At 37.4% G+C, this 50,629-nt stretch carries 56 protein-coding genes and 1 tRNA gene (1 of these 57 cut by a window edge); 32 read left to right on the top strand and 25 right to left on the bottom strand.

Translation table 11 applies throughout. The features are described from left to right. A partial coding sequence (locus tag J2T59_RS01445; protein WP_259133295.1) for a tRNA sulfurtransferase occupies positions 1 to 790 on the top strand: 790 nt, incomplete at its 5' end. A 13-nt stretch (positions 791 to 803) separates the two neighbouring features. Here J2T59_RS01445 and J2T59_RS01440 read toward each other — a convergent pair. Continuing rightward, on the bottom strand, positions 804 to 2,147 hold the full coding sequence (locus J2T59_RS01440; RefSeq protein ID WP_259133293.1) for an MATE family efflux transporter: 1,344 nt from the start codon (positions 2,145 to 2,147) through the stop codon (positions 804 to 806). A gap of 123 nt (positions 2,148 to 2,270) precedes the next feature. Continuing rightward, positions 2,271 to 5,891 carry a hydantoinase B/oxoprolinase family protein gene (locus J2T59_RS01435; RefSeq protein ID WP_259133291.1) on the bottom strand — a complete coding sequence of 1,207 codons (3,621 nt, stop codon included), beginning with the start codon at positions 5,889 to 5,891 and terminating at the stop codon, positions 2,271 to 2,273. Between the two features lie 169 nt (positions 5,892 to 6,060). Between J2T59_RS01435 and J2T59_RS01430 the strand changes: the two genes are divergently transcribed. Next, positions 6,061 to 7,878: an ABC transporter ATP-binding protein gene (locus J2T59_RS01430; protein ID WP_259133290.1), complete on the top strand. Its 1,818-nt coding sequence runs from the start codon at positions 6,061 to 6,063 to the stop codon at positions 7,876 to 7,878. Positions 7,879 to 7,922: 44 nt separating this feature from the next. On the opposite strand, the gene J2T59_RS01425 is transcribed toward J2T59_RS01430, so the two are convergent. Together J2T59_RS01425 and J2T59_RS01420 are read right to left on the bottom strand one after the other, a co-directional pair. Then, on the bottom strand, positions 7,923 to 8,906 hold the full coding sequence (locus J2T59_RS01425; protein ID WP_259133289.1) for a YbgA family protein: 984 nt from the start codon (positions 8,904 to 8,906) through the stop codon (positions 7,923 to 7,925). Positions 8,907 to 8,983: 77 nt separating this feature from the next. Next, entirely contained in the window at positions 8,984 to 10,132 is a 1,149-nt protein-coding gene (locus tag J2T59_RS01420; RefSeq protein WP_259133288.1) for an RNA-guided endonuclease InsQ/TnpB family protein, read from the bottom strand. 53 nt (positions 10,133 to 10,185) lie between these two features. On the opposite strand from J2T59_RS01420, the gene tnpA reads away from it, so the two are divergent. The 4 genes from tnpA (at position 10,186) to J2T59_RS01400 (ending at position 12,532) form a co-directional block, all read left to right on the top strand. Then, positions 10,186 to 10,602, top strand: coding sequence for an IS200/IS605 family transposase (gene tnpA / locus J2T59_RS01415; protein ID WP_259133286.1), 417 nt, complete (start codon positions 10,186 to 10,188; stop codon positions 10,600 to 10,602). Between the two features lie 66 nt (positions 10,603 to 10,668). Continuing rightward, the gene (locus J2T59_RS01410) at positions 10,669 to 11,109 is read left to right on the top strand and encodes a pyridoxamine 5'-phosphate oxidase family protein (RefSeq protein ID WP_259133284.1); all 441 of its coding nucleotides are present in this window, start codon (positions 10,669 to 10,671) and stop codon (positions 11,107 to 11,109) included. A gap of 93 nt (positions 11,110 to 11,202) precedes the next feature. Next, a complete protein-coding gene (locus tag J2T59_RS01405) occupies positions 11,203 to 11,919 on the top strand; it encodes a hypothetical protein (RefSeq protein WP_259133282.1) in 717 nt (238 codons plus the stop codon). A 1-nt stretch (position 11,920) separates the two neighbouring features. Then, the gene (locus J2T59_RS01400) at positions 11,921 to 12,532 is read left to right on the top strand and encodes a hypothetical protein (RefSeq protein WP_259133280.1); all 612 of its coding nucleotides are present in this window, start codon (positions 11,921 to 11,923) and stop codon (positions 12,530 to 12,532) included. 193 nt (positions 12,533 to 12,725) lie between these two features. Here the strand turns inward: J2T59_RS01400 and J2T59_RS01395 are convergent, their stop codons facing one another. Further along, on the bottom strand, positions 12,726 to 12,872 hold the full coding sequence (locus J2T59_RS01395) for a hypothetical protein (RefSeq protein WP_259133279.1): 147 nt from the start codon (positions 12,870 to 12,872) through the stop codon (positions 12,726 to 12,728). Positions 12,873 to 13,195: 323 nt separating this feature from the next. On the opposite strand from J2T59_RS01395, the gene J2T59_RS01390 reads away from it, so the two are divergent. Next, positions 13,196 to 13,336: a hypothetical protein gene (locus J2T59_RS01390; RefSeq protein ID WP_259133277.1), complete on the top strand. Its 141-nt coding sequence runs from the start codon at positions 13,196 to 13,198 to the stop codon at positions 13,334 to 13,336. A 2-nt stretch (positions 13,337 to 13,338) separates the two neighbouring features. On the opposite strand, the gene J2T59_RS01385 is transcribed toward J2T59_RS01390, so the two are convergent. Beyond that, the gene (locus J2T59_RS01385; RefSeq protein ID WP_259133276.1) at positions 13,339 to 13,536 is read right to left on the bottom strand and encodes a hypothetical protein; all 198 of its coding nucleotides are present in this window, start codon (positions 13,534 to 13,536) and stop codon (positions 13,339 to 13,341) included. Further along, a complete protein-coding gene (locus J2T59_RS01380) occupies positions 13,530 to 13,856 on the bottom strand; it encodes a type II toxin-antitoxin system death-on-curing family toxin (protein ID WP_259133274.1) in 327 nt (108 codons plus the stop codon). Before J2T59_RS01380 ends, J2T59_RS01385 begins: the two co-directional genes overlap by 7 nt. Before the next feature lie 140 nt (positions 13,857 to 13,996). Here J2T59_RS01380 and J2T59_RS01375 point away from each other — a divergent pair, with 140 nt between their 5' ends. Continuing rightward, on the top strand, positions 13,997 to 14,134 hold the full coding sequence (locus tag J2T59_RS01375) for a hypothetical protein (RefSeq protein ID WP_259133273.1): 138 nt from the start codon (positions 13,997 to 13,999) through the stop codon (positions 14,132 to 14,134). Between the two features lie 375 nt (positions 14,135 to 14,509). Here J2T59_RS01375 and J2T59_RS01370 read toward each other — a convergent pair. The 3 genes from J2T59_RS01370 to J2T59_RS01360 all read right to left on the bottom strand — a co-directional run bounded on the left by J2T59_RS01370 (position 14,510) and on the right by J2T59_RS01360 (position 15,162). Continuing rightward, positions 14,510 to 14,581: transfer RNA gene (locus tag J2T59_RS01370), tRNA-Ala, on the bottom strand. 122 nt (positions 14,582 to 14,703) lie between these two features. Next, positions 14,704 to 14,973 carry an elongation factor 1-beta gene (locus J2T59_RS01365; RefSeq protein ID WP_259133272.1) on the bottom strand — a complete coding sequence of 90 codons (270 nt, stop codon included), beginning with the start codon at positions 14,971 to 14,973 and terminating at the stop codon, positions 14,704 to 14,706. An 18-nt stretch (positions 14,974 to 14,991) separates the two neighbouring features. Then, complete coding sequence (locus tag J2T59_RS01360; protein WP_259133271.1) at positions 14,992 to 15,162, bottom strand: HVO_2753 family zinc finger protein; 171 nt, start codon at positions 15,160 to 15,162, stop codon at positions 14,992 to 14,994. Positions 15,163 to 15,361: 199 nt separating this feature from the next. Here J2T59_RS01360 and J2T59_RS01355 point away from each other — a divergent pair, with 199 nt between their 5' ends. After that, positions 15,362 to 15,922, top strand: coding sequence for a GNAT family N-acetyltransferase (locus tag J2T59_RS01355; RefSeq protein WP_259133270.1), 561 nt, complete (start codon positions 15,362 to 15,364; stop codon positions 15,920 to 15,922). Between the two features lie 6 nt (positions 15,923 to 15,928). On the opposite strand, the gene J2T59_RS01350 is transcribed toward J2T59_RS01355, so the two are convergent. The 3 genes from J2T59_RS01350 to J2T59_RS01340 are packed head-to-tail and all read right to left on the bottom strand — an operon-like array spanning position 15,929 to position 18,487. Further along, on the bottom strand, positions 15,929 to 16,591 hold the full coding sequence (locus J2T59_RS01350) for an amino acid kinase family protein (RefSeq protein ID WP_259133269.1): 663 nt from the start codon (positions 16,589 to 16,591) through the stop codon (positions 15,929 to 15,931). Next, the gene (locus J2T59_RS01345) at positions 16,563 to 17,570 is read right to left on the bottom strand and encodes a hydantoinase/oxoprolinase family protein (protein ID WP_259133268.1); all 1,008 of its coding nucleotides are present in this window, start codon (positions 17,568 to 17,570) and stop codon (positions 16,563 to 16,565) included. The genes J2T59_RS01350 and J2T59_RS01345 overlap by 29 nt, the downstream gene beginning before the upstream one ends. Then, on the bottom strand, positions 17,570 to 18,487 hold the full coding sequence (locus tag J2T59_RS01340) for an ATP-grasp domain-containing protein (RefSeq protein ID WP_259133267.1): 918 nt from the start codon (positions 18,485 to 18,487) through the stop codon (positions 17,570 to 17,572). The genes J2T59_RS01345 and J2T59_RS01340 overlap by 1 nt, the downstream gene beginning before the upstream one ends. Positions 18,488 to 18,591: 104 nt before the next feature. Between J2T59_RS01340 and J2T59_RS01335 the strand changes: the two genes are divergently transcribed. The 6 genes from J2T59_RS01335 (at position 18,592) to J2T59_RS01310 (ending at position 25,993) form a co-directional block, all read left to right on the top strand. Continuing rightward, positions 18,592 to 19,002, top strand: a complete 411-nt coding sequence (locus J2T59_RS01335) for a heat-shock protein (RefSeq protein WP_259133266.1) — start codon at positions 18,592 to 18,594, stop codon at positions 19,000 to 19,002. Positions 19,003 to 19,177: 175 nt separating this feature from the next. Next, positions 19,178 to 19,768: a nucleotide exchange factor GrpE gene (gene grpE / locus J2T59_RS01330; protein ID WP_259133264.1), complete on the top strand. Its 591-nt coding sequence runs from the start codon at positions 19,178 to 19,180 to the stop codon at positions 19,766 to 19,768. A 115-nt stretch (positions 19,769 to 19,883) separates the two neighbouring features. Further along, entirely contained in the window at positions 19,884 to 21,752 is a 1,869-nt protein-coding gene (gene dnaK / locus J2T59_RS01325) for a molecular chaperone DnaK (protein WP_259133262.1), read from the top strand. A gap of 133 nt (positions 21,753 to 21,885) precedes the next feature. After that, positions 21,886 to 23,067: a molecular chaperone DnaJ gene (gene dnaJ, locus J2T59_RS01320; RefSeq protein WP_259133261.1), complete on the top strand. Its 1,182-nt coding sequence runs from the start codon at positions 21,886 to 21,888 to the stop codon at positions 23,065 to 23,067. A gap of 133 nt (positions 23,068 to 23,200) precedes the next feature. Then, on the top strand, positions 23,201 to 24,541 hold the full coding sequence (gene trkA / locus J2T59_RS01315; protein ID WP_259133260.1) for a Trk system potassium transporter TrkA: 1,341 nt from the start codon (positions 23,201 to 23,203) through the stop codon (positions 24,539 to 24,541). Between the two features lie 15 nt (positions 24,542 to 24,556). Next, a complete protein-coding gene (locus tag J2T59_RS01310) occupies positions 24,557 to 25,993 on the top strand; it encodes a TrkH family potassium uptake protein (protein WP_259133259.1) in 1,437 nt (478 codons plus the stop codon). A 69-nt stretch (positions 25,994 to 26,062) separates the two neighbouring features. Here J2T59_RS01310 and J2T59_RS01305 read toward each other — a convergent pair whose 3' ends face one another. The 7 genes from J2T59_RS01305 to J2T59_RS01275 form a co-directional block, all read right to left on the bottom strand. Beyond that, positions 26,063 to 27,304: an NAD(P)/FAD-dependent oxidoreductase gene (locus J2T59_RS01305; RefSeq protein WP_259133258.1), complete on the bottom strand. Its 1,242-nt coding sequence runs from the start codon at positions 27,302 to 27,304 to the stop codon at positions 26,063 to 26,065. Then, positions 27,305 to 27,481, bottom strand: coding sequence for a 4Fe-4S binding protein (locus J2T59_RS01300; protein WP_259133257.1), 177 nt, complete (start codon positions 27,479 to 27,481; stop codon positions 27,305 to 27,307). Positions 27,482 to 27,566: 85 nt separating this feature from the next. Beyond that, positions 27,567 to 28,214, bottom strand: coding sequence for a 2-phospho-L-lactate guanylyltransferase (cofC, locus tag J2T59_RS01295; RefSeq protein WP_259133256.1), 648 nt, complete (start codon positions 28,212 to 28,214; stop codon positions 27,567 to 27,569). A 1-nt stretch (position 28,215) separates the two neighbouring features. After that, positions 28,216 to 29,301 (bottom strand): 5-amino-6-(D-ribitylamino)uracil--L-tyrosine 4-hydroxyphenyl transferase CofH, encoded by a 1,086-nt coding sequence (cofH, locus tag J2T59_RS01290; protein ID WP_259133255.1) that lies wholly within the window; start codon positions 29,299 to 29,301, stop codon positions 28,216 to 28,218. Between the two features lie 16 nt (positions 29,302 to 29,317). Further along, positions 29,318 to 30,310: a 7,8-didemethyl-8-hydroxy-5-deazariboflavin synthase subunit CofG gene (cofG, locus tag J2T59_RS01285; RefSeq protein WP_259133254.1), complete on the bottom strand. Its 993-nt coding sequence runs from the start codon at positions 30,308 to 30,310 to the stop codon at positions 29,318 to 29,320. Positions 30,311 to 30,337: 27 nt separating this feature from the next. Further along, positions 30,338 to 31,609, bottom strand: a complete 1,272-nt coding sequence (locus tag J2T59_RS01280) for a phytoene desaturase family protein (RefSeq protein ID WP_259133253.1) — start codon at positions 31,607 to 31,609, stop codon at positions 30,338 to 30,340. Continuing rightward, positions 31,606 to 31,767: a 4Fe-4S binding protein gene (locus tag J2T59_RS01275; protein ID WP_259133252.1), complete on the bottom strand. Its 162-nt coding sequence runs from the start codon at positions 31,765 to 31,767 to the stop codon at positions 31,606 to 31,608. Before J2T59_RS01275 ends, J2T59_RS01280 begins: the two co-directional genes overlap by 4 nt. A 504-nt stretch (positions 31,768 to 32,271) precedes the next feature. Between J2T59_RS01275 and J2T59_RS01270 the strand changes: the two genes are divergently transcribed. Genes J2T59_RS01270 through fpoO form a run of 13 tightly spaced genes read left to right on the top strand, consistent with a single transcriptional unit; the run spans position 32,272 to position 42,557 of the window. After that, positions 32,272 to 32,646, top strand: coding sequence for an NADH-quinone oxidoreductase subunit A (locus J2T59_RS01270; RefSeq protein ID WP_259133250.1), 375 nt, complete (start codon positions 32,272 to 32,274; stop codon positions 32,644 to 32,646). Then, positions 32,634 to 33,194, top strand: coding sequence for a F(420)H(2) dehydrogenase subunit B (fpoB, locus tag J2T59_RS01265; protein WP_259133249.1), 561 nt, complete (start codon positions 32,634 to 32,636; stop codon positions 33,192 to 33,194). Before J2T59_RS01270 ends, fpoB begins: the two co-directional genes overlap by 13 nt. A 9-nt stretch (positions 33,195 to 33,203) precedes the next feature. Further along, positions 33,204 to 33,680, top strand: a complete 477-nt coding sequence (fpoC, locus tag J2T59_RS01260; RefSeq protein WP_259133246.1) for a F420H2 dehydrogenase subunit FpoC — start codon at positions 33,204 to 33,206, stop codon at positions 33,678 to 33,680. A 17-nt stretch (positions 33,681 to 33,697) separates the two neighbouring features. Then, positions 33,698 to 34,822, top strand: a complete 1,125-nt coding sequence (gene fpoD, locus J2T59_RS01255; RefSeq protein WP_259133244.1) for a F420H2 dehydrogenase subunit FpoD — start codon at positions 33,698 to 33,700, stop codon at positions 34,820 to 34,822. Between the two features lie 2 nt (positions 34,823 to 34,824). Further along, the gene (gene fpoH, locus J2T59_RS01250; protein WP_259133242.1) at positions 34,825 to 35,871 is read left to right on the top strand and encodes a F420H2 dehydrogenase subunit FpoH; all 1,047 of its coding nucleotides are present in this window, start codon (positions 34,825 to 34,827) and stop codon (positions 35,869 to 35,871) included. Between the two features lie 6 nt (positions 35,872 to 35,877). Continuing rightward, the gene (gene fpoI / locus J2T59_RS01245) at positions 35,878 to 36,294 is read left to right on the top strand and encodes a F420H2 dehydrogenase subunit FpoI (protein WP_259133240.1); all 417 of its coding nucleotides are present in this window, start codon (positions 35,878 to 35,880) and stop codon (positions 36,292 to 36,294) included. Position 36,295: 1 nt separating this feature from the next. Next, complete coding sequence (locus tag J2T59_RS01240) at positions 36,296 to 36,568, top strand: NADH-quinone oxidoreductase subunit J (protein ID WP_259133239.1); 273 nt, start codon at positions 36,296 to 36,298, stop codon at positions 36,566 to 36,568. Then, positions 36,558 to 36,851 carry an NADH-quinone oxidoreductase subunit J family protein gene (locus J2T59_RS01235; protein WP_259133238.1) on the top strand — a complete coding sequence of 98 codons (294 nt, stop codon included), beginning with the start codon at positions 36,558 to 36,560 and terminating at the stop codon, positions 36,849 to 36,851. The genes J2T59_RS01240 and J2T59_RS01235 overlap by 11 nt, the downstream gene beginning before the upstream one ends. After that, the gene (fpoK, locus tag J2T59_RS01230) at positions 36,848 to 37,150 is read left to right on the top strand and encodes a F420H2 dehydrogenase subunit FpoK (protein ID WP_310572645.1); all 303 of its coding nucleotides are present in this window, start codon (positions 36,848 to 36,850) and stop codon (positions 37,148 to 37,150) included. Before J2T59_RS01235 ends, fpoK begins: the two co-directional genes overlap by 4 nt. Positions 37,151 to 37,152: 2 nt before the next feature. Continuing rightward, positions 37,153 to 39,168, top strand: coding sequence for a F420H2 dehydrogenase subunit FpoL (fpoL, locus tag J2T59_RS01225; RefSeq protein WP_259133237.1), 2,016 nt, complete (start codon positions 37,153 to 37,155; stop codon positions 39,166 to 39,168). After that, positions 39,168 to 40,661, top strand: a complete 1,494-nt coding sequence (locus J2T59_RS01220) for a complex I subunit 4 family protein (RefSeq protein WP_259133236.1) — start codon at positions 39,168 to 39,170, stop codon at positions 40,659 to 40,661. Before fpoL ends, J2T59_RS01220 begins: the two co-directional genes overlap by 1 nt. Positions 40,662 to 40,665: 4 nt before the next feature. Beyond that, positions 40,666 to 42,117, top strand: a complete 1,452-nt coding sequence (locus J2T59_RS01215) for an NADH-quinone oxidoreductase subunit N (protein ID WP_259133235.1) — start codon at positions 40,666 to 40,668, stop codon at positions 42,115 to 42,117. A 14-nt stretch (positions 42,118 to 42,131) separates the two neighbouring features. After that, complete coding sequence (gene fpoO / locus J2T59_RS01210; protein WP_259133234.1) at positions 42,132 to 42,557, top strand: F420H2 dehydrogenase subunit FpoO; 426 nt, start codon at positions 42,132 to 42,134, stop codon at positions 42,555 to 42,557. A 71-nt stretch (positions 42,558 to 42,628) separates the two neighbouring features. Here fpoO and J2T59_RS01205 read toward each other — a convergent pair whose 3' ends face one another. Continuing rightward, the gene (locus tag J2T59_RS01205; protein WP_259133233.1) at positions 42,629 to 43,579 is read right to left on the bottom strand and encodes a nucleoside recognition protein; all 951 of its coding nucleotides are present in this window, start codon (positions 43,577 to 43,579) and stop codon (positions 42,629 to 42,631) included. Between the two features lie 349 nt (positions 43,580 to 43,928). On the opposite strand from J2T59_RS01205, the gene J2T59_RS01200 reads away from it, so the two are divergent. From J2T59_RS01200 to pyrG, 3 genes are read left to right on the top strand one after another with little or no spacing between them, the layout of a single operon-like run. Beyond that, positions 43,929 to 44,108 carry a methytransferase partner Trm112 gene (locus J2T59_RS01200; RefSeq protein ID WP_259133232.1) on the top strand — a complete coding sequence of 60 codons (180 nt, stop codon included), beginning with the start codon at positions 43,929 to 43,931 and terminating at the stop codon, positions 44,106 to 44,108. Between the two features lie 34 nt (positions 44,109 to 44,142). Further along, positions 44,143 to 44,805, top strand: coding sequence for a DUF7524 family protein (locus J2T59_RS01195; protein WP_259133231.1), 663 nt, complete (start codon positions 44,143 to 44,145; stop codon positions 44,803 to 44,805). A 33-nt stretch (positions 44,806 to 44,838) separates the two neighbouring features. After that, positions 44,839 to 46,437: a glutamine hydrolyzing CTP synthase gene (gene pyrG / locus J2T59_RS01190; protein ID WP_259133230.1), complete on the top strand. Its 1,599-nt coding sequence runs from the start codon at positions 44,839 to 44,841 to the stop codon at positions 46,435 to 46,437. An 85-nt stretch (positions 46,438 to 46,522) separates the two neighbouring features. Here pyrG and truD read toward each other — a convergent pair whose 3' ends face one another. The 4 genes from truD to J2T59_RS01170 form a co-directional block, all read right to left on the bottom strand. Continuing rightward, entirely contained in the window at positions 46,523 to 47,839 is a 1,317-nt protein-coding gene (gene truD / locus J2T59_RS01185; RefSeq protein WP_259133229.1) for a tRNA pseudouridine(13) synthase TruD, read from the bottom strand. A 28-nt stretch (positions 47,840 to 47,867) separates the two neighbouring features. Then, a complete protein-coding gene (gene pth2, locus J2T59_RS01180) occupies positions 47,868 to 48,215 on the bottom strand; it encodes a peptidyl-tRNA hydrolase Pth2 (protein WP_259133228.1) in 348 nt (115 codons plus the stop codon). 69 nt (positions 48,216 to 48,284) lie between these two features. Continuing rightward, on the bottom strand, positions 48,285 to 49,205 hold the full coding sequence (locus J2T59_RS01175) for an ATP-grasp domain-containing protein (protein ID WP_259133227.1): 921 nt from the start codon (positions 49,203 to 49,205) through the stop codon (positions 48,285 to 48,287). 23 nt (positions 49,206 to 49,228) lie between these two features. Beyond that, positions 49,229 to 49,900, bottom strand: a complete 672-nt coding sequence (locus J2T59_RS01170; protein WP_259133226.1) for a DUF434 domain-containing protein — start codon at positions 49,898 to 49,900, stop codon at positions 49,229 to 49,231. 76 nt (positions 49,901 to 49,976) lie between these two features. Here J2T59_RS01170 and ala point away from each other — a divergent pair, with 76 nt between their 5' ends. Next, positions 49,977 to 50,629 carry the 5' portion of an alanine dehydrogenase gene (gene ala / locus J2T59_RS01165; protein WP_259133224.1) on the top strand. The gene runs 331 nt beyond the window's last position, so 653 of the gene's 984 nt are visible here — the first part of the coding sequence; its start codon is at positions 49,977 to 49,979; the stop codon falls past the right edge of the window.

Here is a 50,629-nt window from a genome sequence, read left to right as displayed (position 1 = left end):
TGCTATATGGGAAAAACTTGAAAAGATGGGTAGAAAACCTGCAGTAGATCTTACAGACCCGGATAAAGAATTTTTTATTGAAGTGAGGGATAACAAGGCATATATTTTCACAGAAAAAATTAAAGGTGTTGCTGGGTTGCCATTAGGAACTCAGGGTAAGATGGTAGCTCTGGTATCAGGTGGTATTGATTCGCCAGTATCTGCATGGATGATGATGAGAAGGGGTGTTGAGATTATACCGGTGTATTTTGATAATGACCCGTATGCTGATAGCAGTACACTAAACCGTGCGATCGAATGCATCAATGTACTCCAGAGCTGGGCACCCAATTATCCTATGAAGACATATTCGGTACCACACGGTGAGAGTCTAGGTTCCTTCATTCAACATTGTGGGAAAAAGAATACTTGTGTACTTTGTAAAAGAACAATGTATCGTGTTTCTTACGAAATAATGAAAAAGGAAAATGCACAGGGTATAATCACGGGGTCATCATTAGGTCAGGTGGCATCCCAAACAGCTGCTAACATGCATGCTGAGATATACGGGTTAGGTATTCCATTATATCATCCACTGATAGGACTTGATAAGAACGATATTATTGACCTGGCACGAAATATCGGTACATATCGACCATCTACATCGAAGGCTACATGTTGTAGTGCAGTACCAGTACATCCTGAAGTAAATGCGAAATATGATTCTCTTGTATATGAGGAAGAGATGGCTGGGATTGAAGAACTTGTGGAAAAAGCGGTAAAAAATACAAAAATTATCAGCTTATCCTAAAAAGTATCCAGGTTCAAATTTCCATTAACCTTGTCTCTTTTCGCATCATATATAATGCTACTAGAAATCCTAGAAGGTCAGATAGTGGGAATGCGAGCCATATTCCGTTTAGACCTAGTTGGAGTGGGAGTATGATCACAAGTGGTGGTAAGAATATGAGTTGTCTTGAGAGTATCAGTACAAGTGATTCCAGGGATTTTCCTAACGATTGAAGTAATGCTGTAGTCACTATCTGAACACCAATGAAAGGCATCATCAGGTAACATATCATTAGTGCGGGTACACCCATTTCTATAAGTTCGGGATCGGTACTGAACAGTCCCATGATCTGGGTAGGTATTAAGAAAACTATTATCATGCTCAAGAAACAGAGGGCTGTGGACAGATACGTCGAGATCGATAATGTTTGACGTATACGGTGATAGTTCAAGGCACCGTAATTGTATCCGAATATTGGGAGTATTGCTTGTTTTAGACCTATTATTGGCATTAGGGTTAGAATGAAAACTTTTATCACAATACCAAATACGGCTATTGCAAGGTCACCGCCATAATATAACAAACTCTGGTTGAGAAGAAGGAACAGTAAACTTTCAACTATATTGAACATAGCTTCAGATGTCCCAATATAACTAGATTCTTTTATAATACCAAGATCTGGTGATAATGTGTTCAGTTCGAGTTCTACTGCTGCTTTACTCGTATAATAATAGTAGATTACTATCAGGCACCCAATAAGTTGTGAGATGACAGTAGCGATTGCAGCACCAGTTATCCCCATACCCAATCCGAAGATGAACAGGGGATTTAGTATAATGTTAGAAATACTTGATATTACTAGTATCATCATAGCAAAAATGATGTTACCTTCTGCACGTATTGCATTACTCATGGCAGCAGAGAATGTGAAAAAGATCGTGCCCAGAACAATATAATAGGTATAATCGATTGCAAAAGGCATTACAGTTTCAGATGCACCAAATAGTGAGAGTATGGGTTCAAGGTAATATATGGCCAAGATAGTGAATATTAGGCTTGTAATAACTGTCATAGTTACCATATTACCTAACGTTTTCCTAGCATGTTCCAGATGACCTGAGCCAAGTGAACGTGAGATGATAGATGCACCCCCGATCCCTATACCTAAAGCAATAGCCATCATTAGCATCTGGACAGGGAATGCAACTGAAATTCCTGCAATACCCAATACACTCTCTTCACCCAATCCACGCCCGATAAAGATCGTGTCAACTAGATTATAGATTGCCTGTACCATTAATCCAATGATTGCAGGAGTGGCTAATCTTAGAATAAGGCTCCTGACATTTTCTTGACCCAGATTCTCAGTACGTTCCATGCCATTAACCACATTCTACTCATTTTTTAATGATATCTAAGTACAATACCGTATCTATTAAATTGATATCAGAAAATACTATACTTAAAGTTCAATTAAATTAAAGTTAATTGAACAGATAACTTACTTTTTCCCAAATGCTCCGCCACCAGGTGTTTCAATGATGAACGTGTCGTTAGGGTACATAGTAATACTATCATTACCACAAAGTTGTATCAAAGTACCATTTTCTCGAAGAACAAGATTATTACCTTTCATACCACTGCAACCTCCATTCAGCCCGAATGGTGGATATGTTCTATGACTTGAGAGTATGGATGCGGACATTTTGTCAAGAAACCGTATTTTTCGGGTAACACCATTCCCCCCATTATATTTTCCAGGACCACCACTATTTTCTCTGATACTGAACTCTTCTAGTATTATAGGATACCTTAATTCAAGTATTTCGGGATCTGTAATCCTTGAATTGGTCATATGAGTATGAACTGCATCAGTGCCATGGAAATATTTACCTGCCCCAGCTCCACCGCACACAGTTTCGTAGTATTGGTATTGGTGATTACCGAAAGTGAAATTGTTCATTGTACCTTGGGATGCTGCAAGTATTCCCAATGCGCCAAACAGTGTATCCACGATATATTGGGACGTTTCAACATTTCCAGCTACTACAGCCGCAGGATATTCTGGATCTAACATGGACCCTTTAGGTACCCTTATATCAATTGGTCTTAAACAACCGTCATTTAGAGGTATGCTTGTTTGAACAAGTGTCCTGAACACGTAGAGCACTGCTGCTTTGCATACTGCAAGAGGTGCATTGAAATTAGTTGGAACTTGAGGTGTAGTATCGTTGAGGTCAATAATTGCTTTTCTACGAATCTTATCAATTATCAGTTTAATACATATAACACTATCATCATCTAACTTGTAAGAGAATGTCCCATCATTTAATGTATCAATGACCTTTTTCACTTCATTCTCAGCATTATCTTGTACGTGGTTCATGTAAGCTTGAACTACTTTGTTAGAATAGCTATCAACTAACTTCTTTAGTTCAATTATTCCTTTTTCATTAGCTGCAATTTGTGCCTGGATATCAGCTATGTTTTGGGTAGGGTTTCTTGCAGGATAGTTGGTTGAACTTAGTGTGTCCACCAAATCGTTTTTATGGAAATTTCCGTTTTCAACGATTCGCATACCCTTTATCAGAATCCCTTCTTCATGTATTGTAGTACTATCATGTGGCATTGAACCTGGTGACTTACCACCAATATCTGCATGATGTCCTCTTGATGCCACGTATGCGTATATTCGATCACTCTCATCGAATACTGGTGTAATTACTGTGATATCTGGTAAATGAGTTCCACCGTTGTATGGTGAGTTTTGGAGGTATATATCACCTTTCTTACCCTTAAATTCATCAGTGGAAATTAAGGCCTTTACACATTCGCTCATTGATCCTATATGGACAGGTATATGTGGCGCGTTTGCAACAAGATTTCCATTTTGATCGAATAGTGCACATGAGAAATCATGTCGTTCTTTTATATTGACTGAATGTGCTGTGTTCTGGAGTGTATATCCCATCTGTTCAGCAATTGACATGAAACGGTTATTGAATATTTCCAGCATAACTGGGTCGACTGTCGTATCAATATCATATTTTATTTGTTTAGAAGAAGTACGAGTAAGTGTTAGATGGTTGTATTGAGTTACTTCTCCTGTCCACCCAGGCTCTATTACCAATGTAGAATTATTTTCTATTATAATTGAGGGACCTTTTATTACAGTACCAGGCTCCAGGTCAGTACGAAGGAATACTGGAGTATCATGATATTTGTTATTAGAATACATTTCAGTTCGAGTTATTGGAATGGGCTTTGAATTCCTTTTTGCAGGATAGCTTTTTTCCTCAATATTCTCTGATCGACCAATGATCTCAACAGAAACGGTTTCAATTATTAGAGGAGTATCTTCTTGGATGAAACCGAACTGTTGTTTATGTTTAGAATTGAATTGGCTTATTATATGATCAATGTCAGCTTTTTTTGGAAGGTCTATTAAAAGAGCTGTATCAGAACCCTTGTATTTCAAATGTAGTTTAGTTATTGTATTGATACGATCTTCTGAAACACCGGTTTTGATGAGCTTATCTCTACCCTCGTTTTCCATTTCGGATACTATTTCTACTACTTCATTCAAAGAACTGGTCCTTAATATTTGTTCAATGGACCTTTTAAGTATCTCTCTTTGATCAGCAAGACCGATACCGTATGCTGAGAGGACACCTGCATAGGGATGAATGAATATCTGAGTTATACCTAGAGTATCCGCGACTTTACATGCATGTTGACCACCTGCACCACCAAAACAGCATAATGTGTATTCTTTGACGTCGTAACCTCTCTGTACAGAGATATTCTTTATTGCGTTAGCCATGTTCTCGACAGCCACATCAAGAAAACCTTCTGCAAGTGATTCAGGTGTGTATTGTTTTCCACTATCTCGATTTACAGTTTCTGTTATGGCACTGAATTTCTGAACAACTATCTCTGGATCTAATGGCATATCTGCACTTTGTCCGAAAACATGTGGGAAATGGTCAGGAATTATTTTGTTCAGCATGAGGTTACAGTCAGTTACAGTTAGAGGTCCACCTCTTCGATAACATGCGGGACCCGGATCAGATCCCGCGGAATCTGGACCTACTCTAAGTTTTTCACCATCAAAATGTAATATTGACCCGCCACCTGCTGCGATAGTATCTATTTTCATCATAGGTGATTGGAGATGTATTCCTGAGATGGTTGTCTGGAAACTGCATTCAAGTTCTCCTCTATAATGTGCAACGTCTGTAGAGGTACCACCCATATCAAAACTAATGATCTTATCAAACCCTGCAAGAGAAGATGTTCGTATTGCACCAACAATGCCCCCAGCAGGACCCGAGAGAATACAATCTTTACCCCTAAACTCATCGGCATTCACCAGCCCACCGTTAGATTGCATGAAAAGGAGGTCGGGTCCTGAACCATTATTCTGTTGAAGTGTGGATTTGATCTTATTAATATACTCTTTTAGTATTGGGGATAGATACGCGTCAACTACAGTAGTTTCAGCACGACTAACTAGTTTTATTAAGGGACTGATCTCATGTGATACTGATATTTGAGAATAACCAATATTTCTTGCAATTTCAGCTACTTTCAGTTCATGGTCTGGATACTTGTAACCATGAATGAAAGATATAGCAACTGACCTAATACCAAGATTGAATATTGTTTTGAGGTCATCGTGTACTTTACGCTCATCTATTCCAACAAGTTCAGTACCATTACTATCATACCTCTCATCAACTTCTATGACATCGTTATAGAGCTGCTCAGGTTTTTTTATATTGAGCGCGAAAATATCGGGTCTGTTCTGGTACCCTATCTCTAACAGATCTTTGAATCCTTTTGTAGTGACAAAGACAGTGGGTTCACCTTTGCGTTCTAATAATGCGTTAGTCCCAACAGTTGTCCCCATTTTAATTGTATTGATATGATTAGATGGTATACAATCATTCTCACCTATTCCTAATATATCTCTAACTCCCTGGATTGCAGCGTCTTGGTATTGTTCAGGATTGTTTGAGAGGAGTTTATGTGTAATGATTTGCTTTTTGGGGTCCATTGCAACAATGTCTGTGAAAGTGCCGCCCCTATCGATCCAGAACTGCCAATTATCAGAGGACATGGTTATTTTACAATGAGAATATTAAAAGTATATCAAATATTGCATATATTGATCTCAAAACTAACAAATACCTTTTTATGGGCTAATGTGAATAAGAACACAAGAAAACTGATACTAATTTAATCTGATTCCAAGAACTTTTGGCATATAAGATGAGGTAACCTGTAAGATGTTCAATTTTGTTAATAAACTGAAAGATATTTTCACACCAAAGGAACTTAGAGGCTTTGTTATCTTATTGTTCTTGACAATAGCTACAGGTATATCTCAGGCGGTAAGTGTTGTATCCATATTTCCTTTTATGGACGTTATAACCAACCCGAACATTATTGAGGAGAATTATTGGTTAAACTTAATATATACTGAACTCGGATTCACGTCGAGTTCGGACTTCATTATTTTTTTAGGATCTGCAACATTGACTCTATTAATTGTGAGTAATGCAATATCTGCCTTTACTATTTGGTACAAAGCAAAATTTGTGTGGGCTAATAATCATTCGATCTCGAAAAGATTATTGGACATATATCTTCGCCAGAACTATCCTTTTTTCTTAAGCAAGAACAGTGCTGATGTGAGTAAGAACATATTATCTGAGGTACAGTTACTAACAACAGGATACATGATACCGCTGCTCCACGCTATAAGTGGTGTTATCATCTCACTTACTATCATTGGTAGTATATTTATTGTGAGTCCATATGCTACACTGTTTGCTATACTGATCTTTGGTGGTATTTATGGATTGATATACACTTTTTTTAGAAATAAGCTCAGGAAAAGTGGGAAAAGTCGATTGAATGCTAATCAGGAAAGGTTTAGTGTAGTCAATGAAGCGTTTGGTGGTATCAAGGATATTAAACTGAAAGGAAATGAACTGTTTTATCTTAAAATGTTTTCCAAACCTTCAAAGGTTTATGCGGATACTATGGCGAAAAATAAAGTAATCGGAGAACTTCCTAAATTTTTATTAGAAACACTAGCTTTCGGTGGTATAATTGCATTTATACTTATACTCTACTTATTGTATGGAGATGTAGGTAATGTGATACCAATCGCGAGCCTTTTCGCATTTGCAGGTTATAGGTTACTCCCATCACTCCAAAAAGTGTACGATGGTGTAACTAAAGTCAGGTTCAATTATCATACAATTGATAATATCAGGAAAGAAATGGCGAATGCTGAAAACATATTTCAGTATCAGAACATTAACATCGAAGAGATACCTTCGGAGACCATTGAGCTGGAGAAAGAGATTAGACTTGAAGGTGTGAAGTACAGTTACCCTAACAGTACCCACAATTCCCTTGATGGTGTTGATATCTCTGTTAAAAAAGGTACTTCAGTAGCTGTTGTGGGTACCACCGGTGCAGGGAAGACAACCCTAGTTGATGTGATATTAGGTTTACTATTACCCCAGGAAGGTACTATCTATGTCGATGATACCAAGATAACCGAATCTAATCTGAGAGCATGGCAAAAGAACTTGGGGTATGTCCCGCAACATATCTATCTAGCCAATAGCTCAGTTAAGAATAATATTGCTTTTGGAATACCTGACGACCAGATTGACATGGAACAAGTTATACGTTCTGCAAAGATAGCTAATATCCATGATTTTGTAATGGAGGAAATGCAGGACGGATATGATACTATTGTTGGTGAAAGAGGTGTGAGGTTGAGTGGTGGGCAAAGACAGAGAGTAGGTATTGCACGTGCACTTTACCATGATCCGGACGTACTTGTTCTGGACGAAGCTACAAGTTCACTTGATGGTATGACTGAGAAAGCGTTTGTTGATGCACTGAATAAGTTAGCTAAAGTAAAAACATTGATAATAATAGCTCATAGGTTCAATACAATACAGAACTGTGATAAGATATATATGTTAGAAAAAGGCCGGATCACAGCTGAAGGTACATATTCTGAACTTTTAGATTCCAACAGCAGATTCCAATTATTAGCAAATGAGAAAGATAGGAAATAAGTTTGATATTTTCAATTTCAATTAAAATTAATTAAATATCAATATCATTTCCAATAATCTTTATCTCTCTTTTCATCTATCGCGGACTGAAGTTCTGGTGGGTAGGGTGTGAACAGTTTATCATCGATAATATTGTTTGTATCGTATCTCATAGTGTATAGTTGGAGTACTTCAAGTAAACCCTGGATTCCAATTAAATTATTCTCATATTTTTTCAATATGTGGAAAAAATGTTCTTTTTCATTATCAGGAACAGTTTCTGAAAAGTTTGAGAATAGTTTGGTTGCCACACTAATATAAGATTGTGAACTCGGATGATACGTGAATAACTTTTTAAGTAACTCTTCATAACCAGAATACAAGGAATTAACCGAACTCTCATTACTATATCCATCAATTATAGAGTCAAGTTCATTAAAAATCTCTTCATTATATGATGAGAACAGGAACCGGTTTTGAGAATGGAATTTTTTTAGGTCAGGAAAGGACATATCTTTTGCCAATCTTCGAAATTGTGTGAATGTGAACAGGTATGTTAGGAAATCGTGCCTGATCTTATCGTTCCTTAACCTATCATCTTCTTCAATAGGATATCCAGGATGTTTCTCTAATACTTTGTTAGCAAAGAATCCACTACCTTTTTCGATTACAGGTGCATCTTTTATACCTGAATAGACCTTGATGTTACGAATACCTATAGTAGGTGACCCCGATTTAAATATGAAACCGTCAACTTCTGGAAGGTCGCTGATAAATTTATCAGTGAACTCATCCATCTCTTTAGTCACATCGCGGTTAGTTTTAGGTTGCATTAATTTGTATTCACCATCAGTTTTCACTATCCTGATAGGATCTCGTGGAATACCTAATCCGATCTCAACTTCGGGACATACTTTGATATAATCAACATAAGGTTCAAGGTCTTTAACTATTTTTGAAGGTATGACCTTACCGTCATACCTAACATTATCAAACTCCAAACATCTACTAACAAGAACTTTTGGTCTTGGAAATTCTTTCTCTTTCATTTACATTTATCTCCTATACTAATACTATTATTCAGTTTTAACCTCAAATCCTTTTGCACCAACAGTTTTGTTGTGAACTACCACCCTATGAATATGGTGGCTTCCTGCTTCATCATCGAATCCAACGACTCAATTCCACAGGCTTGAACTGTAGTTCCTACAGCACGATTGAGAATATTGATAGCGGCATTATGGTCACGGTCAAGAACTAATCCACAGTATGGACAATTATGTACCCTTACTGCAAGTGTTTTCTCGACTTTCTGACCACATTTGCTACAAAGTTGTGATGTATTATATGGATTGACTAATTCTACAAACTTACCAGCTTCTCCCGCTTTGTATTTTGTAATCTGAATTAGATTACTCCATGATGCATCATGTATTGATTTTGAAAGTCTTGAATTTTTAACCATGTTCTTTACATTCAGGTCTTCAAAAGCTATGAAATCATAGGTATTGATGAGTTCCCTGCTTAGTTTATGGTTAAAATCATTTTTCTGATTGCGAATTTTTCGATGTAATCTGTTTACCTTGTCACATTGTTTCTTCCAATTATTAGAAAACTTCCTTTTTTTGCTAAGATTACGTTGCTGTTTCTTTAATTCATCCTCTGTATTGCGATAATATTTTGGAGAATCTATCTGAGTACCATCACTCAATGTTACCAGAGAATTGAGTCCAACGTCAATACCTACAAAGGTAACAGGCTCAACAGGTTCAACATTATTCTCAATGACTACAGAGAATGTGACATACCATTGTTTCCCATCTTTGCGGATAGTACAAGTTTTGATTTTACCTTCAATTTCTCGATGCTGAACTATCCTTATTTTTCCAATCTTTGATAGCTTCAACTTCTTTCCAGAAATACTAAAACCAGATTGGGGATAGGTAAAACTGTTATATCGTTTCTTCCCTTTGAAACGAGGATAACCTACTTTCGCTTCTCCGTTCTTACATCGTCTGAAAAAAGCATCAAAGGATTTCCCTAATCTTCTAATTACATCCTGCTTTACCTGAGAATGTACTTCTGTATCAAATTCAAGATACTGAACCTGATACAACTGTTCCATAGTAGACAATCCTTGATTACACCTTTCGTATGCTTTTCTACGGTCTGCAAGAAATTCGTTATAGATATGTCTACACACATCAAGTGTCTTATTCAAAGTCACTTCCTGTTTTTTTGTAGGATACAATCTGAACTTATAAGATTTCTGCATTAAATATCTATAGGTCAAAAACATTTAAATATCTTTCGTGCCTATAGGAGAATATGTCTTATTCAAGCTCTGCTGTATATGAAATCAATTATCATATCGTATGGTGTACTAAATATCGAAAACAAGTTATGAATGATGAATTAAAACAATTTCTCGATGATCAGATAAGAACTATTGCCGATTCTAAGGAATGGGAAATACTTGAACTTGAAGTCATGCCCGCACATATACATCTCTTCATATCTGCACCACCGTTCATAGCACCTACTGATATCGTTAAGATAATTAAAGGTGTCACTGCAAAGAGAACATTCCAGAAATTCCCTGAACTACGAAAAAAAGAATTTTTGGGTAATCATCTTTGGTCACCAAGTTATTATATTGGTTCACATGGTCAAGTATCTGCTGAAACAATTAAGAAATACATTGACGGAAGTTCAAATAGGGGACTTAATTCATCCACCGTTTAAAAACGGTGGTCTTCTTACTTCAGCGTGATAAATGTTGTTCATTCTAGGATTTAAAGGAAAATAATAATGAAAGCTGATTTGACATACTTGTTCGATACATATTCATTAGCTGCACTGGCAACTTGTGACCATGATAATAGACCTTATATCAACCTAGTTGCGGTTGCAGTTACAGCTGATTTGAAACATATCCTGTTCTCGACAAATATGTTTACTCAAAAGTATAACAATATCTCTAACAATCCTAAAGTATCATTACTGTTAGATTCGAGGAAGAACTCTATAACTGATTTTTCTGATGCTATTGCAGTTACTGTAATAGGTACTTGCACTGAACTAGGAAGTGAAGAACTACCAGATTTCCTTGAGATATACCTCAAAAAGAATCCTGAACTTGCTGATTTTGTTCACTCTAAAGATAATGTGCTCTTTAAGGTGGAAGTTGAAAAATATATTTTGGTCAAGAACTTTAAAGATGTGTTCGAGCTTAACATGAACGTTAGTTGAACTTATTGAGTTATTTTTGTCATTTGATGAAGGAATTTTGAGATAAACCGGTGCGAAACCTATAAATTAATACAAATTAAACATGTAAATGTTATGGAAAAATACTGCATTGATGATTTTGAGTCTATAAATTCTATCTTAAGTAGTTTCGCTACAGATATGTTTGATGGAATTACTTTTATAGTTAGACCTGTTGTTGGTGGCATTGATTATCTAAGATCCATGCATAAATCTTACTTATTTGAAAAAGAAATAAATAAGATTTCAAATTTTGATTTTCAAACACGTGAAAAAATATTAGATGTTTTAACTGATATTGTTGTAGATAGAATATATGATAAAGATTTCATTGAAGTTTTAGAAAAAAAAATATCTGAACTAAATGAAATCGAAGATAGTTTTAAAGAATTGGATCATAGAAGATTAAATATAGAGCAAAAGCAAATGCACCATGTTTTAAAGATTTCTTTGAGGAAACTCAATGGTAGAATTGTATCTATAAGAGATGAAATAAATTTTAAAATTTGGGAAGATAATGAAAATATTTCCCAATTGTTAATACTTGATCAAATTTTTTATTTAATTCAAGAAATGATAAAAGCGGCTTTAAATACACCACCGAACAAATTAATTAATTCTACTATTTGGAATGAATTGATTTTTTCATTACTTTACATTGAAGCATTTCATAGAAATAAAGTCTCATTTCTAGAACTTAATAATTTCTTGTCAGGTTTGACATTATATAACTACAGCGAAGGAAAAAATCCAACAGAAAAAGATGCCATTTTTGAAGCTTTAGTGGTTTAAAATGAATTTCTCTATAGATTCAAATATTTTAGTTGCTTTAGTAAATCCTAAAGACAGACTCAATGACAAATCTTCTACATTAATGGAAACCAGACGAGATAATCAGTTAATTTTGTGCACAAGTGTCTTGAAAGAATCTCAAACAATATTTAGAAATAAAATTAATCAGATAATAGTTGAAATCATCCAATTTTTACCTAATTTTCAGGATAAAAAGGTAAACCAGATGGAATACCAAGAAAAATTAATTTTAGCGTTCAAAAAAATAAAAACAAGTAACCCTGGAACATCTAATTTTCTAGATTTGGTTTATAATGAAATCATTGTTTTTTTAGAAAATAACGATAGCTTGAAACTTCCCTCTTTTTTATCTCAACTTGCAATTCGTTATGCACAAACACTATACATTAAAATAGAGAAGATGCACCCCAACGGTAATGTGATACATTTAAACCACGACAACCTAGAAATTATAAAAAAAGCAACAAGTGAAACATATTTTAAAGATCCTAATGATGAGAGAATTTTTTATGAATTGATGACTAATTTACCCGATATAAAACCTGTTGAGTTTCTGACTGGCGATAAAGAATTTGCAAAAAAAAATAGATGAAAGTTATCCTAATTGCATTGAATATTTTGGGTATGGCGAAAATTCCTTTTTTTGTACTTTAGTAAAAGGTTAACTTTCTGCCAATACTCTTATTATTTACTTGGAAGCCTTTGGAATTACAAGGAAATTATTAAAAAGCTCATGGGATGGATGCACAACGACGAACCATCTAAGTGGGTAAAAAATCTTAAACTTAGTAAGGTAGAGTCCCCTTTACAGCCATTAGATCTTCAAACAGAAGGAATCTGATGCCCTCCTGGACTCGTGTAGAATCTCCGAGATAAAGCCATTGTTGGTGTCCTAGCATATTCTGGAATGCGTATAGGAGCCCTAGCATCATGCAGAATAAAGAATATAGAGTCAACCAATAAGGTGCGATAATCTATATCTCAATGACATCAAAATCAAAGAAAATCACTTCTGAAAAAGGGATCCATAGCAGAAAATAGATAGGCTGCAAAGGCCACAATAACTATTTGTGTTATATAATAAGATTATATTTGAGAAATTCTTTAGTAAAAATAAATCATACTTCAATTTTTGTATAGGAAAGCTTTATATCAATTCCACGTAGAATATTATTTATAATATTGTTTAGTAGTAGCTGTGCGATATTAAATTGATAGATGTAATTTGTAGAATAATAAAAAAGGTGGATAACAAATGTTTAACATGAGTAAAAAAATATCAGAACTCAAAGAGAGGTCCGATAAAACATCTCATTTGACCTTAGATGAAAAAGCCTTACTTGAAAATTTCATCGATGATAATCAAGAGTTGCTAAAGACTTTATCAAAAATGTAATATTAACTTTCCTTTTCTTCTTTTTTATTTTTGGGCATGCAAGATACTAAAACTTTGACGAAAAGATAAATAAGGCCTACTTTTTTCCTTTTCAGCATCCAATTAAACATAAATTCTAATTTACCCATCTTTATTGTGTTCGCTCTTAGCCAATTTTCAATAAAATCAATGTCTTCTTCATACCTTGCAATTTTTAACAAAACTGAACACGTTCATCTTCGGTAGCAATTATTTTATATCCTTCTGCTTCCAGCAAAATATAGGCTACTGCAAACCCCGTTCTTTTATTTCCATTTCTGAAAGCATGCCGGCAAGTGATTGATTCAAGAGATAGTGCTGCATTTCTAAACACATCATTCTCATGACGAATCCTCCACTCAAACAAAGCTTCCAAAGAACCAATTTCATGTATTCCCGGCAAATAATCATCTGGATTAAGCATTTTGTCAAATTCTATAATATAGTCATGTATTTCTATGACCTTTTCAATATCCAAATGAACAATTGGTTTTCTATCCATTTTATTCTCATATTCTAGTTTTTATATATTATAATGATGTTATCTTTAATAAAAATGTGTGATAAGTTATTCCGAGGGTGGATGTACAAGAATTTTCACATAAACTTTTTATATTGTTCACATACACTCAATAGTATCTAATGGTAATAATCGGAGGCACTGCCTTTCGATTAGACTCCTTTAACAAAAATGTATGGGGAGTACCAGCTTCTGAAGCAAACAACGCAGTTGAATCACTAAATAAAACAGTTGTTCGCATTTGTCCTCGTGTCAATTGACATGATTGTGACTATTATGAAGACTAAACAATGAAATTGGCAGGGTCATTGTTTCATGGACCACAACAACTGAATTAATGGTTAAAGTTTGCATCTCAGATAACGTGGCCAGTCAGAAAATCATTGACAACGCGTAGGAAAATACATGGTCCATGTATGGGAAAGCCAGAAATTCAAATAATGGCTGGGCAAAGGATCTCGAGGCACGGTCGCTGACAATGGTAAGAGATATTGCATGGCCAAAAGCATCTTTTTATTTATGAAACCCAGATTTCAATAAAGCTTTCGGGAAACATAAGAAAAACGGTATTTGCTTTAACATTGTGTGCTATTTGATATATGAGAGATATGAGGAAATTATATAAAGATTTTCAGTGGACTCGGCGGGATTTGAACCCGCGGCCTTCACGTTGCGAACATGACGATCTACCCCTGATCTACAAGCCCTAAACTAAAGGAAAGGATTTAGTCAACGACCCTCCCTCACGGAAGGAACTCCGTTTTGTGAGTTGAACAATGTATGCAAAAAAAGAAAATAATTGAATAAATTCAATTAATTAAGATGGTGTTCAAATAGGTCTACCGACTTCGACCACTTGTATACTTTCAACACCGGGTACTTTCTGGAACGCATCTTCCACTTTTTCAGTACCACCTTCAAGGTCACCAACCATTACTACTACCATCAATGCTTTTATTCCAAAAGCTATTGGTTTTTCTTCAGCAGTATAGAATTCAGCTCCTTCAGGTACAGCGGCTTTAATATTCTCTTCTAGTTCCTTAAGATCGGTCTCAACACCTTCTGGCATGATCTTGATAGTTGCTGCTACTTTACCCATAAAAATACCTCTCTTAATTTAAGGTCCCCTGAAATTGCAGGATGGACAATAGTATACGTTACTCTGTTGTCTGCAGTCGACACATCTTCCTAGTTCAGCTCCACAGTTGGGACATGGGAACCTTACAAATCCGTTATCTGCAAGAGTTACTGCACATGATGTACAGTGTTTTACTTGTGCTTTTGCCATAATTATCTCCTTATTCAAATGAATTTAGTCTAAATGTAATCTAATCTCTAATGATTTGACTTAATTCTCAATATGTAATTTAAAGATTGCGAAAGAATAAGGTGTATATTAACTGGATTTAACTTTTATCCAAAAGTTTAGAATATATGCTCAGTAACTGTTATAAGTTGTGAAGATTAACATACTTTGTTGATATGATATGAACAGTGATCAGAACAATCATGTTCGTGAATCAGATGATTTTGATACGGAAATTATCATGATGATCGAGAGGAAAGCTTTTAGGAGTGAAGTGGAACCACAACTTGTACTTGACCTTTTAGATGATCAAAGTGCAAAACCTATACTATCACTTCTAGCATTCAAAGATGAGGTTCCTGTAGGACATATATTGTTCACTAAAGCTTTAATTGAATCGAATGAACCTTCTCCTTTTACTTATATACTAGCACCAATAGCAGTACGACCGGAGTATCAAGGTCAGGGTATAGGATCAAGTTTAGTTGAGGAAGGACTGAAAAGGTTACATGAAATGGGTGCTGAGTTAGTGTTTGTTCTAGGGCATGAAAGATATTATCCTAGGTTCGGGTTTGTGCCGAATGCGTCAGGGTTCGGGTTCATGCCACCGTACACATTACAACCACATCAATCCAATGCGTGGATGGTACAGTCATTGAACTCTAAAGGACTTGAAGAATATCCGAAAGGAAGAATAGTTTGTGCGAATGCAATGGATAAACCCGAATATTGGTATGAATGAATTAAATTATACAGTTTGAATATTATTATGTGGATATATTGTTGTACCTAGAACAACTTCTTCATTAATTATACGTGCTATCCTATTCGGATACTTCCCGTTAACCACTATACATTGCATACTATATCGTTCTAAGAATATCGGTAAATGCTTATCAGTACAACTACTGTTCATTTTACTCAGTTCTGCGGTGGAGATGTGTTCTATCACTTCATTATCATTATTATAACCAAGAATCCCGTCAACATCAGTAACTTTAATGAATTTGTTAAGCCCAAGTTCATGTGCTATCATTGCAGTGATCGAATCTGAAGTAATATCCCAGTTCTGTGGTAATTTAGAAGCCAGTCCCATTTTTCTAATGTACGTGTAAGGTAATAGAATAGAAATGGTAGAAGTTATTTGGGTCGTATCATGAACCAATTCGATATTTTCCACATTTCCGGCTAAGTAATATGCATATTGTTCCATTGCCAGTATTGCCATCCAGTGAGCAGTACTGTCATTGACATTATATTCCTCTGCAATTTCCCTGATATTATCTGCAAAGATACTGCCACCAGGCACTATTATCACTTTATTATCAGGATTGATTGTCTTGTTCAAATATTTCAGTATTCTGGGACTTTCAGCAATGAGACTACCGCCGAGTTTGAGTAGATGTATCATATTCCATCTCCAATATCCTAGCTGCTGCATAAGCTGGTAACATGTCAGATAGCTTAGAACCCCATAGATCCGAACTGAGCTCGAAGTCAAGGTTTTGATCAATACATATCTCTTTTAACAAGAACTCACCGATGCCAGCACAGATTATTTTAGTTAATCCAAACTCATTTACAGTATTAGTAATAGCGGTACTTATAATATCTTTTTGAGTTTCTTTAACCTGCTCTGCGATTGATATGATATTATCGTGTGAAATTTCTGTGAGGTCGGCACAGACAATTCTTGCTAATCGCCTAAAACAATCTCTTTTTTCTTTACCAGCACCGTCTGCAGTGTCACAGATATAATCTTCATTACCAATATTTTCAAGTGATCTGTACACGTCAGCAGTTGTAGCGAAGAGTTCAGAAGCTATCCTGCACTCACAGTCACCCAAATTCACGTTTGATAAGAGTGTAGCAACATTCGTTCTCAGAATACCCGTGTAGACCAATTGATTTTTGCATAACCGTTTCAGGTCACTAGTTTGTGCACTATGTCGACCATTTATTATGGGAATAATATCGGTTGTGGTACTCCCCATATCAACAAATATACAGTCACCAATATCCTTCGCAATCAGTCGCGAAGATGCTGCCCAGTTAGCTGCTGCGAACGAGTAAATGTCAATGTCAGTGTTAATGAGTTCAGCGAATTCACCGGATTGGTTAATGTAGTGTACGGGACAGTTGAATGCCTTATTAACAATGTTTGAAATAAATCTTAGACCTTCTTCCTTACTCTCAAAACAATCAGCGAGTTCACCTGTCATAACTATAGCAACCCTATCAGGCTGAACCTGACTTGAAATGTCATTTAAGAGTTCAGTTAACCCGGTACCTTTCCACATTGGAAGATAATGTATTTCGCTGATCTTACTGTCAGAAGATGCCAGTTTAGTATTAGCACCACCTATATCAATTCCTATGAATCTTGTCATTAAATGTCCTCGATTTTGAGTAAATGTTGGCCATTGAAGTTAACCTTATTCGGTAAAGTTTCATGAATGCTATTCAGCAGAAGTTCACCAATCTCTTCCTCCATCACTGCACAGATCCCAACAAGTGAAGTGGTAGGTCTTGGATTAATATCGAGCACGTAGATTACCCCATCCTCATTTACAATAAAGTCAATACCAATATACCCATTACAACCCATGATCGATGAGATAGTGCTTGAGATGTTGAACAGTTCCTGATTCATTGAACTGGATATTGGGGTTAAACAACCATTATACTTGAATTCATGGGAGTTTGGATCGATTTCCATCATTTGTCGGTTCACTGCCAGAGATAATGAATTATTATTACTTGCTATCATGCTGACACTAAGATTATCACCACTGATATATTCTGTACAGATACGATCGGTTTCAATGACGGGTGTTTTGGATAGTATAGTATTTTCACTGGCACAGCCATATCTCGGTTTTATCACACACTGGCCAGAATCTCCTGTAGAATATATCTTTGGAACATTGATACCATTTCGTGCTAATGTTCGTGTACATTCCAATTTATCCGAGCATAGTTCAATTGTGTCTGGAGTACAGCCAAGATTAGTTGTATTCTCTGCTAGAAGTCTTGTGTATTTTGCAAGAAGATGGTCAGGTGCGATCAAAAGCCCGAAATCGCAACGACCTGATTCTTGTTCGATCACATATTCGAATGATTCGTCATCACAATTTAAGGGAGTACCTGCACCAATCTTAATACCAGCAGATGGATAAACTACTTCATGTCCACAACGTGTAAAACTGGTAACTAGTGTCGAAAGTATGGACTTACCTTCTCTTAGGATGCTGGATGACCTTGATTTATCTACGGCAACTGCATATTCAGCGATTAGTATCCTCATTAAGTTCAGAAATACTATTATACAATATATAAGATATTTCAACAATATCTGTGATAACAAATATATAACATTCAGATGATGTATTTCTTTTGAGGAGGATGAATATGAGTTTCTTATCAGAGAACCCTTTTGTACAAGCGCTTTCAGTTTCTACACTAATGGCAACTTTCATGATCGGTGTAGCGCTTGGAATAATGTTCATTATATCTAACGGTGTAAGCCCACTACCATTCCCGCTAATTCTACTGATATTTGCTATAGTTTTTATTGCGGGTTCTGTATTCTTTGAGAACAGGGGCGCTGAACAGGCAGGTGCACTTATTGGAGGTCTAATCGTTTCTATTGGTATAACATTTGCTAGTGTATCTTTCTTTGGAGGTATTAGGTTCGCATTAGATGGTGGAATGCAGGCTGTAGGGTGGGAACAGATAGTTTCAGCGTTGGCTATATGTATGATCGCGAGTATGCTACTCATCAAACTATTATCCCAGAAAATGCAAGAAACACTTGTATGATAGAACCACTAAATGGCACGGTTCCCTTTTTTTTGTTTGATAGAGGTCTTAGATAAGTCCTGCCAAAACAGTAAACTATTTATAGAATTACAAACAATCAATGTCCCGTCTAACTGGTCGATTAGTGTACGTTAGCAATGAGAGTGACTTACATCAGTATAGGTAGGGATTATAATTGGTAAGCCGTGATTCAGATAAAGATAACAAAAAACAGAGTTCAGATGATCTAAGTGAAGAAAAGAACGGTTCTGAGCGCGAAGATACAGGTGAAGATGTTGTTGATGTTCAGGAATATAGACGACTTGAAGCTGAGAACCAGGAACTGAATGATAAGTTGATGCGACTTGCTGCTGAGTTCGAGAACTTTAGGAAGAGGAGCTTACGCGAGAAGGAAGAGTACAAGAATCATGTAGTTGAAAAGTTCGTGCTTGAACTGCTTGATGTAGTGGATAATTTTGAACGTGCACTTAAAGCTGGTGAAGATGCCAGTGATACTGAATCGGTTGTGAAAGGTGTAGAGATGGTATACAAGCAACTCTACAATATCCTTGAGAAGAATGGTGTTGAAAAGATTATTTGTGAGAGTGAAGAGTTTGACCCTCATATGCATGAGGCTGTGATGCAAGTGCCTAGTAATGAGCACCCTGAGAACACAGTTGTCGATGTATGTCAAACAGGCTATAAGCTGGACACAAAAGTGATTCGACCTGCAATGGTTACTATAGCAAAACAACCCGATGAAGAGAATGAGACTGAAGAAGACTGAATAAAATAGATATGAATTGAATCGATAAAAAACATTTATTATCAATTGTTATTTGAATTGATCTAAATACGATACATTATATAATTAACAGAATTGAAAAGTGAGGAGATATAATATGGGAAAAATATTAGGAATAGATCTTGGTACTACTAATTCATGTATGGCTATTATAGAAGGTGGGAAACCTAGTGTTATCCCGAATGCTGAGGGAGGTAGGACAACACCTTCAGTTGTAGGGTTCTCGAAGAAAGGTGAGAAACTTGTGGGACAGGTAGCTAAGAGGCAACTTGTAGCTAACCCTAATAATACAGTTTATTCTATTAAGAGACATATTGGGAAAGCTGATTATAGTGTTAAGTTACAGGATAAGGAATATACACCACAAGAGATTTCGTCCATGATTCTAAGGAAGATGAAAGAGGATGCAGAATCTTATATTGGTGAAACTATCAATGAAGCTGTGATTACAGTACCTGCATATTTCGATGATTCTCAAAGACAGGCTACAAAGGATGCGGGTAAGATCGCTGGGTTTGAAGTGAAGAGGATAATCAACGAACCTACAGCAGCTTCACTTGCTTATGGTCTGGATAAATCTGAAGGTGATCAGAAGATATTGGTTTATGACCTTGGTGGTGGAACATTTGATGTATCATTGCTCGAATTGGGTGATGGTGTATTCGAAGTACTCTCAACAAGCGGTGATACCAGTCTTGGTGGAGATGATTTTGATCAGAGGATAGTTGATTATGTGATCGCTGAGTTCAATAAACAAGAAGGTATTGATCTTTCCAAGGATAAGTCTGCATTACAGAGAGTAACCGATGCAGCTGAGAAGGCTAAGATCGAACTTTCTGGTGTAACTACTAGTAATATCAATTTACCTTTCATTACAGCTGATTCTAATGGTCAACCAAAACATGTTGATATAGATATTACAAGAACACAGTTTGAGAAGATGACCGAGGATTTGCTTGAGAAGACATTACATGCTATGAGGCAGGCATTAAGTGACGCTAAACTCACACCTAACGATATTGATAAAGTACTACTTATTGGTGGATCTACCAGAATACCTGCAGTATACGAGACTGTCAAGAAGTTTGTGGGGAAGGAACCTTACAAGAACATAAACCCAGATGAAGCTGTTGCAATGGGTGCTGCAATACAGGCAGGTGTACTTACTGGTGAGATGAAGGATGTACTCTTACTTGACGTAATTCCATTGACATTGGGTATAGAGACACTTGGAGGTGTATCTACACCATTGATCGAACGTAATACTACCATACCTACCAAGAAGAGCCAAATATTCTCTACTGCAGCCGATAATCAAACATCAGTTGAAATACATGTACTCCAAGGTGAAAGGGGTATTGCCTCTGCTAATAAGACATTGGGAAGATTTACGCTTGAAGGAATTCCGCCAGCACCACGAGGGGTACCACAAATTGAGGTAACATTTGATATTGATTCTAATGGTATACTGCATGTGAATGCGAAAGATCTGGGTACCGGTAAAAATCAATCTATCTCAATTGATAAACCAGGTGGCTTATCTGATGAAGAGATCGAGCAGATGGTCAAGGACGCTGAAGAGCATGCTGAAGAGGATAAGAAGCGTAAAGAGGAAATCGAAACCCGGAACAATGCTGAATCTCTGATCAATTCTGCTGAAAGGACACTCAAAGAAGCTGAAGATATTGTTACTGAAGAACAGAAGACCAAGATCGAGTCAGGTATGACTGAACTCAGGACGGCTCTTGAAGGTGACGATATAGAGGATGTTAAGAGTAAGACCGAATCATTACAGAATGCGGTCTATGAAGTGTCCAGTGCAATGTATCAGAAAGCACAGGAAGCTGCTGCAGCTGCTGCTCAGGAATCTGGTGAAGGTGCTGAGGCTGAGGCAGGCGCACAGGCTGATAATGATGAGAATGTTGTTGATGCTGAATATGAGGATGTAGAAGAGGATAAGAAATAAGATTCTTATCCACTTCAATTCATATTCGATACGAAAATCAACACAATAAAATAAAAATAGGAAAAGAAGTACTGTTAAATTAAACTAAATCTAAAATAAAATAGTACTTCAATTCATTCTAATAGGGATTCTTATGACAACAGCACGTGATTATTACGAAATACTTGGATTATCAAAGGATGCATCAGCAGAAGATATCAAGAAAGCTTATAGGAAGCTTGCAATGAAGTATCATCCTGATAGGAACAAGGAAGCTGATTCCGAAGATAAGTTCAAGGAAATATCTGAAGCTTATGCTGTGCTGTCAGACCCTGAGAAAAGGAAAAAGTATGATCAGTTTGGGCATGCAGGTATTAATGGTCAGTATACTGAAGAAGATATATTCAGGAATGCCGATTTCGGTGATATCTTCGGTGAGATGGGTGGACTCGGTGATATCTTTGATATGTTCTTTGGTGGTGGAGGTGCACGGTCACGAAGGAGACGTGGACCCACTCCGGGCTCGGATCTAAGGTACGATCTTTCCATCACATTAGAGGAAGCTGCGACCGGTACTGAGAAGAAGATAAATGTGCCCCGGATGGAGAACTGTGAGACATGTGGTGGTAGTGGTGCTAAACCGGGTACTGACCCCAAGACATGTTCTACATGTCAGGGTAGAGGACAAGTTACTCGTGCCCAGAACACACCATTTGGACGGTTCATGACAACGACTCCTTGTAGAGACTGTCGTGGTGAAGGTCGTATCATCGATACACCATGTGCTGAATGTAGGGGTAATGGTAAGGTTAAGAAGGTTCGAAAGATATCGGTGAAAGTACCAAAAGGTGCTGATACTGGTGTAAGACTGATGGTACGTGGTGAAGGTGAAGCTGGTGAACCCGGTGCGCCTCCAGGTGATCTTTACGTGTTCATTAACGTTGAACCACATGATAAGTTTGAGAGGTTTGGTGATGATATTGTGTACGAGGTACCCATTTCGTTCACACAAGCTGCACTCGGCGATTCTATTATGGTGCCAACCTTACATGGTAAGGTTAAGATGAACATACCTGAAGGTACACAGACACATTCATTATTCCGTCTTAAGGGGAAAGGCATGCCACGGTTACAGGGTCGTGGTGAAGGTGATCAGCACGTGAGAGTGATTGTACGTACACCTACAAACCTTACAAAGTCTCAAAAGGAATTACTCAAAAAACTCGAAGAAGAGGACCCGCAAACCGAGACGCAGAATGAGAAAACAGGTGTAAACACCGAGTCTTCTCATAAGGGTTCTCGCAATATCTTTGATAAGGTCAAAGATGCACTCTAGAAAGTATCAGGCCGCAAAAAGGACTGATATTCTTTTTTTTATACAATAACATTTAATTATAACTTGTTTTATATGGAATGCCTTATTATACACATAAATGAATTTCTTCTATTAATTGATCAGAGGCGTTCTAATGAAGATAGTGATAGTTGGAGCAGGTGAGGTTGGGTACCATATAGCCAAAGCTCTATATCTTGATAATGATGTTATTGTTATTGATAATGATGAGGATGCATGTGAACGTGCAAATGGTCTTGATATCCAGGTAATACAGAACAATGGTGCAAATGCAAGCATTCTTACCGACATCCTAAAAAATGCTGACCTTTTAGTGGCTGTTACGGGTATTGACGAGGTTAACATTGTTGCATGCATGGCATCGAAGATAATTTCTCGTGAATATAAGGATAATAAACTTATTACTATTGCTAGGGTAAGTAATCCAGACTATATCGATCAACCTGTAGCTAAACGTGAATCTATTGGTATTGATGTGATGATATGTCCTGAACTCACTTTAGCTTCTGAGGTAGCCGACGTATTATCAGTGCCATCGGCAATTGACCTTCAGTTCTTTGCTGAAGGCAAAGTTGAGATGTTGGAATTTGTTGTACATAAGGATAATGCGATGGTTAACAGTAAGATCAAGGATATTGATTTTGGTGATGATTGTATTGTAAGTGCAATTTTTAGGGATGAAGATGTGTTAATACCTCATGGTGAAGATTTGGTTATGGAGAATGACCGGATAGTTGTTATTGGGAAAGCTTCTTCGATGGATCATATTCGCTCATTGTTTGGAGAGACTATACATAAAAGAAATAAGATAATGATCATTGGTGGTGGTAGTGTTGGGTTTTATCTTGCTAACATGATATATGAGTCAAATTTTGATATCAAGATTGTTGAGATGGATCGGGAACGGTGTGATTTTGTTTCTGATAGATTACCTGATGTACTTGTACTCAACAGTGATGGTACTGATGTTGAGCTCTTGGAAGAAGAGAATATTGCTGATATGGATGTAGTGATATCAGTAACTGATAGTGATGAGAAGAACCTGTTATGTTCATTGATTGCTAAACAGTTCGGTGTCAAGAAAGTGATTGCACGTGTTGACCGACCAGAATATGTGTCTTTGTTCGAGATGGTAGGTGTTGATAGTGCAGTAAGTCCTCGGGGTTCGACAATCAAGGAAGTGTTCAAGTTCACTATGGGAACAAGTATGCAGGCAATTGCAACACTTGAAGGTGAAAAGGCGGAAGTTGTGGAATATACTGTCACTAAAAGATCGAGGATTGAGGGTAAAACCCTTGAAAAGATACCATTTCCAAGAGGAGTGATTGTTAGTATGGTTGTTCGTGGTGAACTTACTATTGTACCCAGTGGTGATTTTAGAGTTCTTGATGGTGATAGGTTGGTAATGTTCTCTTTACAATCAGATCTTGATGTCTTAAAACATCTGTTCAAGTGAAAAGGAGTGACTTGTGTGCAATACCATGTGGTTCTTAACGTAATTGGCAGGTTACTAACTTTTCTGGGTATGCTTATGAGCATACCTTTGGCCTTAGCCTATTATTATCAAGAACCAATATTTCCGTTCTTAGTTGGTATCTTAGTGACATCAGGTACTGGTGTCATATTGTACCTTAACACAAGGTCGGAAGGTGAATGGCATGCACGCGAAAGTTTTGCTATAGTTGCATTCACGTGGTTACTTGCAGCATTATTTGGTACAATACCTTATTACTTATCAGGGATAGGTTTGATAGATTCTTTGTTCGAATCGATGTCAGGTATTACAGCTACCGGTGCTACGATCTTAACTGATATTGAACAATATCCATTAAGTCTATTATTTTGGAGAAACATGACACAATGGCTTGGTGGTATGGGAATTATTGTTTTATTTATTGCAATACTCCCAAAATTGGGTGTGGGTGGTCGCGACCTATTCAAAGCAGAACTACCTGGACCTGGTGAAGATAAGATCAAGCCTCGTATCAAGGATACTGCAATGGTATTCTGGAAGATATATATAGGGTTCTCAGTAGTACTAGTGATTCTCTTATTGGGTGCAGGTCTCTCATTATATGATTCAGTTACACATATGTTCACTACTATAGCTTGTGGTGGATTTTCTCCATATTCTGAAAGTATTTCTGCGTTCCAGAATCCAACAGTAGAATGGATTATTATACTGTTCATGTTCATTGGCGGTGTACATTTTGCTTTATATTACCGCACAATATTTGTTAATAGTAGAAGTCTGGTTCGTGACGAGGAGTTCAGGCTCTATGCACTTATATTGTTAGCAGCAACGTCACTGTTGATCTTAATTCTATGGAGAGATATTGGTGGGTCATTATTCGATACTATCAGATACGCTGCATTCCAGGTAATATCCATCACTACGACAACAGGTTATGCATCAACTGACTTTAATCAGTGGTCAGATTCGGCTAGAATGGCTTTATTGGTCTTGATGTTCTTTGGTGGGTCTGCTGGGTCTACTGCTGGTGGTATTAAGATGGTCAGGATATTAATGTTGTCAAAGTATGCTAAACGAGAGATTTTCAAGACAATACATCCACGTGCAATAAAACAAATTAAGTTCAATGGTGCAAAGGTTACTGATAATGTATTGAATTCCATAATGGCCTTTATTTTAATATATTTCCTGATATTTGTGATAGGTGCAGTGATCCTGGCACTACTAGGTCTTGACATGATATCGGCAATATCAGCATCAATAGCTACATTGGGTAATGTCGGGCCTGCATTGGGGATATTGGGTCCTATGGAAGGATATAGTGCAGTACCTGATATTGGTAAACTTGTTCTTACAGCTAATATGCTGGTAGGCAGACTTGAAATATTTACAGTACTTGTATTGCTGACACCCGAATTCTGGAGAAATAGGTGATTGAAATTTGAACTAAGGGTTGGATTTTTTGTAATAAAAAAAGAGAAAAATAAAGAAAAAGTTTTTTCTTCATTTAGATGATTTGACTTCGGATCGATACTTGAAATCAATATCGTTCTTGACAACGTCCTTGAAAATGACCCTAAGGTCCCATAATAGTTTTTTATTGGCTTTGAATAGAGCGAATAACAGATCCATTAAACTCATGCTAGTGAAATTCACGTCCTTTAAGGAATATGCTAATGAGTTTAATTGCTTATCTGTGAAATGAACGAAATTGTTCTTGACTATAAGACTGCAATCTATCTCCTTGCCAATAATGGATTTCCATCGGGTTTCGTATTCTTTTAGCATGTTTTCGGAATAGTCCCCCACTTTTACGGCCTCCGCTGCAACTTCACCTGCAATCTTACCTGCATCCATTGCATTGATTATCCCGCCACCTGTTATAGGATCGGATTGTCGTGCTGCATCTCCTACTACCATTAGGCCATTAGTATAACTTTTATGGATACTACCTGATACCGGTACGCCACCAACTACCATTTCAATTATCTTGGCGTTAGGAAATTTGTTTTCTATGAATGTGTCTAGGTAATCCACTGGTCGCATATCTTCCGTGACCTCGCTCCCAAGGATACCAATACCAACATTAGCTTTATCGTTACCTTTCGGGAATATCCAAATATAACCACTAGGTGCGATCTCATTACCTAGATAGAAATGACAATAGTTCTGGTTTATATCCTTATCAACGACCAAATACTGTGTACAGGTTTCAATATCCTCAAGTTTTAATGTAGTATCAATTCCTGCCCAGCGTGCAACCTTAGATTCTACACCGTCAGCTGCGATAACTATTTTTGTCTTGATGGTATGCTCTTCACCAATTCGCATAACATTTATTCCTGTAACGAACCCGTCTTCTATCACTAAACCGGTAGCTCGTGTTTTCACTTGAACTTCAGCACCCGCCCTTGCAGCTTCCTGGGCTAATGCCCGATCAAATACTTTTCTTTCGAGCACATAACCTACTTCACCGCCAGCTACTTCTTCTGCCATTTCTATCATGGTACCGTCTGGTGAATAGATACGTGATCCCGTGAGGTCTGCACAGATCCACTGGGGGTCAGGTTCAATATGTTGTTTTAAATTGAATTTACCTGCACCTTCTGCACATCTTACAGGATCTCCTATCTCTTGTCTTTTTTCGATGAGTAGTACATCTAGTCCTTTTAAAGCAGCGTTCTTTGCAGCTATCGAGCCTGCTGGACCCGCACCTACAACTACTACATCATATTCATCTTTCATTTACTCACCCCCAAGCCTAAGTGCTCCAACAGGACATACTTTTGTACATATCCCGCAAGAATTGCAATCGTTATTCACCTCTATCCAGGTTTCTATAAGTTCTAATGAACTCTTAGGGCATACGGCCACGCAGGCACCACAGTATCCACACTTGTATCTATTAACGTTAACAGTCACCAACAATCACCTAATTATCTATCTTGCACCACTATACATTTTTTTTAGTTATAATTCTTGTTAATTATATCCAATCGAATCCTAGTTATTCAGAGACTATTTTACATGTATCTGCAAGAATAGCTACCCTACCTTTACCTGGACTTGTTATGAACTTATTATTGATATATTCTTTTGCAAGGCCAGTACCGTGTATCATGAGCTCTACAAGGTCACTAGGTTCATCTATATCAGTACTTGCTCTAAACGAGTCGTATACTTCCACAGTTCTGGCCAGTTGTTGGGCTATTGAACAATGTGTATTGTAACTCGACCCGTAATATTTCACATGGAATCCAACAGGGTTTTTGATTTTTAGGATATTTGTGCCCCCGCCCTTGCCGGGAACTATTAGAATATCGGCATCATTTTCCATAATATCCATTATTTGGGTTGGTGTGATTAGTGGGAGGTCTGCCATTACTATCATTACGGGTTCATTAAGTGAAAATAGGTAACTATTGATAGCGGAGTTGAGGTCGTTCTCATTTTCTATTATATTCGCATCTAGTTCTGAGGTGATATCGCTATTAGGGGTAGTGAGTATATCTATATCCTCAATACCTGCTGTACTCAGAGTATAATATACGTCCTTTAACATCAATTCTACGAGTTCTTCCCGTTCTTCAAGTGAGAATACGGGTGATAATCTTGATTTAGCGTTCTTTTTCTTATAGGGTATAACTGCTCGCATATTATATCCTCTCATATACTGTGTTCCTTTTAACCGGATTTCTACCAGCGTCATGTATCATCCATTCGAATTCATCAGTTGAGATGAACTCACCGTGTTTTGAACCCGCTGATTTTGATATTTTTTCTTCCATCAAAGTTCCTCCAAGATCATTTGCCCCACATTGTAATGCAAACTGCGCCATTTTTTTACCTAACTTCACCCAACTTGCTTGAATATTGTTTAATCGATTATGGAATATTATACGTGCAAGTGCATGCATTTTAAGGTCAGATGTACCTGAGACCATATATTGCCCAGAGTTTAGCATCTGAGCTCCTAAAGGATTATTGTATGGCATAAAGGGTAGAGGTACGAATTCGGTGAATTTACCGGTTTTATCTTGTATAGACCTGATAGTGAACATGTGGTCTATACGTTCTTCTAATGTTTCAATATGTCCGTACATCATAGTAGAGGTAGTAGGTATATCTAGTTTATGTGCTGTGGTAACAACATCTATCCATTCATCTGTTGTGATTTTATCGGGACATACAAGTTCTCGAACCCTTTCAGATAAGATCTCAGCTGCAGTTCCAGGCATTGTATCAAGACCGTGTTTTTTGAGTGTACTTAATGCTTCTTTAACAGAAATACCACTAAGGTTTGCAGCATGATATACTTCCATTGGAGAAAATGCATGGATATGAAGGTCAGGGTATTTTGGTCTTATGAGGTCAAGAATGTCAAGATAGAAACCAAGGTCAATGTTGTTAAGGAGTCCTCCCTGAATACAAACCTCAGTTGCACCCAAGTTCACTGCATCCACAACTCGGTCCATGATCTGGCTTGGTGTAAAGAGGTAACTTGACTTTTCTTTGAATGCACAGAACTTACATGTACCAATACATCGATCTGTAAAATTGATGTTGCGGTTCACAATATAGGTCACATCGTCTCCTATTGTTTCGTACCTCAACTTATCTGCAAGTGTTAAAAGTTCATGTGGGTTTGAACTGACTAGTTCTAGCGCATCTTCTTGATCGATATGACCTTTAAATGCACGTTCGATCATATCTTCAGGAATTGTGGATGTATTGTATTTCATCCTATCATCTCGTAGTTTAACTATCTATTCTCTTGTAACCTTTGAAATTAAGTTTAGTTATAAGTTCTGCGATTTTACTACTATACCATCCTTTATCTATATATTGAGGATGTATTGGTAAACGTTCACGAAGTGTTATATCATTTCCCACCATTTCCTGTAACCTGTCAACTGATGGCCAGCTTGATTCTGGATTGATCCAATCAATGGTCTCAGGTGAGATACCACCCAGGTCAGTAGCTCCTGCACTGATGAGTATTCTAGGTTCTATTAGGTTTGGTGGGACCTGGACGGCAATCTCGTCCTGAAGTATATCACGAGCTAATTTCACGGTATCTATCATAACACTGGATTTTGGGTTAGGTTTATTCTCCATACCAGTTCCTATTTTTGGTTTAAAGTTCTGAATGATCACTTCCTGGATATGACCGTATTGTTCATGTAATTGAGATATGACTTTCAATGAATTAATTCGATCAGTTCTCGTTTCACCAATACCAACAAGAATGCCTGTAGTGAAAGGTATTCTAAGTTTACCTGCATTTTTTAGAACTTCAACTCGTTTCTCGGGTCTTTTACCGGGTGAGTCATGATGACATGGTAGGTTTGCAGTTGTTTCTAACATTAAGCCTAGACTAGAATTGACTTCACCCAATCTTTTCAGGTCATTATAATCAATAATTCCTGCATTGGTATGTGGGAGTAGACCGGATTCGATTGCAAGTTCACATAAATAAATAATATAATCTATATAATTTGAAAATCCCAGCTCTTCAAGAAGAAAAGAGAATCCACTGACATCTTCGGGACATTCACCAAAAGTAAACAGTGCTTCACTACACCCAAGTTCTTTTCCTTTGCTTAGTATGGGAGCTATTTCTTGAGGGGTCATTAGTTTAGCTTCGGGGTCATTCAATTCACGTTTGAAACCACAATAACCACAATTGTTCCTGCATATATTAGTTACAGGTATGAATACATTTTTTGCAAAAGTAACAAAACTGGGCATTGACCGAATTCCTTCTACCACTTCATGTTATGTTAGAATCATTTTCATAGTGTTTTTTACACCCAAGGCAATTCCTTCGATCTCAATACCACCATGACCTTTTGCACCGTCTCCTACAATGAACAGGTTTTGTACTGGTGTGGAATTACCTATATCTTGACCTGAACCTGCTCGGTTCACTGGCCATCCGTTATGGTATGATTGGATTAAAAGTATTTCATAATCTTTACCCTGGAACATTGTCTTGATATCTCTTAATCCTATCTCGATCTCCTTTTCTAGAGAATCAAGTTTATCCTTAGGAATACACTGATGTGTCATGATAAGATGATTTTCGCCGGGTGCAAGTGTTGGGTCAGTGTTGGTTACCTCGTTCATTCCGTTGATACGCTGACAGTAAGGTGTGAGTACAACTCCTGAATGACCTATAAGTGGTTCACTGGACCCTAAGCATATCTTGATACCAGCAGATGGCTTTAATTGGTTGACCCTTTCAATATACTCTGGGTCATTCTCCATTGAATTACATAATGGTAGTGTTTCTTTATGCCCAAGGTTACTGATAATTATATCAGCACTGTATTTTTTTCCTTCACACACAATACCGCAAGCTTTACCATCCTTGGTTAAAATCTCAGTGACTTCGCTATTAGTATGTATCTTGCCACCATTTTCAATTATCACCTTCTCTAATGATCTGGTGATACCCTCACATCCTCCAAGTGGTATACCTGAACCACTATACCTGTACAGTTTAGAAAAAATATCGAATGCTTCTTGTACAGGTAATTCTTCACTTCGAAGACTCAATGACCATCCACAGAACGATTCCGCGATGCGGTGTGTCCAGTCCTCATCAAGATGTTTTGTGTACCAGTCTTTAAAGCTACCATTATTTGGTGGGAATAGTTTAGTGTAACTCGTATAAAAGGCGATCTTGAACCTGTTAATTAACGAGAAAGGTTTAGTGAAATGATTGAATGGGATATCTCTGTAACCCTGTGAATAATCTGTTAGATCATTATTTATAGGTATTCTAATAGATGACATTGGGTTTGATCTAATAATCTCTACCTCAGCACCTACATCATCAAGAAGTTGGGCAAGAGGGCCACTTGGACCGTGAGGTACCATGTGTAAAGCACCTGTAGATAACTTATATCCTTTATATTCGATATTAGTGAACCTACCACCGATCATTGGAAGTTGTTCGAAAACCTCGACATCGAACCCATTCCTTGCAAGCTTTGATGCGCTTAGTAGCCCACCAAGCCCTGCACCTATGACTATAGCTTTCAAGATATTACCTCTATTGATTTTAGGGGACAGTAAGGTATACATGACCCACACTTGGTACATTTGCTGGTAATATTTGCTTTTCCGTAAACTTCAATTGCACCTCTTTTACAGAAAGTGGTACATTGCCCGCATCCAACACATAAATGATTGATTTTCATGGTACATCATACTAACTTTGATATTAGGTTCAAATTACCGCATTCCACATATTTATCATGTAGAAAAAAAATATGTTTATTATTATAACTGTGCTAGTACCAGTTATAAGATGTATGTTCAGAAACTCTTTTAGTTTCTTACCGATTAGCAGTTTACAGATGATGTTAACTGCATCTTGTCGTTTGTTGCTTGAGTAGCTGATTAAAGTGAATGCACAGGCACTTACTTTCCTCCACCTGTGCATTTATACTATTTTAACATGGTTAATATTTTAACTCATATATATTTGTTATCGAAGATGCAACTGAACATATTATAGTTCATTCTAACAGAAAACTTGAGATTAATTTTATTATTTATGTAATTTATTGATATTTGTTAACTGAAAGTAGCTAATTTCAAATAAATTGAATTTTATCATAATCTGTGTATTTAATCTTATAATTTGGAAATAGTTATATAGAAATAGCTATTCTACGATTCATATCATCAGGTGATATATAATGGCAGGAATAATTGATAGTTACATCCCAGTTGCCATCATTTTAGTAGTGGCAATAATTATGCCTTTTATAACGATGTTCATCGTGAATGTCTTGAGTCCCCGTAGTTCGGGTGAAACAAAGTTCGATACCTATGAATCTGGGTCGGATCCTACAGGTGAAGCAAGGATACAGTTCAAAGTCGAATATTATCTATATGCGATATCTTTTGTTATTTTTGACGTAGCAGTACTTTTTATGTTCCCCTGGTCTGTCGTTTTTGTAGGCTATGATATAGCTGCACTTTTGACGATTGAACTGCTCATCTTCATAACAGTTCTCCTATTTGGATTCGTTTACCTATGGAAAAAGGAGGGGCTTCAATGGGAGAAGTGAATCAGAAAGAAAAAAAAGTGGATTTGAGAAAAGCGCAAAGTCCAGAGAGTATACCTGGAGTTATGACAACAACTTCCAATGCAATAAGTGATTTTTTAAAGAAGACACCAGCACAGGATTTCATTAATTGGGGTCGAAAGAACTCACTTTGGTTCATGACACAACCTATGGGTTGCTGTGGTGTGGAAATGATAGCTACAGGATGTGCTCATTATGATACTGATAGGTTTGGTATAATTCCAAGGAACTCGCCAAGACAAGCTGATGTAATGGTTATCAGTGGTTATGTAACCAAGAAATACTTACCTGCACTTAAGAAACTGTGGGATCAGATGGCTTCACCGAAATGGATCTTGGCGATGGGTGATTGTTCTATTAGTGGTGGTCCTTTTTACCAATCGTATAGTACTGTACAAAACATTGAGGAGATATTCCCGATAGATGTGTACATACCTGGTTGTCCACCAAGACCAGAAGCGTTACTTGAAGGATTTATTCAGCTTCAAAAGAAAATAGAGGCAAAGAAAGATAAAGGCAGTGAATATTGAGGTTATATAATGGACGCAAAAAAAATTATTGATTCTATTAGTACTGAATTTCCAGATTCAATATCTAATACCTTAATAGACTCTGATATAAGGATATCTGCATACGTATCAGCATCAGATGTGGTTAATGTCTGCAAATACCTGAAAGATAACCTACAATTTGACCATTTGTCATGTGAATCGGTTGTAGATTATATTGATAGGGATGAGTTGGAGAACGTATACCATATCGCATCATATATTCATCCGGTCGTATTGACATTAAAAGCGATCCTTCCTCGAGATAATCCTGAGATAGAGTCTATTGTTGAAGTTTATTGGAATGCTAACTGGTATGAGCGAGAGAACTATGAATTGTTTGGGGTCAAGTATATCAACCATCCAGATTTAAGGCACCTCGTTTTACCAGAAGAGATGCTTGGCGAATGGCCGTTGAGGAAAGATTATGAAGGGTTCCCTCAGAACACTGCTAAGAACCTGGTGTGAGGAGGCAAGGAGTAGAAATGTTTGATAAAACAAGTCCTTCTGAAATGATAGTTCATATAGGTCCACAACATCCAATGCAACCGGGTCCTTACAGGCTCAATGTCAAGTTGCATGGTGAATCCGTAGTGGATCTTGATGTAGAGGTCGGGTATATCCATAAAGGGATTGAAAAGATACTTGAAAGCAAGACATACCTTCAAGGAATCACGATAGTTGATAGGATGTGTTATCTTGCTGCACTTTCCAACGAAGAAGTTTTCTGTGGATGTGTTGAACGTCTTGCAGGTATTGAACCCACACCAAGATCGAAATATATTCGTGTGATCGCTGAGGAACTCTCCAGGATGCAGAGTCATTTACTTGGATTTGGAGAGTTTGGACACTTTATTGGTTATTCTTCCATGTTCATGTTCACTATTAAGGATAGAGAAGATGTGCTTACATTAATAGAGATGTTAACAGGTGCACGGATCACACATTCCTATCTTAGGTTCGGTGGTGTGCGAGGCGATATTCCTGAAGGCTTTGAGGAAAAATGTGATGAAGTGTTTAAAAGTGTGAGAAAAGCCTGTGATGAATATGAGGGTTTGCTTAAAAGTGATACTGTATTTAAAGAGAGGTCAGTTGGTGTAGGAGTACTTACCCCAGAGATTGCAAAAGAATATGGTGTTGCAGGACCTGCACTTCGTGCTACAGGTGTTCCTTTTGATATTAGACGAAATGAACCATATCTTGTCTATGATGAACTCGATTTCAATGTATGTACTCAGAAAGAGGGTGATATCTTTGCTAGGATCAAGGTTCGTATCGATGAGATCAGAGAAAGTATGTATATAATAGAACAGGCACTTGACCAGCTTCCTAAAGGTCCACTGTTCCCAGAAGGTACACCTTATAGCAAGAGGACACCAGTGATGAGAGTACCACAAGGTGAGGTTTTCTTTAGAGTAGAAGATCCTAGAGGTGAGATGGGTATGTACATGGTCTCAGATGGTTCAGATAAACCTCATCGTGTGAAAGTGAGAGGGCCAGTGTTCCCTACAATGCAAGCATTACCTCCATTGATTCGTGGAGAATCGATAGCTGATGTGACTGCGATTGCTGGTAGTATGGATGGTTGTACCAGTGAAGTGGATAGGTGAGCATGATGGTGGATTTTGTAGAAATTTATAATAATCCCTGGTTTCGAAGTTTGATCGGTCTTGTGTTTGTTGGCTTGATATTCCTTTTTGGAATGATAGCTGTGTGGATGGAACGAAAGATAGCTGGTGATATTCAGCATAGGATCGGGCCTAACAGGGTAGGTAAGTTTGGTGTATTACAACTTGTTGCCGATGCTATTAAGTTGTTCACAAAAGAGGATATTATTCCAATAAAGGCCGATAGGGTACTGTTCGTTGCAGCTCCTATGGTGATGCTTGGTTCAGTTTTTCTAATGTTGGCAGCCATACCTTTTGGTGCGGTTGTGATCAATGATACCGTATATCCAATAGTTGCAGCTGAAATGGATATAAGTCTTCTATACATTCAGGCAATGTCATCTATATCTTTAGTAGGTATATTCATGGCAGCTTATGGTTCTAATAATAAATATTCACTCATTGGTGCATTCAGGAACTTTGCACGAATGGTAGGATACGAGGTACCTTTGATAATAAGTGTTATCAGTGTTGCAATTATGGCGAACAGTCTTGATATAATCGAGATTGTGAAAATCCAAGACCCTATTTGGTACATTGTGCTTCAACCGATTGGTTTTATTGTATTCTTTGTAGCTTCCATGTCGGAAATGGGACGATTGCCTTTCGATCAGACCGAAGCCGAGGAAGAACTGGTTGCCGGTTGGGTGACTGAATATAGTGGAATGAGGTTTGGGCTCGGGTTCTTTGCAGAATATATGCATGTAGTGCTCGGATCGTTCTTAATAAGTCTATTGTTCCTGGGTGGTTGGAACATACCAGGATTCATTCCAGGTGCACTGACAGCGAATCCAGTTCTAGGATTTATTGTACCTACAGCAGTATTGTTAGGTAAAGCTGCAGTTGTGATGATATTCATACTTATGTTCCGATGGGCTGTTCCAAGGTTTAGGATAGATCAGGTAGTTGACCTGAGCTGGAAAAAGCTGTTTCCCCTCTCAGTATTGAATCTTGTGTGGGTTATAGCATTTACTCTGTATATGGGAGTGTGAATTAGTATGGTATTGAAAAATCTATTAGTTTCTGTTAGGAACTTCTATAAGTCCCCTGTGACTCGAATATATCCCGAACATGATACAGAGATGTCTGATAGGTTCAAGGGACTACAAAAACTTGATAAAGAGGCATGTATTGGTTGCGGTATTTGTGCTAATACATGCCCGAATGAAGCAATTAGAGTCGTTAGGGCTAGGATCAATAAAGACAGTAAAAAACAGAGATGGTTCCCTGAGATAGATATTGGACATTGTATGTTCTGTGGTCTATGTATTGATCAGTGCCCAAAAGAAGCTCTTTCAAGTACTAAGGTCTGTGCAAAAGGAATTGTAACGTGGCAACATGAGGACCTTTTATGCACGCCTGATATTTTGGCACGTGAGGTCGTCATTGTTGAAGATGAGGAGGGTGAACAGTAAAATGTACGTTTTTGGAGAATTAATAGCATTTGCAATATTTGCAATTATTTTGATCGTTTCTTCTATCTTTGTGATCAAAGCAGAGAATATAGTGCGTGCAGGATTATCCCTCATATTGTCCCTGTTCAGTGTAGCAGGTTTGTATATGGTATTGAATGCCTATTTCCTTGGTATCATACAAGTACTGGTATATGTAGGTGCAATTGGTGTATTGATCCTGTTCGCTATAATGTTGACTAAAAAAGAAATCGGAAGTGATAACGATGTTAGATGATCCAGGTAAGGCGCTAGCATCCATATCAAAACTACTTCCTTCAAACCCAGGTAGTTTATTGATTACATTATTGTTCTTGGCAGTGGTCGTTGTATCTCTAATAGGAACTTCATTTCCTGTAATGGATAAACCTCTAGCAGATATTGCGGATCCAAGTAATATTGAAAAGATCGGGTTAATGTTATTCACAGAACACGTGATTGCATTTGAGGTTCTAGCACTGGTATTATTGGCCTCGTTGATAGGTGCGATATATCTTGCACGAAAGGAGGTTGACAAATGATTGGACTTGAACATTATTTGATCTTATCAGCAATTATTTTCTCAATAGGTCTCTATGGCCTGATGACACTGAATAACGGTATCAGGTTAATGATGTGTATAGAACTGATGCTCAATGCAGCGATCATAAATCTTGTAGCGTTCTCTGCATATAGTCATGATATAACAGGACAGGTGTTTGCCTTGTTCGTGATTGCATTGGCTGCAGCAGAAGCAGCGATTGGGCTTGCTATAATGTTAGCAATATATCGAATTAGAGATGATATCGAGCTCAATGAGATTAATATACTGAGGTGGTAACCATGAATATAGGAGATTTCGCATTTCTAATACCACTTCTACCAGCACTTGCTTTTGTTATCACTCTTTTCTTTGGAAAGAGGTTATACTCTGGCGGTGCATTGATTCCAATTGGTGCAATTGGTGCATCTTTCATTATATCATTACTTATAACTATCAATATATTACAGAACCCTGACCAGGTCATACATCAGTCAGTACACTGGTTTGCAATATTCAATTTGGGTATTCTGATCGATCCATTGGCTGCAGTGATGTTGACCATGGTATCTTTTGTGAGTTTATTGATCCACATTTATGCTATTGGTTACATGGAACATGATCCCGCAAAACCAAGATACTTTGCTGAAACGTCATTGTTCACAGCTGCTATGCTTGGTGTGGTTCTATCAGATAATATATTACAGATGTTCATTTTCTGGGAACTTGTAGGTCTTTGTTCATATCTACTGATAGGGTTCTGGTACCAGAAACCATCAGCAGCAGCAGCTGCTAAGAAAGCGTTTCTGACAACACGTGTTGGAGATGTGATGTTCCTTGCAGGTATTATTATACTGTTTGCAAGTCTGTTCCAAGCTTTCCACGGTGAGGTTCCAGAAGGTGTGTATCTATTACAGTTCAGTGAAATGTTCAATCATATCGATGCGCTGGCTGCAATGAATGCCACTATATTAGGGATGGAAGTGAGCCACTTGACCATAATTGCATTACTGTTCTTTGGTGGTGCAATTGGTAAATCTGGACAGTTCCCATTACATGTGTGGCTTCCTGATGCTATGGAAGGCCCAACAACAGTTTCTGCACTTATCCATGCAGCAACAATGGTGACTGCAGGTGTATACTTGGTTGCCAGGACATTCCCTATGTTCCTTTCTGCACCAGATGCCTTGATAATTGTAGCATACCTTGGTGGATTCACTGCATTGTTTGCAGCTACTATGGGTCTGGTCATGAACGATATTAAACGTGTATTGGCATACTCTACAGTAAGTCAATTAGGTTATATGGTACTTGGACTTGGAATGGGTGCAGTAGTAGGACTTGAAGCAATAGGTGTTTCAATGTTCCACTTGATCAATCACGCATTCTTCAAAGCTTTACTGTTCCTTTGTGCAGGTAGTGTGATACATGCCATAGGTACACAGGATATGAGGCAGATGGGAGGATTGCTAAAAGCAATGCCAATAACTGCGGGAACCATGTTAGTAGCATCACTTGCATTAGCTGGATTTGGTATTCCTGGTACATCTATTGGTACTAGTGGGTTCTTCAGTAAAGATGCTATAATTGAAACTGCGTTCGTGTTTGGAGAATATTCACATGACTGGATACCATACATTTTCGCAATACTTGCGGCATTGTTAACATCGATATACATATTCCGTTTGTTCTTCATGACATTTACAGGGAAGTCAAGGAATAACGCAAAAGCACACGAAGCACCTTCTATCATGACAGTTCCATTATTGATACTAGCAGTGTTCTCTCTAGTATTTGGTGCATTGACACTCAAACCGTTCATCGCTTTCATGGAACGTACGTTTGATAATAATGTGATCAGTTTGAACATAGAACATTTGGCAACACTTGGAAACTATGACCTTGTACTCGAACACGGTCCTGAACCCTTGTTCATTCTATGGTTGCCGGTGATAGTGGCAGTGGCTGGTCTATTGATATCTTATCTCCTGTACTACAAACAGGTAATAGATGTTAGTAAAGTGGTATCTCGAGAGAATCCTGTATACAAGCTCTTGTATAACAGGTATTATCAACACAAGATATTCACTGAATTACTTGCTACAAGAATAGTTTATGAATTGATCAGTCTTTCAGCTGATTACTTTGACCGCAAGTTCATTGATACTATAGTAGATGGAATAGGTAAAATTACAATGTCAGCTGGTAACTTTATGAGAAAGATACAGACAGGTGTGGTCCAGAACTATGTTGCTGCTGTAGTAGCAGGGGTAGGACTGTTGATCATACTGTTTAGATTGATCGTGGAGGTAATCTAATGATTCCGATAATTTCCCTCATGATCTTGATAGCACTTATAGGTGCTATAGTTACGATATTCACAAAAACAAAAGAACATGCGAGGATCATAGCATTAGTGACTTCAGTGGTGACACTTGTAGGATCCTTATACATGTTCTTCAACTTTGATAGTCAATCAGCTGCACTACAGTTTGTTGACACATTTGAATGGATACCATCAATTGGTGTCTCGTACACAGTTGCAGTAGATGGGATATCAATGCCACTCGTGCTGCTAACTTCAATAGTGATTCCATTGATAGTCCTTTATTCATGGAACGAATCAAAGAATCCAGGTAAATTCTATGGAATGATACTTGCAACATATGCAGGGGTCATTGGAGTGTTTACTGCAATGGACTTTTTCTTGTTCTACGTGTTCTGGGAATTGAGTATAATACCAATGTTCTTCATGATCAACATGTGGGGCGGACCCGAGAAAGCGTATGCATCGATAAAGTTCTTGCTTTATACACACGTGGCATCACTCGTAATGCTTCTTGGAATATTTGGATTGTTCTTTGGAGCTTATTTCCAGGCAGGAATCACTACATTTGATATACCCACTCTACTTTCACAATATCAGTTATTCGAATCAGAACTTGCAAGAACAATGATATTTATTGCATTGTTGATTGGATTTATTGTGAAAATGCCAGCAGTACCGTTCCATAGCTGGTTACCACATGCTTATGTCCAGGCACCAACTGCAGGTACTATATTAATGGCTGCGATAATGTCAAAGATGGGTGCATATGCCTTGTTCAGGTTCATTTTACCAATGTTACCATTCTCAGGCAGTGCTGACCTGATGATAACAGTTCTTGCAGCTCTTGGTGTATTGAGTATAATATATGGGGCATTTTTGGCTCTTGCACAGGATGACATTAAGAGAATGATTGCATTTTCAAGTGTGAGCCATATGGGCTTTGTTACACTTGGGGCAGTTGCACTGATACCCCTTTCAGTATCCGGAGCAATGTTCCAGATGTTCTCACATGGAATAATCACATGTTTGATGTTTATGGCAATAGGTGCGATCCAGACAAGTACTGGTACAAGACTTATATCAGAGCTCGGAGGACTAGCTCAAAAGATGCCTAAACTAGCATTCCTTATGGTAGCTGGTTTCATGGCATATTTAGGTCTACCAGGATTTAGTGGGTTCATTGCTGAGTTTACTGTACTGAACTTCTCCTACATATCCCTGCCAGGTTATGTTTTAGTTGCGTTGATAGCAATTGTTATCACGGCAGCTTATCACCTTTGGGCCTTACAAAGGGCTATGTTTGGGGTCTATAACGAAAAACTTGGAAACGAAATAAGGGATATTACCAATTTACAGACGTTTTCAATGGCGGTATTCGCTTTGTTGGCATTGTACTTTGGTTTGAATCCAAGCCCGGTAATGGATATGATAATAACGAATGCAGAACAGATAGTTGGCCTTATGGCCACGGCGGGGGTGTGAAGATATGGAAGATATATTGCTATTAGCACCTGAGATTATTCTAGCTGTTACTGCACTTGTAGTGCTAGTTGCAGGTTTGTATCTAAAGACAGAACATAAAGTTGCATTAGGTTTTATTTCAGTTGCTGGAATTATAATGGCGATTGCTCTTACAATGAGCATAATGCTAGCCAAGACATCTGCTTCAATGTTCTATGATACAATGGTGATAGATCCATTATCACAGGTATTCAAACTCGTGTTCTTATCAGTAGCATTACTTGTCTCAATAGCATCTGTGAAATATGTCAGTGAGGATAGGAACACTGAAGAGTTCTTTGCACTTTTACTTCTTGCGATCATAGGTATGATGGTAGTTTCTTCATCAAACGACTTGATCACACTGTTCCTAGGATTCGAGCTTGCAGGACTTGCTACATATGCATTGGTAGGGTTTGAAAAGAAGAACATTAAAGTGCTTGAAGCTTCAATGAAGTATTTCATTATAGGTGCAGTTTCATCTGCGTTCTTGCTGTTTGGTATGTCGTATGTATATGGTATGACCGGTACTACTAACATTCCAGGAATAGCAGCTAATGCACATTTGCTTGTAGATAATCCTATAGGGATTGTAGCTATTGTGATGTTGATCGCTGGGTTTGGTTATAAGATGTCATTGGTACCATTCCATATGTGGGCACCTGATACATATCAAGGTGCACCTTCGGTGATATCTGCACTCCTTGCAGGTGCATCCAAGAAAATGGGATTCATTGCTGCCTTTAAGGTGATAATAGTTGCACTTATTGCACTCAATGCTGAATGGCAGACAATATTTGCAGTACTTGCAGTTATTACAATGACATTGGGTAATGTGGTAGCATTATCTCAGGATAGTGTTAAGAGAATGTTAGCATACTCTTCAGTAGCACAGGCAGGATACATTTCAATGGCGTTTGTAGTACTTACACCAACTGCTCTTGCAGGTGGTATATTATATATCCTGTCACACGCTTTCATGAAAGCTGGTGCTTTCATAGCAGTGGCAATAGTAGGATTTATGATATTGGTAGGTAACAAAGATGCACGTGATACTGACCATATAGATAACTTTAGAGGCTTATCTAAGAGGATGCCAATTACAGCATTCGCACTAATGGTATTCTTACTCGCATTGGCTGGAATACCAGCAACTGCTGGGTTTGTAAGTAAGTTCGTGTTATTCTCCTCGACAATCGAGGCAGGACTTGTATGGCTTGCAGTTATTGCAATATTAAATAGTGCAATATCACTGTTCTATTATGCTAGGGTGATTAAGTACATGTACTTCATGCCTACAGAAGGTGGTAGGATTACAGAACCTGCTCCATATGCAATTGCAATGATACTTGCACTTGTGGCTGTATTGGTTATAGGTATCTGGCCAGAACCGTTCATATACTGGGCATCCGAAGCTGCGAATGTGCTTTTGATCTGATGGAGGAATAAAATATGACAGATTGTGATTTATGTGGAGTAGCATTACCAACTCTTAACAACGTCAAGATTTTCGTGCCAAAAGATGATTCATCATCTTTTGGTTCGAGCAGTGCATGCAAATCACCAGGTAATTCGATTATCAGACCAAGGTTCATCTCGCATAGTCCTATGGGGATTTGGGCTGGGATCTGCGATACGTGCCTGGAATCACTTAACAAGACCGCAGAGAAGGTATTATCTGAATCGGAGAAACCAACTGGTACATGTGGTAAATGTGAAATGTGTGCTGCGTATACAATGCTTTTTGGCGTTGATATTGAGATCCCATCTTTCTCAAAGGGAAATGAACCAGAGACTTCATATATTTGTGCAGTATGCTTGCAAGCATGTAAGGACGTTTTTGATAAGAAAGAGCCAGGTGACTCAGGTCACCACTAATTCTTGTAATTCGAATCCTTCCTTTTTCTTTTTCTTTTTCTTTTTTTTGACTAATTGATTTCTGTAACTTTTCATGCAGCTATAAGTAATAATATTATTAGTATTGCAAATCTTACACCTAATGTCATTGATAATGAAAATGAGACTATGGTGATCCCCGTCTTCACACCAAAGATAGAAATGTATCGTGGTAATAGTGACTTGAGACCAAAGAAAGGTATCATGAACATACTCCCCAACATTAATATGATCATTGCTTGAATTGCTGTGATAGTACCTTCATGTATCATAGGTCCAAGTAAAGATATTCCAAGTATTGGACTAGCGATATAACTTGTTAATGGCACTATACTTTCTGGAGGAATACCGAAAAGTTGCGCTAATGGTAATGCACTGAATATCTCAAACACACCCATATCACGAAGCGTGAAAACCAGTGTTGTCATTGCAAGATATATGACAGCTATTTTGATGAAAAGTTTCTTTTCCCTCTCCCATGCGTTTAGAAAAGCCATCTTTAGTCCAACTTTACTGTTATTTTCAGACTCTGGTACCATACATTTGTTCTTTTTGAGGAACAGTCTGCTAAGAATCACGATTATTGATACTTTAACAATAGCTGTAATGATGAAAACCATTACATAGAACCCACCCACTATCAGACCAAGTGCTGGTAATACGATAGGTATCTGGTATGTTAGTATTTCTCGAAAATAGGCGGGGGTGCTGTTGAGCGAAGCGCAGAGTATAACCTCTTTGTTCTCTAGACACTCGCTTTCTTTTAACTTTAATACCATGCTATTTGCTGCAACCGTTGATCCAAGTGCAACAAGGAAAGTGGATGCACATGAATCTGGTAGATTAGTGTACTTGAACAATGGACGAGCAATACCTGAAAATTTCTTCATGACCCCAAGCTCTATCAGCATTCCTGCACCCATTAACCCTATAAAGATCATGATAACTATGGGTACAGCAAAATCTACTACTCTAAGAAAAATTTCGAATATGTTTACATCCATATCTAAAATGTTTGAACACTCCACGGTCTAAGTTAATAACTGGTTATGTGCAAAGGATATTAATGAATTGATTTTAACTTTAGTTTAGAACTCTTCTTAAGTAAGCTTGGCGATGAAAGGCATACTATCTGCAGAAGTAATTCATCCATCGTTTAAAAACGGTGGTCTTCTTACTTCAGCGTGACTAAATAAAATTTAGAAGAAATGCTTTAGTAAACCTTTCTATTATTGATCTATATACATTAATTGTAGATTGCTAGTTAACATGGAAACAATGAAATAGTTAATAATAGTATTTACCAAAAGTTTGATATTAGGAGTAAATAATTTGTTCGGCTGGTGAATCAAGGTGAAACGAGAACTTATGGATATACTTGCTTGCCCTGTTTGTAAGGGTGATCTTGTTCTGAATGTAATGGAGGAGGATGATACTGAGGTGGTCAAAGGTATTATTTCTTGTAATGCGTGTAATATAGATTATCCAATAGATGACGGTATTCCTAACATGTTACCTCCAGAAAACCGATAATTAATATTGAGTAATTCTTATAGGTGTGATAGTTTTGCAGTATGTTCATATCAATCGTCTGGGCGTGAATTCGGTAGAGTTCGATTATGAGATAGTGGATATTCCAATGAACCCAGGCGATGAACAGAGCTTTGAAATTGTCCTGATAAATTACGGGTCGCCAACACATGTACATCTTTCAGTAGATCCATCAATTGAAGAGAATGTCTCTATTCTTGAAGAAAAACCATATGTTACACATGAAGAATATGTGCCGGTGGTTGTAAGAATACCAGCAGAGGGGCGGTTAATGAATACTGGTACTATCAATGTTACAATGGGGTATGGTTCTAAGACCGAAGGTTTTCAAGTGAATATAGGAACCGCTTCTTTTGACGAAAGGTATGATTACGAGGATGAAGATGAGGATTTAGACGAGGTACATGGTGATAGTATATCCAGTATTGCTACTAAAAAAAACAAAGGAACAAAGAGTAAACATTTTAGTGGAATATCAGTATCGTTTTTAAATCAATTCGACTTAAATTACTTGAAAGCTTTTTTTATTTTTGTTATAGTAAGTGTATTTTTGATAGTATTATACCTAGTTTACCAAACATCATTTGAATCAGGGACACTAGCTCTGTTTTATCTAGCAGTTGTTCTAGCAATAGCGTTCACGTCATTGATGTCTTATATTCTGATAAAATTGCTTTAATTTTTCCATATTATTATGAGGTAGTTGTTTTCCATGAAATATATTATAGTTACTGGCGGTGTAATGAGTGGACTTGGAAAAGGGATCACTGCAGCGTCCATAGGTAGGATCCTGAAGAATAAGGGTTATGATGTGACTGCAATAAAGATAGATCCCTATATCAATATCGATGCAGGGACTATGAGTCCATTCCAACATGGTGAGGTTTTTGTGTTAAAGGACGGTGGTGAAGTTGATCTTGATCTTGGCAATTATGAGCGTTTTCTTGATACTGAACTCACAAGGGAACATAACATAACTACAGGCCAAGTTTACCAGTCAGTTATTTCAAAAGAGAGATTAGGTGAATATCTTGGTAAGACAGTTCAGATAATTCCACATATTACCAATGAGATTAAGGAACGCATACGAAGGGTAGCTGAAAAGAGTGGTGCTGATATCTGCTTGATAGAGATTGGTGGGACTGTAGGGGATATTGAGAGTATGCCTTTCCTGGAAGCTGTTAGACAGATGCATAGGGAGGAGGAACAGAAAGATATTGCATTTGTGCACGTGACACTTGTCCCAAGTGATTCTCAAGGTGACCAGAAAACAAAACCAACTCAGCACTCAGTCAAAGAACTAAGACAGCTCGGATTGACTCCAGATATAATTGTTTCAAGGTGTAAGGAACCTTTACTAGAAGCTACAAGGTCAAAAATCGCTTTATTTTGTGATGTGAAAGAAGATGCAGTAATAAGTGCTCATGACGCTGAGGATATCTATGAAGTACCTCTATACATTGAAGAAGAGGGACTTACAAGGTATATGATAGATATGCTTGAACTTGTTGAGAAGAGCGAGGATCGGTCATGGCATGATATGGTTGCAAAAATGAAGGAGATGAAAGGAAGTGTAAAATTAGCGATTGTAGGAAAATATATTGATCTTGAAGATTCGTACTTGAGCATAACCGAATCTCTAAAACATGCTGCTATAGAATGTGGAGCTAAAGTAGTGATGTCATGGGTAGATGCAGAAAAGTTCTGTAACGGAGGAACAGGTGCAGAACAATTATCCGAATATGATGGAATATTAGTTCCCGGCGGATTTGGTGAACGCGGTATTGAAGGAAAGATCGCTGCAGTCAAGTATGCAAGGGAGAACGATATACCTTATTTTGGTCTATGTTTAGGAATGCAGGTAGCCATTATAGAATTTGCTCGTAACGTAGTTGGATTGGATGGAGCTAATAGTACAGAATTCGATCCAGAATCTCCCCATCCTGTAATTGACATATTACCGGAACAAAAATCTGTAATAGATATGGGTGCTACCATGAGACTTGGGGACTATGATGCTGTGTTAAAGGAAGGTTCTATTGCAATGGAATCTTACGGTAATAAGAATATAGTGGAACGCCACAGGCATCGGTATGAAGTAAATCCTAATTTCATTGAACAGATAGAAGATAATGGTATGATATTTTCGGGTGTTAATAATGGGAGAAGGATGGAGATTGCAGAGATACCTGAACATAGTTTTTATGTAGGATGTCAATTTCATCCAGAATTCAAGTCAAGGCCAGGAAAACCTTCACCATTGTTCAAATCTTTTGTTGAAGCAATGATTGACCGTTCAAAGTCAAGTTAAATTTTTTTGATTAACTTGACTGTTAGTAAAGATTTTTTTTTATAAGTAGAGCGTAAATACCCTATGTTTTTAGCATAGGGGTTGTTTAAGACATTTGAAGTGGATTCACTTTCATATATTCTCTTAAAACAGTTGTTGCATAACTTCCTTTTGGCAACTTGAAATTCAGTATTACTTTTAATTTGCCATTATTGAGCTCATCTTCATCTACTTCGTATTTAGGTATGGTTTGGAGTAATATTTCACGTCTCATACCTTTAGAGGAAAGACCTTCTACAGGAATATTAGCAAAATTGGATTGAGAAGTCCCAGTGTGTTTGAATATTTCTTGTTCGATTTCGCCAGGGGTTTCTGATGCGAATTCTGTATTCGAACCAATTAATGGTGCAGTTACGAATGCACGGTTTCTTTTAAGAAGATTATTGATGCCATGAATGGTCTTTTCTGTTACTTTTTGTGTTTTTGAGGTATCTGGGAAACCATCACTGTTCTTAAAACAGACAATATCCCCAACTGTGGCTCTATTGAAAGGTAAATCTTGCTTAATTCGTTCAGAAAGTATTTTGTTGTAAATGTAAGATTGGTATGCATGGATGAACATACGTCTAAGGTTCTTGGGAAGGATCAGGAAAGCACCTTCGTAATCTCCAGGATGGGTAACTAGGTGGTGCATCATTGTTCGTTCGTACCTTAAATGATCAGGAAATGTTTTCAGGCCTTGAGCAAAATCCATTGTATCGGCTACAAATTGTCTCGCATTAACTGTATCTTCGGGTTCGTTGGGAAATGGTTTTGAGATATATGTAAGGGCTGCACTTTCAGTATCTCCTTTAACAAGTTCTCTACCAACAAGGTGAGTGATTGGACGAATTGATCCAAATCGTTGTATCCCAAAGTAATTAGGGACACCACCAGATTCACTTATCTCGTCAGTGATTGATTCTAAAACTGTATTTAATTCATCTTCTTTTAGATCTATATTACGTATAGTTATTTTGAATTCGTTGCCTATAAGGTCTCCAAGATCTACTGAACGGTTAGAACGGCCAAGTACTTTTAGCTTAATATCTTTCAAGTTAATATTTTCTATTTCAGATGCGTCTAAATCTGATATACTGATCTTTTGTGTTGTTATAGCTCTCTTATCTTTAGTTCCTGCAAAAGTGATTCTTTTTTGACTTATACGCAATCTTCTTGAGATCTCACGAATGACATGATGTGTATCCCAGTTATGTTTTTTTAGTTCAAGTATTAGATATTTTCCAGACTTGCCTTCTTCTCGGTTAGTGACCTCATTTACTTCAAAGTCTTCTATTATTTGTTTCAGTGATCCACCAGTACCACTAGTGGTTGTAAAATAACACTCAATACCAATCTTTTGTTCTAATTCGTAAACTTTCATATGAATCAAAGTATTTATCCATTTTAAATTAAACTAGCTTTAAGTCACCAGTAATGCGATCCAGTCTATCAACCTCTGCAGGTCCAATACCTAATACAGTTATTGTCCCGGGCTCTATTTGAGTTAGCCCTGCATCTTTTATTAGGGCAGTTGGTAGATTGTTCTTTCTTGCAATTTCTTTCATTTCGAACATATCTCTTAATGTTTTTACTCTAAGAACAACTTTTTTCTGACCACCTTTTTTCCATTTCTCAATATCATCCTTGCTAGCCCACTCCATAGATGAAACGGCAGCATGCGCAACTTGGACTGCAAGTTTTCCTTTTGAAAGCTTTAAGTCATCTCTTATAATTATACATTGCTTATAGTCAGTCATAATATTCTCTCATTTAATTATATCTGGAGTGTTAGTGTAAAAGCCCTATGTCTTTAACGTTGAGGCAGTTCACAATAAGTCTGTTAAATATTCTATTATTGGTTCAGTTACATTAATATTGCAAGCTCTATAAATACCAGCACCTGAAGGTGTTCCATTCACTTCTAATATTTTAGGTCCCTCGGACCCTATTATTATATCAATACCCGCAAAATCTGTACCTATTATACTGGATGCTTTGCAGGCAAGATTTTCGACGTCTTCTGATACATTATAAGCTTTTGCTATACTACCCTGGCTCAAATTGCTTAACCATGATTTTTCATGTGCTGTACGCTCAATTGCACCTACTACATTATTATTGACAACAAAACATCTAATATCAGTTCCATAACTTTCCACGAATTCCTGAATATAAACTATACCATATTTGTCTATAATAAATTGAATAGTTTCTTCAGGAGTTGTAGTCATGTCGATCGAACCACTATAGTTCAATACAGACCCGTTCTTAATTCTTTTAATACCACGGCCTTGGTATCCGAACATTGGTTTTAATATACAATCAGTTAACTGTTCAGTAGTTTTAATTGCATGATCTAACTGTTGGTGCACATAAGTCAAAGGATGTGGTAAACCATTTTTGGATAATAGGTATGTTGAATAATACTTGTTTGCAGCTATTTGAATCGATTGAGGTGAATTTATTAAAGGTATTCCATATTGCTGCATTTGCAATAAAATATCTGACCTGAAGGCAATTTCATCAATAGTCCCGTGTCCCAAGTCTCTGACTACAATTGCATCAATGTCGAACAAGTTTACTTTTTCAGCTGAACCTACCTCACATGAGCTATTTGAACCAAGTGTACAGTACGCTTCTTTTAAGTCTATAGGTATAGCTTCATGTTTCATCTTCTGGATAGTTTCGATCAAAGAGACTGCGGTCCAATCACTCTTATCGGTTAACACAACACCTATTTTTTTCATTTTTAGCACCAGGTAAAAAAAGTTCAATATTGTGGTTCAGTCAAATTTAGTTCATTGATAGTTACCTTTTTTCTAATCGCAATACATTCAGCAAGGTCAATTACCTTATTGACAGAATCGATTATAATTCCGTCTGATGTGATTATGATTTTATCAAGTTCCATTTTTATGTGGTAGTCTGTTTTGGATGAGGTGCAGACATGTGTATTTGGTAGTCTATGTTGGACCATGTTCCTTATATGGTCTGCAAGCAGACCACTTTTACTCATTTGGGAATCTAGTATTATTTTAGTACTTGAGGGTTTTCGATCTTCTAATGCTGTGATTATTGTTTCTATTGCATTGTAGGTAGTATCACTGATTTTATAATTTCTGAAAATACCTCTATTATCTCTTACAAATCCATCATTACATTTCCATAGGTCATTATCAGTGAGAATACTATCTACTGTGATAATTAGATTATATCCGTCTATTACTACACTTGCCCCTTTAATGTCCTTACAACTTAATTTTTTGTTATGGCGCGATTTGGAGATAATGTCAGGTACAATTAATCTTGATAATAAGTTTCGTTGTGATTTGTTTAGGCAATAATGGTTGCACACAAAACGTAACGTGCTAGTTTTTGGATACCCTCTGTTTAGCAGATACCTAACATCTTTTGCAGCACTCTCAAATTTATTTTTTTCCATGTATTATCAGGTTTTAAGTTAAAACTATTCGCAAAATATATACGCACTGGTTTTTATTTAAGTATGGGTACAAGATATGGAAATTTTGTTTTTGAACCAAGAAGATGTGAAAGATACTTTAGATATGACATGTGCAATGGAAGTAAATGAAGATGCATTTTTACAGCATGGTTTAGCTAAGGTACAAATGCCAATAAAATCCTATCTATATTTCCATGAATATAATGGAGATTTGAGGACAATGCCTGCATATATTGAGGACAAGGATATATGTGGTGTAAAGATAGTTAATTCTCATCCAAATAATCCAAAGGTAGGTTTACCTACTGTTATGGGGGTTGTTGTGTTGAACTCGACCAATACAGGTGAAACACTTGCAATAGTTGAAGCATCATATCTTACTGACATACGAACTGGGGCCGCGGGGGGTATTGCTGCTAAATACCTTGCAAGAAAAGATTCTGAGGTTGTTGGTATCATTGGTGCAGGACACCAGGCACATGCTCAATTATTGGCACTTTCTGAATTGTTCGATATAAAAGAAGTTAAAGTAACATCTCTTCATATGGAGGAATGTAAGGAGTTCGAATGCCGGCTCGAATCTGAGATTGATTGTGAATTCACTAAAACAATGAACTTAGAGCAAATATGTGACTGTGATATTTTAGTTACCACTACTCCATCAAGGAACTATTTAGTTGAAAAGGAGTGGGTTAAACCTGGGACTCA

Source organism: Methanosalsum natronophilum (assembly GCF_024808815.1).
Lineage (GTDB): Archaea > Halobacteriota > Methanosarcinia > Methanosarcinales > Methanosarcinaceae > Methanosalsum > Methanosalsum natronophilum.
Note: the sequence above shows the minus strand (reverse complement) of the source record. Positions and strands in the feature narration are given on the sequence as shown.

Coding starts and splice junctions, on each gene's coding strand:
- dnaK (WP_259133262.1), top strand. CDS start 19,884: ATGGGAAAAATATTAGGAATAGATCTTGGTACTACTAATTCATGTATG.
- J2T59_RS01380 (WP_259133274.1), bottom strand. CDS start 13,856: ATGGATAGAAAACCAATTGTTCATTTGGATATTGAAAAGGTCATAGAA.
- J2T59_RS01375 (WP_259133273.1), top strand. CDS start 13,997: ATGGTAATAATCGGAGGCACTGCCTTTCGATTAGACTCCTTTAACAAA.
- J2T59_RS01360 (WP_259133271.1), bottom strand. CDS start 15,162: ATGGCAAAAGCACAAGTAAAACACTGTACATCATGTGCAGTAACTCTT.
- truD (WP_259133229.1), bottom strand. CDS start 47,839: ATGAAAGTTTACGAATTAGAACAAAAGATTGGTATTGAGTGTTATTTT.
- J2T59_RS01275 (WP_259133252.1), bottom strand. CDS start 31,767: ATGAAAATCAATCATTTATGTGTTGGATGCGGGCAATGTACCACTTTC.
- pth2 (WP_259133228.1), bottom strand. CDS start 48,215: ATGACTGACTATAAGCAATGTATAATTATAAGAGATGACTTAAAGCTT.
- J2T59_RS01395 (WP_259133279.1), bottom strand. CDS start 12,872: ATGATGCTAGGGCTCCTATACGCATTCCAGAATATGCTAGGACACCAA.
- cofG (WP_259133254.1), bottom strand. CDS start 30,310: ATGCCCAGTTTTGTTACTTTTGCAAAAAATGTATTCATACCTGTAACT.
- trkA (WP_259133260.1), top strand. CDS start 23,201: ATGAAGATAGTGATAGTTGGAGCAGGTGAGGTTGGGTACCATATAGCC.
- J2T59_RS01365 (WP_259133272.1), bottom strand. CDS start 14,973: ATGGGTAAAGTAGCAGCAACTATCAAGATCATGCCAGAAGGTGTTGAG.
- J2T59_RS01405 (WP_259133282.1), top strand. CDS start 11,203: ATGGAAAAATACTGCATTGATGATTTTGAGTCTATAAATTCTATCTTA.
- J2T59_RS01270 (WP_259133250.1), top strand. CDS start 32,272: ATGGCAGGAATAATTGATAGTTACATCCCAGTTGCCATCATTTTAGTA.
- J2T59_RS01355 (WP_259133270.1), top strand. CDS start 15,362: ATGAACAGTGATCAGAACAATCATGTTCGTGAATCAGATGATTTTGAT.
- J2T59_RS01390 (WP_259133277.1), top strand. CDS start 13,196: ATGTTTAACATGAGTAAAAAAATATCAGAACTCAAAGAGAGGTCCGAT.
- tnpA (WP_259133286.1), top strand. CDS start 10,186: ATGTCTTATTCAAGCTCTGCTGTATATGAAATCAATTATCATATCGTA.
- J2T59_RS01175 (WP_259133227.1), bottom strand. CDS start 49,205: ATGAAAAAAATAGGTGTTGTGTTAACCGATAAGAGTGATTGGACCGCA.
- fpoD (WP_259133244.1), top strand. CDS start 33,698: ATGTTTGATAAAACAAGTCCTTCTGAAATGATAGTTCATATAGGTCCA.
- J2T59_RS01350 (WP_259133269.1), bottom strand. CDS start 16,591: ATGATACATCTACTCAAACTCGGCGGTAGTCTCATTGCTGAAAGTCCC.
- fpoK (WP_310572645.1), top strand. CDS start 36,848: ATGATTGGACTTGAACATTATTTGATCTTATCAGCAATTATTTTCTCA.
- J2T59_RS01340 (WP_259133267.1), bottom strand. CDS start 18,487: ATGAGGATACTAATCGCTGAATATGCAGTTGCCGTAGATAAATCAAGG.
- cofH (WP_259133255.1), bottom strand. CDS start 29,301: ATGAAATACAATACATCCACAATTCCTGAAGATATGATCGAACGTGCA.
- J2T59_RS01400 (WP_259133280.1), top strand. CDS start 11,921: ATGAATTTCTCTATAGATTCAAATATTTTAGTTGCTTTAGTAAATCCT.
- J2T59_RS01420 (WP_259133288.1), bottom strand. CDS start 10,132: ATGCAGAAATCTTATAAGTTCAGATTGTATCCTACAAAAAAACAGGAA.
- J2T59_RS01170 (WP_259133226.1), bottom strand. CDS start 49,900: ATGGAAAAAAATAAATTTGAGAGTGCTGCAAAAGATGTTAGGTATCTG.
- J2T59_RS01425 (WP_259133289.1), bottom strand. CDS start 8,906: ATGAAAGAGAAAGAATTTCCAAGACCAAAAGTTCTTGTTAGTAGATGT.
- J2T59_RS01235 (WP_259133238.1), top strand. CDS start 36,558: ATGTTAGATGATCCAGGTAAGGCGCTAGCATCCATATCAAAACTACTT.
- J2T59_RS01440 (WP_259133293.1), bottom strand. CDS start 2,147: ATGGAACGTACTGAGAATCTGGGTCAAGAAAATGTCAGGAGCCTTATT.
- fpoI (WP_259133240.1), top strand. CDS start 35,878: ATGGTATTGAAAAATCTATTAGTTTCTGTTAGGAACTTCTATAAGTCC.
- fpoH (WP_259133242.1), top strand. CDS start 34,825: ATGATGGTGGATTTTGTAGAAATTTATAATAATCCCTGGTTTCGAAGT.
- fpoO (WP_259133234.1), top strand. CDS start 42,132: ATGACAGATTGTGATTTATGTGGAGTAGCATTACCAACTCTTAACAAC.
- J2T59_RS01240 (WP_259133239.1), top strand. CDS start 36,296: ATGTACGTTTTTGGAGAATTAATAGCATTTGCAATATTTGCAATTATT.
- fpoC (WP_259133246.1), top strand. CDS start 33,204: ATGGACGCAAAAAAAATTATTGATTCTATTAGTACTGAATTTCCAGAT.
- J2T59_RS01205 (WP_259133233.1), bottom strand. CDS start 43,579: ATGGATGTAAACATATTCGAAATTTTTCTTAGAGTAGTAGATTTTGCT.
- J2T59_RS01435 (WP_259133291.1), bottom strand. CDS start 5,891: ATGTCCTCTGATAATTGGCAGTTCTGGATCGATAGGGGCGGCACTTTC.
- J2T59_RS01430 (WP_259133290.1), top strand. CDS start 6,061: ATGTTCAATTTTGTTAATAAACTGAAAGATATTTTCACACCAAAGGAA.
- J2T59_RS01305 (WP_259133258.1), bottom strand. CDS start 27,304: ATGAAAGATGAATATGATGTAGTAGTTGTAGGTGCGGGTCCAGCAGGC.
- J2T59_RS01220 (WP_259133236.1), top strand. CDS start 39,168: ATGATTCCGATAATTTCCCTCATGATCTTGATAGCACTTATAGGTGCT.
- J2T59_RS01335 (WP_259133266.1), top strand. CDS start 18,592: ATGAGTTTCTTATCAGAGAACCCTTTTGTACAAGCGCTTTCAGTTTCT.
- dnaJ (WP_259133261.1), top strand. CDS start 21,886: ATGACAACAGCACGTGATTATTACGAAATACTTGGATTATCAAAGGAT.
- J2T59_RS01345 (WP_259133268.1), bottom strand. CDS start 17,570: ATGACAAGATTCATAGGAATTGATATAGGTGGTGCTAATACTAAACTG.
- J2T59_RS01410 (WP_259133284.1), top strand. CDS start 10,669: ATGAAAGCTGATTTGACATACTTGTTCGATACATATTCATTAGCTGCA.
- cofC (WP_259133256.1), bottom strand. CDS start 28,214: ATGCGAGCAGTTATACCCTATAAGAAAAAGAACGCTAAATCAAGATTA.
- J2T59_RS01215 (WP_259133235.1), top strand. CDS start 40,666: ATGGAAGATATATTGCTATTAGCACCTGAGATTATTCTAGCTGTTACT.
- fpoB (WP_259133249.1), top strand. CDS start 32,634: ATGGGAGAAGTGAATCAGAAAGAAAAAAAAGTGGATTTGAGAAAAGCG.
- pyrG (WP_259133230.1), top strand. CDS start 44,839: ATGAAATATATTATAGTTACTGGCGGTGTAATGAGTGGACTTGGAAAA.
- fpoL (WP_259133237.1), top strand. CDS start 37,153: ATGAATATAGGAGATTTCGCATTTCTAATACCACTTCTACCAGCACTT.